54 protein-coding genes (2 of these 54 running past the window's edge) are annotated in these 56,443 nt (G+C 65.6%); 26 read left to right on the top strand and 28 right to left on the bottom strand.

Going from position 1 to position 56,443, the window contains the following annotated elements:
* The 4 genes from dnaG to rpsU form a co-directional block, all read right to left on the bottom strand.
* Positions 1-546: the 5' portion of a DNA primase gene (dnaG, locus tag AC5P56_RS09460; protein WP_032957772.1), read on the bottom strand. 1,194 nt of this gene lie to the left of the window's left edge; the window shows 546 of its 1,740 coding nt (coding positions 1-546); it begins with the start codon at positions 544-546; the stop codon falls past the left edge of the window.
* Between the two features lie 61 nt (positions 547-607).
* The gene (locus AC5P56_RS09455; RefSeq protein WP_032957774.1) at positions 608-1,528 is read right to left on the bottom strand and encodes a YihY/virulence factor BrkB family protein; all 921 of its coding nucleotides are present in this window, start codon (positions 1,526-1,528) and stop codon (positions 608-610) included.
* Positions 1,529-1,633: 105 nt separating this feature from the next.
* Positions 1,634-2,077: a GatB/YqeY domain-containing protein gene (locus AC5P56_RS09450; RefSeq protein WP_014645703.1), complete on the bottom strand. Its 444-nt coding sequence runs from the start codon at positions 2,075-2,077 to the stop codon at positions 1,634-1,636.
* Positions 2,078-2,210: 133 nt separating this feature from the next.
* The gene (rpsU, locus tag AC5P56_RS09445) at positions 2,211-2,426 is read right to left on the bottom strand and encodes a 30S ribosomal protein S21 (protein ID WP_002808376.1); all 216 of its coding nucleotides are present in this window, start codon (positions 2,424-2,426) and stop codon (positions 2,211-2,213) included.
* Positions 2,427-2,592: 166 nt separating this feature from the next.
* Between rpsU and tsaD the strand changes: the two genes are divergently transcribed.
* Positions 2,593-3,618, top strand: a complete 1,026-nt coding sequence (gene tsaD / locus AC5P56_RS09440; protein ID WP_032957776.1) for a tRNA (adenosine(37)-N6)-threonylcarbamoyltransferase complex transferase subunit TsaD — start codon at positions 2,593-2,595, stop codon at positions 3,616-3,618.
* Between the two features lie 33 nt (positions 3,619-3,651).
* Here tsaD and AC5P56_RS09435 read toward each other — a convergent pair whose 3' ends face one another.
* Positions 3,652-4,317, bottom strand: coding sequence for a hypothetical protein (locus AC5P56_RS09435; RefSeq protein ID WP_495231560.1), 666 nt, complete (start codon positions 4,315-4,317; stop codon positions 3,652-3,654).
* Positions 4,318-4,674: 357 nt separating this feature from the next.
* On the opposite strand from AC5P56_RS09435, the gene folB reads away from it, so the two are divergent.
* From folB to AC5P56_RS09415, 4 genes are all read left to right on the top strand, one after another.
* Positions 4,675-5,028: a dihydroneopterin aldolase gene (folB, locus tag AC5P56_RS09430; RefSeq protein ID WP_005407807.1), complete on the top strand. Its 354-nt coding sequence runs from the start codon at positions 4,675-4,677 to the stop codon at positions 5,026-5,028.
* 91 nt (positions 5,029-5,119) lie between these two features.
* A complete protein-coding gene (locus AC5P56_RS09425; RefSeq protein WP_046428231.1) occupies positions 5,120-6,391 on the top strand; it encodes a mechanosensitive ion channel family protein in 1,272 nt (423 codons plus the stop codon).
* A gap of 128 nt (positions 6,392-6,519) precedes the next feature.
* A complete protein-coding gene (locus AC5P56_RS09420) occupies positions 6,520-8,694 on the top strand; it encodes a glycoside hydrolase family 3 N-terminal domain-containing protein (protein WP_049441415.1) in 2,175 nt (724 codons plus the stop codon).
* Between the two features lie 128 nt (positions 8,695-8,822).
* A complete protein-coding gene (locus AC5P56_RS09415; RefSeq protein WP_049441418.1) occupies positions 8,823-9,374 on the top strand; it encodes a hypothetical protein in 552 nt (183 codons plus the stop codon).
* Between the two features lie 110 nt (positions 9,375-9,484).
* Here AC5P56_RS09415 and AC5P56_RS09410 read toward each other — a convergent pair whose 3' ends face one another.
* Positions 9,485-10,651, bottom strand: a complete 1,167-nt coding sequence (locus tag AC5P56_RS09410; RefSeq protein ID WP_495231559.1) for a PQQ-dependent sugar dehydrogenase — start codon at positions 10,649-10,651, stop codon at positions 9,485-9,487.
* A gap of 168 nt (positions 10,652-10,819) precedes the next feature.
* On the opposite strand from AC5P56_RS09410, the gene yiaA reads away from it, so the two are divergent.
* Positions 10,820-11,272: an inner membrane protein YiaA gene (yiaA, locus tag AC5P56_RS09405; RefSeq protein WP_014645710.1), complete on the top strand. Its 453-nt coding sequence runs from the start codon at positions 10,820-10,822 to the stop codon at positions 11,270-11,272.
* Positions 11,273-11,379: 107 nt separating this feature from the next.
* On the opposite strand, the gene AC5P56_RS09400 is transcribed toward yiaA, so the two are convergent.
* From AC5P56_RS09400 to AC5P56_RS09375, 6 genes are all read right to left on the bottom strand, one after another.
* Positions 11,380-11,703 carry a hypothetical protein gene (locus AC5P56_RS09400; RefSeq protein ID WP_014645711.1) on the bottom strand — a complete coding sequence of 108 codons (324 nt, stop codon included), beginning with the start codon at positions 11,701-11,703 and terminating at the stop codon, positions 11,380-11,382.
* Between the two features lie 110 nt (positions 11,704-11,813).
* The gene (locus AC5P56_RS09395) at positions 11,814-13,115 is read right to left on the bottom strand and encodes an APC family permease (RefSeq protein WP_053495441.1); all 1,302 of its coding nucleotides are present in this window, start codon (positions 13,113-13,115) and stop codon (positions 11,814-11,816) included.
* Positions 13,112-13,873, bottom strand: coding sequence for a L,D-transpeptidase family protein (locus AC5P56_RS09390; protein WP_049441421.1), 762 nt, complete (start codon positions 13,871-13,873; stop codon positions 13,112-13,114). The genes AC5P56_RS09395 and AC5P56_RS09390 overlap by 4 nt, the downstream gene beginning before the upstream one ends.
* Positions 13,874-13,888: 15 nt before the next feature.
* Positions 13,889-14,737, bottom strand: a complete 849-nt coding sequence (locus tag AC5P56_RS09385) for a MurR/RpiR family transcriptional regulator (protein ID WP_032957791.1) — start codon at positions 14,735-14,737, stop codon at positions 13,889-13,891.
* 514 nt (positions 14,738-15,251) lie between these two features.
* Positions 15,252-16,346: a dipeptide epimerase gene (locus tag AC5P56_RS09380; RefSeq protein WP_014645715.1), complete on the bottom strand. Its 1,095-nt coding sequence runs from the start codon at positions 16,344-16,346 to the stop codon at positions 15,252-15,254.
* Entirely contained in the window at positions 16,343-17,782 is a 1,440-nt protein-coding gene (locus AC5P56_RS09375; RefSeq protein WP_495231558.1) for a C40 family peptidase, read from the bottom strand. Before AC5P56_RS09375 ends, AC5P56_RS09380 begins: the two co-directional genes overlap by 4 nt.
* A gap of 132 nt (positions 17,783-17,914) precedes the next feature.
* Between AC5P56_RS09375 and AC5P56_RS09370 the strand changes: the two genes are divergently transcribed.
* The 9 genes from AC5P56_RS09370 to hglS all read left to right on the top strand — a co-directional run bounded on the left by AC5P56_RS09370 (position 17,915) and on the right by hglS (position 28,754).
* Positions 17,915-19,387 (top strand): transglutaminase-like domain-containing protein, encoded by a 1,473-nt coding sequence (locus tag AC5P56_RS09370; protein ID WP_495231557.1) that lies wholly within the window; start codon positions 17,915-17,917, stop codon positions 19,385-19,387.
* Between the two features lie 51 nt (positions 19,388-19,438).
* Complete coding sequence (locus tag AC5P56_RS09365) at positions 19,439-22,438, top strand: TonB-dependent receptor (RefSeq protein WP_495231556.1); 3,000 nt, start codon at positions 19,439-19,441, stop codon at positions 22,436-22,438.
* Positions 22,426-24,012, top strand: a complete 1,587-nt coding sequence (locus AC5P56_RS09360) for a serine hydrolase (RefSeq protein WP_495231555.1) — start codon at positions 22,426-22,428, stop codon at positions 24,010-24,012. The genes AC5P56_RS09365 and AC5P56_RS09360 overlap by 13 nt, the downstream gene beginning before the upstream one ends.
* A complete protein-coding gene (locus AC5P56_RS09355; RefSeq protein ID WP_049441432.1) occupies positions 23,945-24,658 on the top strand; it encodes a M15 family metallopeptidase in 714 nt (237 codons plus the stop codon). Before AC5P56_RS09360 ends, AC5P56_RS09355 begins: the two co-directional genes overlap by 68 nt.
* A gap of 209 nt (positions 24,659-24,867) precedes the next feature.
* On the top strand, positions 24,868-25,239 hold the full coding sequence (locus AC5P56_RS09350; protein ID WP_046428249.1) for a hypothetical protein: 372 nt from the start codon (positions 24,868-24,870) through the stop codon (positions 25,237-25,239).
* A gap of 232 nt (positions 25,240-25,471) precedes the next feature.
* Positions 25,472-25,882, top strand: a complete 411-nt coding sequence (locus AC5P56_RS09345) for an EF-hand domain-containing protein (protein WP_014035758.1) — start codon at positions 25,472-25,474, stop codon at positions 25,880-25,882.
* Between the two features lie 95 nt (positions 25,883-25,977).
* Positions 25,978-26,730, top strand: a complete 753-nt coding sequence (locus tag AC5P56_RS09340; protein ID WP_014645722.1) for an HAD family hydrolase — start codon at positions 25,978-25,980, stop codon at positions 26,728-26,730.
* 31 nt (positions 26,731-26,761) lie between these two features.
* Complete coding sequence (locus AC5P56_RS09335; RefSeq protein ID WP_049405514.1) at positions 26,762-27,250, top strand: hypothetical protein; 489 nt, start codon at positions 26,762-26,764, stop codon at positions 27,248-27,250.
* A 139-nt stretch (positions 27,251-27,389) separates the two neighbouring features.
* On the top strand, positions 27,390-28,754 hold the full coding sequence (gene hglS / locus AC5P56_RS09330; RefSeq protein WP_014645724.1) for a 2-oxoadipate dioxygenase/decarboxylase HglS: 1,365 nt from the start codon (positions 27,390-27,392) through the stop codon (positions 28,752-28,754).
* Positions 28,755-28,829: 75 nt separating this feature from the next.
* On the opposite strand, the gene scpC is transcribed toward hglS, so the two are convergent.
* Positions 28,830-30,344 (bottom strand): succinyl-CoA:acetate CoA-transferase ScpC, encoded by a 1,515-nt coding sequence (gene scpC, locus AC5P56_RS09325; RefSeq protein ID WP_032960979.1) that lies wholly within the window; start codon positions 30,342-30,344, stop codon positions 28,830-28,832.
* A 386-nt stretch (positions 30,345-30,730) separates the two neighbouring features.
* Here scpC and glnE point away from each other — a divergent pair, with 386 nt between their 5' ends.
* On the top strand, positions 30,731-33,526 hold the full coding sequence (gene glnE, locus AC5P56_RS09320) for a bifunctional [glutamate--ammonia ligase]-adenylyl-L-tyrosine phosphorylase/[glutamate--ammonia-ligase] adenylyltransferase (protein WP_495231554.1): 2,796 nt from the start codon (positions 30,731-30,733) through the stop codon (positions 33,524-33,526).
* A gap of 575 nt (positions 33,527-34,101) precedes the next feature.
* On the opposite strand, the gene AC5P56_RS09315 is transcribed toward glnE, so the two are convergent.
* The 6 genes from AC5P56_RS09315 to AC5P56_RS09290 form a co-directional block, all read right to left on the bottom strand.
* Complete coding sequence (locus tag AC5P56_RS09315) at positions 34,102-34,662, bottom strand: queuosine precursor transporter (protein WP_014645727.1); 561 nt, start codon at positions 34,660-34,662, stop codon at positions 34,102-34,104.
* A 74-nt stretch (positions 34,663-34,736) separates the two neighbouring features.
* Positions 34,737-35,252: a hypothetical protein gene (locus AC5P56_RS09310; protein WP_495231553.1), complete on the bottom strand. Its 516-nt coding sequence runs from the start codon at positions 35,250-35,252 to the stop codon at positions 34,737-34,739.
* A gap of 31 nt (positions 35,253-35,283) precedes the next feature.
* On the bottom strand, positions 35,284-35,787 hold the full coding sequence (locus tag AC5P56_RS09305) for a hypothetical protein (RefSeq protein WP_014645729.1): 504 nt from the start codon (positions 35,785-35,787) through the stop codon (positions 35,284-35,286).
* Positions 35,788-35,806: 19 nt separating this feature from the next.
* Positions 35,807-36,658: a DUF2145 domain-containing protein gene (locus tag AC5P56_RS09300; RefSeq protein ID WP_197602877.1), complete on the bottom strand. Its 852-nt coding sequence runs from the start codon at positions 36,656-36,658 to the stop codon at positions 35,807-35,809.
* A gap of 48 nt (positions 36,659-36,706) precedes the next feature.
* Positions 36,707-36,934: a hypothetical protein gene (locus tag AC5P56_RS09295; protein WP_014645731.1), complete on the bottom strand. Its 228-nt coding sequence runs from the start codon at positions 36,932-36,934 to the stop codon at positions 36,707-36,709.
* A gap of 128 nt (positions 36,935-37,062) precedes the next feature.
* The gene (locus AC5P56_RS09290) at positions 37,063-38,022 is read right to left on the bottom strand and encodes a mitochondrial fission ELM1 family protein (protein WP_180835707.1); all 960 of its coding nucleotides are present in this window, start codon (positions 38,020-38,022) and stop codon (positions 37,063-37,065) included.
* Between the two features lie 126 nt (positions 38,023-38,148).
* Here AC5P56_RS09290 and AC5P56_RS09285 point away from each other — a divergent pair, with 126 nt between their 5' ends.
* Together AC5P56_RS09285 and AC5P56_RS09280 are read left to right on the top strand one after the other, a co-directional pair.
* Positions 38,149-38,739 (top strand): malonic semialdehyde reductase, encoded by a 591-nt coding sequence (locus tag AC5P56_RS09285; protein ID WP_005415046.1) that lies wholly within the window; start codon positions 38,149-38,151, stop codon positions 38,737-38,739.
* Positions 38,740-38,825: 86 nt separating this feature from the next.
* Positions 38,826-39,533, top strand: coding sequence for a YceI family protein (locus AC5P56_RS09280; RefSeq protein WP_005415047.1), 708 nt, complete (start codon positions 38,826-38,828; stop codon positions 39,531-39,533).
* A gap of 157 nt (positions 39,534-39,690) precedes the next feature.
* Here AC5P56_RS09280 and AC5P56_RS09275 read toward each other — a convergent pair whose 3' ends face one another.
* The gene (locus tag AC5P56_RS09275) at positions 39,691-40,092 is read right to left on the bottom strand and encodes a hypothetical protein (RefSeq protein ID WP_495231552.1); all 402 of its coding nucleotides are present in this window, start codon (positions 40,090-40,092) and stop codon (positions 39,691-39,693) included.
* Positions 40,093-40,300: 208 nt separating this feature from the next.
* Between AC5P56_RS09275 and AC5P56_RS09270 the strand changes: the two genes are divergently transcribed.
* Positions 40,301-41,131: a hypothetical protein gene (locus AC5P56_RS09270; protein ID WP_197602872.1), complete on the top strand. Its 831-nt coding sequence runs from the start codon at positions 40,301-40,303 to the stop codon at positions 41,129-41,131.
* Positions 41,132-41,292: 161 nt separating this feature from the next.
* Here the strand turns inward: AC5P56_RS09270 and AC5P56_RS09265 are convergent, their stop codons facing one another.
* A complete protein-coding gene (locus tag AC5P56_RS09265; protein ID WP_495227876.1) occupies positions 41,293-42,090 on the bottom strand; it encodes a siderophore-interacting protein in 798 nt (265 codons plus the stop codon).
* Positions 42,091-42,150: 60 nt separating this feature from the next.
* On the bottom strand, positions 42,151-42,711 hold the full coding sequence (locus AC5P56_RS09260; protein WP_169411549.1) for a PadR family transcriptional regulator: 561 nt from the start codon (positions 42,709-42,711) through the stop codon (positions 42,151-42,153).
* 545 nt (positions 42,712-43,256) lie between these two features.
* On the opposite strand from AC5P56_RS09260, the gene aceE reads away from it, so the two are divergent.
* From aceE to AC5P56_RS09240, 4 genes are all read left to right on the top strand, one after another.
* On the top strand, positions 43,257-45,944 hold the full coding sequence (gene aceE, locus AC5P56_RS09255; RefSeq protein WP_164232748.1) for a pyruvate dehydrogenase (acetyl-transferring), homodimeric type: 2,688 nt from the start codon (positions 43,257-43,259) through the stop codon (positions 45,942-45,944).
* A gap of 208 nt (positions 45,945-46,152) precedes the next feature.
* Entirely contained in the window at positions 46,153-47,241 is a 1,089-nt protein-coding gene (locus AC5P56_RS09250; protein ID WP_495227879.1) for a DUF262 domain-containing protein, read from the top strand.
* Complete coding sequence (locus AC5P56_RS09245) at positions 47,241-47,954, top strand: MAE_28990/MAE_18760 family HEPN-like nuclease (RefSeq protein WP_495227881.1); 714 nt, start codon at positions 47,241-47,243, stop codon at positions 47,952-47,954. The genes AC5P56_RS09250 and AC5P56_RS09245 overlap by 1 nt, the downstream gene beginning before the upstream one ends.
* A complete protein-coding gene (locus AC5P56_RS09240) occupies positions 47,954-49,015 on the top strand; it encodes a DNA cytosine methyltransferase (RefSeq protein ID WP_495227883.1) in 1,062 nt (353 codons plus the stop codon). The genes AC5P56_RS09245 and AC5P56_RS09240 overlap by 1 nt, the downstream gene beginning before the upstream one ends.
* A 60-nt stretch (positions 49,016-49,075) precedes the next feature.
* Here the strand turns inward: AC5P56_RS09240 and AC5P56_RS09235 are convergent, their stop codons facing one another.
* The 6 genes from AC5P56_RS09235 to AC5P56_RS09210 form a co-directional block, all read right to left on the bottom strand.
* Entirely contained in the window at positions 49,076-49,846 is a 771-nt protein-coding gene (locus tag AC5P56_RS09235; RefSeq protein ID WP_495227885.1) for an HNH endonuclease, read from the bottom strand.
* 614 nt (positions 49,847-50,460) lie between these two features.
* Positions 50,461-50,829, bottom strand: coding sequence for a hypothetical protein (locus tag AC5P56_RS09230; protein ID WP_495227888.1), 369 nt, complete (start codon positions 50,827-50,829; stop codon positions 50,461-50,463).
* Positions 50,830-51,315: 486 nt separating this feature from the next.
* Positions 51,316-51,705, bottom strand: a complete 390-nt coding sequence (locus AC5P56_RS09225; RefSeq protein WP_262094021.1) for an energy transducer TonB — start codon at positions 51,703-51,705, stop codon at positions 51,316-51,318.
* Positions 51,706-51,796: 91 nt separating this feature from the next.
* Entirely contained in the window at positions 51,797-52,006 is a 210-nt protein-coding gene (locus AC5P56_RS09220) for a hypothetical protein (RefSeq protein WP_262094020.1), read from the bottom strand.
* A gap of 91 nt (positions 52,007-52,097) precedes the next feature.
* Entirely contained in the window at positions 52,098-53,423 is a 1,326-nt protein-coding gene (locus AC5P56_RS09215; protein WP_495227891.1) for an XVIPCD domain-containing protein, read from the bottom strand.
* A gap of 21 nt (positions 53,424-53,444) precedes the next feature.
* A complete protein-coding gene (locus tag AC5P56_RS09210; protein ID WP_262094018.1) occupies positions 53,445-54,392 on the bottom strand; it encodes a hypothetical protein in 948 nt (315 codons plus the stop codon).
* Positions 54,393-54,528: 136 nt separating this feature from the next.
* On the opposite strand from AC5P56_RS09210, the gene AC5P56_RS09205 reads away from it, so the two are divergent.
* The 3 genes from AC5P56_RS09205 to AC5P56_RS09195 form a co-directional block, all read left to right on the top strand.
* Entirely contained in the window at positions 54,529-55,455 is a 927-nt protein-coding gene (locus AC5P56_RS09205; RefSeq protein WP_262094017.1) for an XVIPCD domain-containing protein, read from the top strand.
* Positions 55,452-56,087 carry a hypothetical protein gene (locus AC5P56_RS09200; RefSeq protein WP_495231551.1) on the top strand — a complete coding sequence of 212 codons (636 nt, stop codon included), beginning with the start codon at positions 55,452-55,454 and terminating at the stop codon, positions 56,085-56,087. The genes AC5P56_RS09205 and AC5P56_RS09200 overlap by 4 nt, the downstream gene beginning before the upstream one ends.
* 180 nt (positions 56,088-56,267) lie before the next feature.
* Positions 56,268-56,443 carry the beginning of an XVIPCD domain-containing protein gene (locus AC5P56_RS09195; protein WP_495231550.1) on the top strand. It continues 658 nt past the right edge of the window, so the window shows 176 of its 834 coding nt (coding positions 1-176); it begins with the start codon at positions 56,268-56,270; its stop codon lies off the right edge, out of view.

Here is a 56,443-nt window from a genome sequence, read left to right as displayed (position 1 = left end):
GCCGGCGCGGTCGAGCAGCTTCATGCGCCGCTCGTCCTTGCCCAGCGCGTCGCGCAGGCCGCTGTAGCCATCCGGTGCGTAACCGATCTGGAAGCGTGCGCGGTTCTCTTCGTCCACGCCACGCCCATCCAGGTAGCTGCGGGCCTTCTCGCTGCCCTCCAGGTTCTTCTGGAAGAACTTGGTCGCCGCGTCCAGCGCCGAGTACAGCTCGCGGCTGTCGTCCTGCTGCTGCGGGCTGCGCGGATTCTCGTTGCGCGGCACTTCCATGCCGGCGCGCTTGGCCAGTTCATCCACCGCGTCGAGGAACTCGAGGCGGTCGTAGTTCATCAGGAAGCTGATCGCGGTGCCGTGCGCGCCACAGCCGAAGCAGTGATAGAACTGCTTGGTGGGCGAGACCGTGAACGACGCCGAGCGCTCGTCATGGAACGGGCAGCGGGCGGCGTACTCCTTGCCCTGGCGCTTCAACGGCACGCGGCTGCCCACCACCTCGACGATGTCGGTGCGGGCGAGCAGGTCGTCGATGAAAGCGTCGGGGATACGGGCCATGGGCAACAGGGCAGGGCGCGGTGCAGGACCACGCGACGGAACCGGGGGCGGTCGGCCTAGTTTACCCCCTGTCGGGCACCTGGCTGGCGGTTGCCGGATCAATGCCGGCTGCGGCCAGGTGATGACGCGCGCGCAGGCGCTCATCGATCACCGCCGTCATCAGTGCGCCAACGAAGAACACGACGGTGGCGTAGTAGATCCAGACCAGCGAGATCACCAGCGCACCCATCGAGCCGTAGGCACTGCCGGGGGCCACGGTGGCGATGTAGACGCCGATGCCGTAGCGGCCCAGTGCGAACAGTGCCGAGGTGATGACGCCGCCGATGAAGGCCTGGCGCCAGGCCACGCGGCGGTCGGGCAGGTAGTGGTACATGAAGGCGAAGCCGACTGCGTAAAGCAGCAGGCTCGTGACGTACCCCAGCGCGGGCAGGATCGAGGGCAGCTGGGCGAAGGCCACCTGCAGCACCGTGGTGGCCGTCATCGACAGGATCAGCAGGAAGCCCAGGGCCAGCACCACGCCGAACGAGAACACGCGCTTGCGCAGCCAGGCCTTGAGGCCTTCCAGGCGCTCGCCGCTGGTGCGGAAGATCAGGTTCAGTGCGTTCTGCAGCTGGGCGAACACGGCGGTGGCGCCGACGAACAGCAGCAGCGTGCTCCACACACCCGCCAGCGAGCCGACATCCGGCTGGTTGTCGGCGTTCTTCAGAACGGTTTCGGCCACGGTAGCCGCGCTGCTGCCGGCCACCGAGCTGATCTGGTCGATCAGCGCCTGCTGGGCCGGTGGGTACAGCGAGGCGGTCAGCCACAGCAGCAGCACCAGCAACGGTGCCATCGACAGCAGGGCGTAGAAGGAGACGGAAGCTGCCTGGGTCAGCACGTCGACGTCGATGAAGCGCTTGGCCACCGCCATCGGAAAGCTGTCCTGCAGGCGCTTGAGGTACTTGTGCAGGGACACGGGAACGTTGGGCTCGGGTTCAACCATGTGTGCGGTTGTAGCAGGCGACCGACGAAGGTGCGGTGAAGCGGGTGCATCAATGGGGTCAGAGCCCTTCCGCGCTGCGGAAGGGATCCGACCCCAGGTGCTGGATTACGCCAGCAGCTGCTTGACCAGCTTGGAGACCAGGCCCATGTCGGCCTGGCCGGCGAGCTTGGGCTTCAGCGCGCCCATCAGCTTGCCCATGTCGGCCGGGCCGGCGGCACCGGTCTCGGCGATGGCGGCCTGGATGGCGGCCACAATCTCGGCCTCGCCCATCTTGGCCGGCAGGTAGGCTTCGATGACCACGATCTCGGCGCGCTCGATCTCGGCCAGGTCTTCGCGGTTGGCGGCTTCGTACTGGCTGACCGAGTCCTTGCGCTGCTTGACCATCTTGTCGAGCACGGCGATCACGGCGGTGTCGTCCAGCTCGATGCGCTCGTCGACTTCGCGCTGCTTGATGGCAGCGTTGATCAGGCGGATCACGCCCAGCTTGTGCTTCTCGCCCGCCTTCATGGCGGCCTTCATGTCTTCGGTGAGCTGCTGCTTCATGCTCATGAGGAACCTCGTGGTGGTAGGTGGGGCGGGGCGGATGCCCGAACCCGGAAACGCAAAAAGCCGGCGACGCTCGCGCGTGCCGGCTTCGGCTCCATCGCGACAGGCAGGCCCGCCGCAATGAAGATGCGTCCGATCAGTACAGGCGCTGACGCTTGGTGACGTCGCGCGACGAGCGGCGCAGCTGACGCTTCACAGCAGCGGCGGCCTTGCGCTTGCGCTCCTGGGTCGGCTTTTCGTAGAACTCGCGCTTGCGGGTTTCGGCCAGCACACCGGCCTTTTCGCAAGTGCGCTTGAAGCGGCGAAGAGCAAACTCGAAGGGCTCGTTCTCGCGGACTTTGACGCTGGGCATGGAATCTCCGGGACACAGTAGAACCGGGTCACGCCCGGCGAGCCGCACATTATAGCGGCGAAACGACAAACTGCAAGCGGCCAACCCTGAATACGGGCCGGGGGTTCGAAAGCAGTGAGATCTGCACGTCCCCCGAGGGGGCGGCAGGGGCGTCATAATAGCAGGCATGCGAGTCCTTGGCATCGAATCTTCCTGTGATGAGACCGGCGTGGCGGTGTATGACACCGACCTGGCCGGCAGCGCGGCCCTGCGCGCCCATGCGGTCTACAGCCAGATCGCCCTGCACGCCGAATACGGTGGTGTGGTGCCCGAGCTGGCCAGCCGCGACCATGTCCGCAAGCTGCTGCCACTGGTACGCCAGACCCTGGCCGACGCCGGCCTGGGCGTGGGCGATATCGATGGCGTGGCCTACACCGCCGGTCCCGGCCTGGTCGGCGCGCTGCTGGTGGGCGCTGGCGTGGCGCGTTCGCTGGCCTGGGCGCTGGAGGTGCCGGCCGTGGGCGTACACCATATGGAAGGCCACCTGCTGGCCCCGCTGATGGAAGACGACCCGCCGGAAGCGCCGTTCGTGGCGCTGCTGGTGTCCGGTGGCCACACCCAGCTGGTGGCGGTGGACGCCATCGGCCAGTACCGCCTGCTGGGCGAGACCCTGGACGACGCGGCCGGCGAAGCCTTCGACAAGACCGCCAAGCTGATGGGCCTGCCGTACCCGGGCGGCCCCCAGCTGGCCAGGCTGGCCGAGCAGGGCACGCCGGGCGCGTACCGCTTCGCGCGGCCGATGACCGACCGCCCTGGGCTGGATTTCAGCTTCTCCGGCCTGAAGACCCAGGTCCTGATGGCCTGGCGCGACAGTGACCAGAGCGAGCAGACCCGCGCCGACATCGCCCGGGGCTTTGAGGACGCGGTGGTCGAGACCCTGTCGATCAAGTGCGAGCGCGCACTGGAAGCGGCCGGCACCAACGTGATCGTGGTGGCCGGCGGCGTCGGCGCCAACACGCGCCTGCGCGCCCGCCTGCAGCAGATGGCCGAGCGCCTCGGCGGCCGTGCCTGCTTCCCGCGGCCGGCACTGTGCACCGACAACGGCGCGATGATCGCCTTCGCCGGCGCGCTGCGCCTGCAGGCCGGCCAGCACAGCCCGCCGAAGGTGGATGTGACCCCGCGCTGGGACATGGCGACCCTGCCGGCGGTCTGAACCGATAGCGCCGGGCCATGCCCGGCGGACGCATTACCGATGCACTGCCAACGGCGACGCCGCCAGCACGGTTGTCGCCCGCTCATGGCGCTGCAGCCAGCCCAGCGTGTGTGGGCAGCGGGCATGGATCAGCCGCCCGATCGCGGCCAGGTCGGCGCCGAGGTCACGTTCCAGGACCGGCTCGTGGTGGGCGATGCGGTTGCGCAGGTGGCGGATGCGTCCGATATCCGCATGGATGGCTTTCCTGACGGCACTGGGATGAGCAGAGGGAGCATGCTGCAGAACCCTGCTGAGTGCGGGTATCCAAAGTGTGGAGTCGAAGCGACAGGTAAAGAGCTGCTGCCAGAACACCATCGGCAGGTTGGCGACGATCCCAGGTGTATCGGATACGCGGCTGGCAAGTTGTTCCAGTACCGTGCGCGGAGAAGTACTGGATGAGGTTGGCAGCCTCCGTCGGAAGGCATTATTCCAAGGCCAACGCGGGCCATGCTGCCTGGCGAGCACAGCTGCAGCGGCGTTGCGGGTGACCACTTCGCACAGATGGACCGGCATCATCAGTGCACTGCACATCCGCATGTTCCACAGGTACAGGGATTCGGCTGTGACGTCGGGGCTGCAGCTCGATGCGATTCTCTCGTAAGTAGACAGACGCTCCGCTGACAACGCGCGCCGCAGTACATCGTATGGAGCCATCGTCATGTGCGGTGGTGAAGGAGGAATCGATGTTCGCGAGAGTGGGCGGCGGCGACCATCAGGGAACGTCCTTGTCCGCGCGGCTGATTTTCTGCGTTTTGCCTCGGACGAATACCTGACCTGTCCTGTCGGATTTGGCCTTGACCGGCGATCTGGTCCTTGCCTAATCTGCGTGCCTGCGCCACCGGGACTCGCGGCTGGATTTCAGCTCCCCCCGGGGACAAACGGTAGTACCAAAGGGCCCCGCTAGCAGGGCCCTTTGTTTTTTCCGGGCCACCCCACGCCGGTGGCCCACCGCCCGTTCCGGGCAGGCTCACCGCCGTGCCGTTACCATGGCCGCCTGTATTCGTGCCGGTAAGCGCAATGGACAAGGTTTTCATCGAGGGGCTGACGATCGACGCCCTGATCGGTATCTACGATTGGGAACGACGGATCCGCCAGGACCTGGTGTTCGACCTGGAAATGGGTTTCGACAACCGTCGCCCCGCTGCCACCGATGACATCGCCCACACCCTGAACTACAAGGCGGTGAGCAAGCGCCTGGAACAGTTCGTGCGCGAGTCGGAGTTCGGCCTGGTCGAGACCCTGGCCGAGCGCTGCGCGCAGATCGTGCTGGACGAATTCGACGTGAAGTGGCTGCGCCTGAAGCTGAGCAAGCCGGGCGCAGTGCGCGGCGCGCGCGCGGTGGGCGTGATCATCGAACGCACGCGGGACTGACCCGGTCGTGCCGGCCGCTGGCCGACAACCCCGGTAGTGCCGGCCGCTGGCTGGCAACCTTGGCAACAACGAAACAGACAGGAGACAACTGATGGTGGACGCGGTGGTGGCGGTACAGTGGCTGGAACGGCTGCAGAACACACTGGAACCCTATCCCGGCGCCTACCTGGCGTTGATGATCTCGGCGCTGCTGATCGCCGCTGGCCTGGCCAACTGGGTGACCAAGCGCATCCTGCTGCGCGGGCTGCGGCGGCTGCTGAGCCGCCTTCCGGGCGCTGACACTGGCCGCGGCAGCCACCTGATGCGGGTGATCTCGCGCCTGTCGAACGTGGTGCCCAGCCAGGTGATCGCCTCGGGCATCCGCATCGTGCCGGACCTGCCGCCGGGCCTGGTCAGCTTCATCATCGGCGCCTGCCAGGCGTGGGCGATCCTGACCGTGGTGCTGGCCATCTCGCATGCGCTGGATGCGGCCAACGATCTGTACGAGCGCCGCCCCGAGGCACGCAACAAGCCGATCAAGGGCTACCTGCAGGTCGCCAAGATCGTCCTCTTCGTGATCGCCGGCCTGTCGATCGTCGCTACCCTGGCGGGCGTCGACCTGCGCTATCTGGTCACCGGCCTGGGCGCGGCCACGGCGGTGCTGATGCTGATCTTCCAGGACACCATCCTGTCGCTGGTGGCCAGCGTGCAGATCAGTGGCGATGGCCGCGTGCGCATCGGCGACTGGATCGAGATGCCCAGCCAGAACGCCGACGGCGACGTCATCGACATCGCGCTGCACACCATCACCGTGCAGAACTTCGACAAGACCATCACCACCATCCCCACCAAGAAGCTGGTGACCGAGTCGTTCAAGAACTGGCGCGGCATGCAGGAGGCCGGCGGGCGCCGGATCAAGCGCGCGCTGTACCTGGACCAGCACAGCGTCGGCTTCCTGGACGAGGGTGACCTGGCCTTCCTCGGCGAGTTCGCGCTGCTGCGCGACTACCTGCGCGACAAGGAACAGGAACTGGGGCAGTGGAACGGGCGCCTGCGCGAGCAGGGCGTGGCCGAGGTCAACAGCCGCCGCGTGACCAACCTGGGTACGTTCCGGGCCTATGTGGAGCGCTACCTGCGCAGCCACCCGGGCATCCATACCGACATGACCCTGCTGGTACGGCAGCTGCAGCCGACCACCGAGGGCCTGCCGCTGGAGCTCTACTGCTTCACCCGCAGTACTGCCTGGGCCGAGTATGAGGCGGTGCAGTCGGACATCTTCGACCACCTGCTGGCGATCCTGCCGGCCTTCGGCCTGCGGGTATTCCAGGCCTCCAGTGACGCCATGTTGATGGCCGGGCAGCGCCAGTTGGCCGGCTCGGAGTAAGCTGCGGTGCCCCCGGCGGGGCCATACGGACCCCGCTGGTGGCTGAAACTGAATGAAGAAACCTCTCGCCAAACGGCTCGGGATCGCTAGAATGCCGGGCTTGTAAACGTTTTCATCAAGGACTGCCGGTGGCCTCCGATCGCATCGAATCCCTCATTGCCCAGATGACCGTCGAGGAAAAGGTCGGCCAGCTGGGTGTCTTCGCGGACATGGTCCGCCCGTTCGCCCCGGACGTGAACCCGGAAGCCAACGTGCGCAATGCCGACCAGGTGCTGCAGCAGGTGCGCGAGGGCAAGGTCGGCTCGCTGTTCAATGGTGTGGGCGCCGAACTGGGCCGCCGCATCCAGCAGGTCGCCACCGAGGAGAGCCGCCTGGGTATCCCGGTGATCCTGGCGGCCGACGTCATCCACGGCATGCGCACCGTGTTCCCGATTCCGCTGGGCGAGGCCGCCAGCTTCGAGCCGGACCTGGCCGAGCGCACCGCGCGCGCCACTGCGATCGAAGCCACCGCCGCGGGCCTGCACTGGACCTATGCGCCGGCCGTGGACATCGCCCGCGACCAGCGCTGGGGCCGTGGCGCCGAAGGTGCCGGCGAGGATGTGGTGCTGGGCTGTGCGTTCGCCGCCGCCCGCGTGCGTGGCTTCCAGGGCAGCGACCTGCGTGCGGCCGATTCGCTGCTGGCCACGCCCAAGCACTTCGCCGCCTACGGCGCGGTGATGGCCGGCATGGAATACAACATGGTGGACATCTCGCCGCAGACCCTGCGCGACGTGCACCTGCCGCCGTTCAAGGCCGCCTTCGAGGCCGGCGCGATCACCGTGATGTCCTCGTTCAATGACATCAATGGCGTGCCGGCCAGTGCCAATGCCGAACTGCTGACCGACATCCTGCGCGGCGAATGGAAGTTCCCGGGCGTGGTGATCTCCGACTACACCGCCGACATGGAGCTGGTCGCGCACGGCTACGCCGCCGATGACCGCGATGCCACGGCCAAGGCGTTCACCGCCGGCCTGGACCTGAGCATGCAGAGCGGCTTCTATGCCGAGCACCTGCCCGGCCTGGTCGAGAGCGGCGAGGTGCCGATGGCGGTGCTGGATGAGGGCGTGCGCCGCATCCTGTGGCTGAAGGAGACCATCGGCCTGTTCGACGACCCGTACCGTTCGCTGGACCCGGCGCGCGAAGCGGATACCTCGCACATTGCCGCGCATGACGAACTGTCGCGCGATGCCGCGCGGCGTTCGATCGTGCTGCTGAACAACCGTGACAACGTGCTGCCGCTGCAGAAGACCGGGCAGAAGATCGCGCTGATCGGCCCGTTCGTGCAGGACCGCGAGAACATCGAAGGCTGCTGGACGCTGTTCGGCGACAAGCAGCGTTACGTGGACCTGGAAACCGGCGTGCGTGCCGCCATCGGCGACGAAGCGCTGCTGGAAATCGTGCCGGGTTGCGAACTGGAAGCCGCGATTCCGGGCGGCACGGAAGCCGCTGTGGCGGCCGCACTGCGTGCCGACGTGGTGGTGCTGGCGCTGGGCGAACCGCAGCGCTACAGCGGCGAAGCACAGTCGCGCGTGGAGATCACCCTGCCGCCGGCACAGCAGGCGCTGGCCGAGGCCGTGGCGATGACCGGCAAGCCGCTGGTGGTGCTGCTGCGCAATGGCCGCGCGCTGGCATTGCAGGGCGCAGTGCGCAATGCGCAGGCCGTGGCGGTGACCTGGTACCTGGGCACGCAGACCGGCCATGCCGTGGCCGATGTACTGTTCGGCGACTACAGCCCGTCCGGCCGCCTGCCGGTCAGCTTCCCGCAGGTGTCCGGCCAGCAGCCGTACTTCTACAACCACCCGCGCACCGGCCGTCCGGAACTGCCGACCATGTCGGAGTTCAAGGCGCGCTGGCGCGAGATTCCCAATGAACCGCTGTACCCGTTCGGCCATGGCATCGGCTACACCACCTTCGCCTACGGCGTGCCGCAGCTGAGCACGGCACAGCTCGGCTGGGACGACACCCTGACCATCACCACCGTGCTGACCAACACCGGCCGCGTGGCGGGCGAGGAAGTGGTGCAGCTGTACATCCATGATCGCGTGGCCAGCCGCGTGCGTCCGGTGCGTGAACTGAAGGACTTCCGCAAGGTGGCGCTGCAGCCGGGCGAGTCAACCGAAGTGGTGTTCACCTTGACCCGCGAGCAACTGGCCTTCACCGGCCGCGACGGCGTGCTGCGTGCCGAGCCGGGCCAGTTCGACCTGTGGGTCTGTGCCTCGTCGGCCGCCGGCGAAGCGGTGCAGTTCGAGCTGCTGAAGGCCTGATCGAAAAAAAGGGGACGGAGGGGATTAAGTCGTTTGTGCCAAAACGACTTAATCCCCTCCGTCCCCTTTTTTGTGGTCCTCACTGTGGCGGCGCTACCATCGGGCCTCCTGTTCGATGGAGTGCGCGCATGCGCCGGATGGCCTACCTGATTCCCGCCCTGCTGCTGGCGGCCTGTTCGCAGCCGGCGCCGCCGGCCGAGCCTGCAGCGGATGCGCCGCCGCCGATGGAGGCCAGTGCTGCTTCGACACCTGCGGCTGAACCGGCGGCGCCGGCTGCCGAAGCCGCCGCTGCACCTGCCGCACCGGCAGCCGAGGTGTCCGCCGAGGATGCGCGTGCGCGCATCGAGTCGCTGCTCGGCGATGCCGCGCAGTTCGAAAAGGTCTTCAATGCGTTCAAGGCCGCCGTGGTCGGCGGTGATCGCGCTGCGGTGGTCGAGGAAGTGCGATTCCCCTTGAACATCAGCGGCGGAAAGAAGATCTCCGGCCCCGGAGAGTTCCAGCGCAACTACGAGAAGATCATCACGCCGGAGGTGGTCAAGGCGGTGTCCGAGCAGGACTTCGGCAAGGTGTTCGTCAACCAGCAGGGCGTGATGATCGGCAGCGGCCAGGTGTGGTTGAGCGGCCAGTGCCTGGACCAGGCCTGCACGAAGACCGAGGTGAAGGTCATCACCATCCAATGAATGCAGACGCCCCGCGTGCGGGGCCGTTTGGCAAGGGTAGTGCCGGCCGCTGGCCGGCAACCGCAGGATGCCGGAAGGATCCAGGGTGCCGGCCAGCGGCCGGCACTACCTCAGGTCTTCGGCGTGAGCTTCAGCAGGCGCGCCGTGCTGCCGTCTTCCAGCAGCCACAGCGCGCCGTCCGGGCCCTGTTCCACTTCGCGGATGCGCTCGCCCATGTTGAAGCGCTCGGCTTCGCGCGCGCTGTCGCCATCGAAGGCCACGCGCACCAGCGAGGTGGACGACAGGCCACCGATGAAGCCGCTGCCCTTCCACTGCGGGAACAGGCTGCCGCTGTAGATCACGAAGCCGGCCGGCGAGATCACCGGCGTCCAGGTCACCTTCGGCGCGGCGAATTCCGGGCGCGTATCGTGGTCGGGAATCGGCCGGCCGTCGTAATGGTCACCGTTGGAAACGATCGGGTAGCCGTAGTTGGCGCCACGCACGATCAGGTTCAGTTCGTCGCCGCCGGCCGGGCCCATCTCGTGCGCCCACAGCTTGCCGTTGGCATCGAAGGCCATGCCGAGGATGTTGCGGTGGCCCAGCGACCAGACCTGTGCGGCCACCCCGCCCTGCGACGCGAACGGATTGTCGGCGGGCAGGCTGCCATCGTCGTTGAGGCGGATGATCTTGCCGAGGTTGCTGCCCATGTCCTGGGCCGGATCGAACTTCTGGCGCTCGCTGGAGCTGATCCACAGCTTGCCGTCCGGGCCGAAGGCGAGGCGATGCCCGTAGTGACCCTCACCGCTGACCTTGGGGCTCTGCCGCCAGATCACCTTCAGGTCCTTCAGCTGGCCACCGCCGTTGGCATCCAGTGCCAGCGTGGCCCGGGCCACCGCGGCACCGCGGGTATCCAGCGTGCCTTCCTCGGCATAGCTGACGTAAACGACATGATTCCGGGCGAAATCCGGGTGCAGGATGATGTCGCCGAAACCACCCTGGCCAGCATAGGCGACCTTCGGAACGCCGGTGATCTCGTGCTTCTGGCCGCTGGCCGGGTCCAGGTGCTGGAGCTTGCCGCGCTTTTCGGTGACCAGCAGGCTGCCGTCGGGCAGGAAGGTCATCGCCCAGGGCTGGTCGAAGCGGCTGACTTCGGTGGCGGTGAACGGGCGCTGGTCGGTGGCGGCAGAGGCCGCCGTGGCGGTCTGCGCACCGTTGGCGGCCGGATCGGCGGCATTGCAGGCGGAGGTGGCAAGGATCGGCACGAGGCCGAGGGCGAGCAGCAGGGGCGTGCGGGTCATGGGTATCTCCAGTGCGGGGATGCGGATGGCCGGGCTGTCCCTTGTATACCACCGGCACCGTGAGCGTCGTGGCCCGAAGGTCCTGCGCCCCCTGTGCGAGCGCGGCGGGATCGTCTAGGGTGGGCACGCCCGGGCAAAGCGTGCCCGCCTGCCTGCCAAGGACCTGCAATGAACACTGCCATGCCCCACAAGCCGTCCACCGCCTTCATCGCCGCCTCCTGGGTGGCCCTGCTGCTGGGGGCGGCGGCGTACCTGATCGGCCTGTTCAACGCCACGATGGCGCTCAACGAGAAGGGCTACTACCTGACCCTGCTGCTGTTCGGCCTGTTCGCGGCGGTGTCGCTGCAGAAGAGCGTGCGCGACCGCGTCGAAGGCATTCCGGTGAGTGGCCTGTACTACGCGCTGTGCTGGTTCGCGCTGCTGTCGGCGCTGATGCTGCTGCTGGTCGGCCTGTGGAATGCCACGCTGGCGCCGAGTGAGAAGGGCTTCTATGGCATGGCGTATGCGCTGTCGCTGTTCGGCGCGGTGGCGGTGCAGAAGAACACCCGCGACCTGATCGCCGCCGGTGGGGGCGAGAGCAAGCGCAGCGCGATCGTGCCGCCGCTGCCGGAACAGGAGTGATCGATCCGATGTAGAGCCGGGCCATGCTCGGCTCAGTCGAGCGTGGCTCGACGTTACAGACGAGGTGCGAGAGCCGAGCGCAGGCTCGGCTCTACAGAAGCCTGGCGCTATCGTGCCAGCCGCGGATCCGCCAGCTGTGCCTCCTCCCAGCCACGACGCACCGCATTGCGTGCCTGCGCCCAGTCCAGGCGGCTGCGGCCGCGTTCGTTGGCCCAGCGTGATTCGAGCTCGGCCTCGACCTGTTCATAGGCGCGGATCATGTCCTGTGCACGCGCGGCGTGGCCGATGCGATAGGCCGGCTCGTAGTCCTCGAAGAACAGCTGGTCGTCGTAGTACGGCTCGGCCGTGTAGCGTTCGCGCCAGTAGTTGCTGATCGCGTCGCGCGGTGTGCTGTCGTCCGGTACGCGGCCGGGGATCTGGTACTCGGTCATGGAAGGCTCCGTTGTGGACGTAGCCCGATCGTGCCTGTGTGGCGGTTAACGGCCCGGTCCGGCAGCGTGATCACCAGATCAATCCGCCGGGCATGGCCCGGCGCTATCGGTCATCCGGCGTCGGTATCTTTTCGCGGCAGCGTGTAGATCACCGCGCCGATGGCGAACGCCACCAGCGCAGCAGCGATGTTCTGCCAGCTGGCACTGGCGAACAGCGCCAGGCACAGCAGCAGCGCCAGCACCGGAATCAACGGCCCGCCGGGCAGCTTCAAGGCGCCCGGGCGGTCGGCGTAGCGCTTGGCCAGTACCAGGACTGCTGCGGCAGTGCCGATGTAGGCGAACAGGCGCGTCGTCATCGACAGCAGGGCCAGCTGCACGAACGAACCGGACAGGGCCAGGCCGAGCGCGATCAGGCCCTGGCAGAGGATCGACGCGGCCGGGGTGTGGAAGCGTGGATGCACCTGGGCCAGGATCTTCGGGCCGTAGCCATCGCGGGCCAGTGCGAACAGGAAGCGTGGGCCCATCATCATCGTGTTGCTGTTGGTGCCGAGGATGGAGATGGTGGCACCGACGGTCAGGATCAGCGCCAGTGCTTCGCCACCGAAACCGGCGGCGGCATCGGCCAGCGGGGTGGCCGAACTGGACAGGCCGGCCAGCGTTCCCTGCGCCACCACCTGCACCGCGCCGTAGATGACGGTGACGGTGATGATCATGGTGATCAGGGCGAACGGAATATCGCGGCGCGGATTGCGGTACTCGCCGGCGGCGGCCGGGATGTTCTCGAAGCCCGCGTAGGCGTAAAGCAGCAGCAAGGCGGCTTCGCCCATGCGCTGCAGGTCATGCGGGTCCGGGCGTTGGCCGGAGAAGGCCAGCTGTGGGTCGATGTAGAACGCACCGATGGCCACGAACAGCAGCAGCGGCAGCATCTTGCCGATCACCAGCACCACGCCGGTACGCGCGGCCGAGCGCACGCCGATGATGTTGATGCCGGTGAGGAAGCCCAGCGATACCACGATCACCGCGATGCGGCCCAGGCCGGCATCGGCCCACGGCCAGAAACGCGCAACCGCGTCGGCCAGCGCGTTGCTGAGCGCAGCGGCCGAGCTGATGCGGGTCAGCCAGATCATCCAGCCGATCTCGAAACCGGCGAAGCGCCCGAACGCCTCGCGTGCATACAGGTAGCTGCCGCCGGGTTCATCGAAGTAGCTGGCGGCCTGCGCGTAGCACAGCACCAGCAGCGCGACGACGATGCCAGCGGCGACCACGCCCCACAGGCTGAAGGGGCCGAGCAGGGCGACGGTGGCGGCCGGCAGCAGGTAGATGCCGCTGCCGATCACATCGTTGATCGACAGGCCGACGATCTGCCAGCGGCTGACCGCGCGTTGCAGCTGCGGTTCGTCCTGCGTGCTCAACGGACGTCTCCGGCCAGCGCGGGCAATTGCCACTGCGCCTGCAGGCGCTTGTACTCCGCGCGCGGCAGGAGCACGAAACGCGGCGCGTCCTGCGGCCGCAGCCAGTCCAGCAGTGCCTGCATGCGTTCCTGCGGCATGGCCGTGCAGCCGGCGGTGGCCTCGCCGGGCTGGCGCCACAGATGGGCGAAGATGCAGCTGCCCTTGCCGGGCTGGTTGTCCGGGTTGTGGGCGATGACGAAGCCTTCCCGGTAGCGCACGTCGCCCTTGTTGTGCAGGTCCAGCCGCATCGGCTCGGTGGAGCCCTTGACCGCTGCATTGCCGACCTTCTTTTCATCGACGATGCGGTTGTAGAACGGCGAACCGGGTACGTCCATGCAGTAGCTGCTGTCCAGCATCGGCTGGTAGGGCATGGCAGTGCCGCGGCGGGTGACGGCATAGCCGAACGCACTGCCGAGCGCGAATATGCCGGCCGGGCTGCGGCCATCGCCTTCCTGCTTCTGCGGGCCATCGGCCTGTGCCGGATGCAGGCCCAGGCCCCAGGCGCTGCCGGTGCGGCCAAGCGCCACCGGGAACGCCTGGCCATGCGGGTGCCAGCCCTGGCCATCGCGCACATAGGCCTGCAGTTGCCCCTGGGTGCTGTCCCAGCCTTCGCTGGTGACCACGATCAGCTGGCGCGCGCCATCCAGCGGCGCCGCGTGAACGGACACCGCCGTAGCAAGCAGCAGTGCAGCGGTAGCGAGGCGAACCAGCGATTTCATCAACAGGTGCTCCGATCAGGAATCCAGCAGGTGGTCGATCCGCTCCAGGTTCACCGCAAGCTGCTGCTGGCGATCCGGATTGGTGTGGCAGAGCAGCACGAACAGGAAATCGAGCAGGGCGTGCATGGCGCTACGGTACAGCAGCTGCGCGACCTGTGGCGTGCGGTCGTGCGCGCAGACCGCCAGTGCCGCATCCGCATGCGCGCGCAGCGGGTTGGCGGTGTGGCGGGTGATGGAAATCACCTTGCCACCCATGTCCTGGAACTGCCGCGACAACTGTGAAAGCTGGGGCAGGTTGCCGAACTCGGAGAACATCAGCAGCGCATCGCCGGGGCGTGCGGCCGAGAGGTTGGCCAGCATCAGGATCGGATCGGTATGCGGCACCACCAGCAGTCCGAGCAGCGACAGCCGCATGGCGAACTCGCGGGCGAACAGGCCGTCGTCACCCAGGCCGTAGACGAACAGTTTGGGCGCACCGTCGAGCAGCTGCACGATGCGCTCGATCTCCCCGCGTGGATTGGCCTGGCGTGTTTCCTCCTCGGCCTGCGCCTTGCTGCGGCGCAGGGCCTCGCCCAGGCGCAGGTAGTCATCGCCGCTGTCGGGTTCGTCGGGCGCCTGCTGCGGATCGGCACCTGCGCGGGCCACGTCCTGGCCGATGGAGTACTTCAGATCCGGGTAGCCCTTGAAGCCAAGCTTCTGGCTGAACTTCACCACGCTGGACTGGCTGATGCCGAGCGCGCTGGCCAGCTGCTGGGAGGAGTAGTCGCGCAGCAGGTGGGCGTTGTCGAGGATGAAGTCGGCGATGCGGCGCTCGATGGCCGACATCTGCCCACGCTCGGTGCGGATCTTCAGCAGGGGCGGCATGCGGGGTGTCCGGGGGTCTGCAAAGGCGTTGCGGTTGGCCGCATAAAGCGAATTATGGGGTGGGTCGGGCAGGTGGGGATTGCGGGGGACGCCGCAAGTACGTCCGTGTAGGCTTGGCCGCCGCATCCATGCGGCGGACACCCCCGCAAGCCCCACCCGCCCGACCCTGGACACATCGCGCGCGTGCCAGCCGCGAAGGGATTACGGGGTAGGGCAAAAACAAGCGCTTCCACGCGTGGCGTGGATCTACTGGGTGCAGCTGTTGCATTGGACGTTGAGTCCGCCTTGTAGCGAGCCGAGCACCGCAGGTCCGGCGAGGGCGAAGAGGCGCGGGTGTCTGAGCGCAGCGAGTTCCCGCGCCGTCCCTCGACGGGCCGAGGAGCGCAGGGAACCGGTGCGTAGCACCGGCTCGCGGCCGGCGGAGCGTTTCTTTTGGTTACTTTTCTTTTCGCGAAAAGAAAAGTAACGCGCGACCCAGCGTCAGTGGCACGCAACGTCAGCCGCAAGGCAGAAATCAACCCAGCATCTCCAGCCCGCGCACTTCGGTGATGCCCAGCCCCGGCACGTCGCTGATGCTGATCTCCGATTCGTTGAAATGCACGCCGCCGCTGACCGGATCGAACTGGCCCAGCGAGGGGCCGTCCAGATCGACCTTGGTGATCACATCGCTCTTGGCCACGGCCAGGTGCACGGCGGCGGCCACGCTGATGCTCGATTCGATCATGCAGCCGATCATGCACGGCACGCCGTAGATGCCGGCAATGTCGGCGATGCGGATCGCGTTGGACAGGCCGCCGGTCTTCATCAGCTTGATGTTGATGATGTCGGCCGCGCGCTGCTGGATCAGGTCCATCACCTGGCTCGGGCTGAACACGCTTTCGTCGGCCATCACCGGCGTGTTGACGCGGTCGGTGACGTACTTCAGGCCGCTGATGTCGGCCGCTTTCACCGGCTGCTCCAGCAGTTCAAGCACCACGCCGGCGTCTTCCAGGGTACGCATCGCATGCACTGCCTGCTTGGCGGTCCAGCCCTGGTTGGCGTCCAGGCGCAGCAGGGCGCGGCCTTCCACGGCGGCATGGATCGCCTTGACCCGTTCGATGTCCAGGCCGATGTCCTTGCCGACCTTGATCTTCAGCGACTCGAAGCCGCGTTCGATTGCCGACAGCGAGTCGGCCACCATCTTGTCGATGTAGTCCACGCTGATGGTGATGTCGGTGGTGATCACCGGGTCGCCACCACCGAGCATCTGGTACAGCGGGGCGCCGTGCAGCTGCGCCCACAGGTCGTACAGCGCGATCTCCACCGCCGCCTTGGCGCTGGTGTTGCGCTCCATCGCGGTCTGCACCAGCGTGCACAGGTGGTTGAGGTTGACCACGTCCTGGCCGATCAGGCGCGGGGCAATGAAGTGGCGGATCGCTTCGATGATCGAGCCGTGCGTATCGCCGGTGATCACGGCGGTGGCCGGGGCTTCACCATAGCCGGTGTTGCCGGTGTCGGTGCGGATCAGCACCACCACGTCTTCCACGGTTTCCACCGTGCGCAGGGCGGTCTTGAACGGTGTCTTCAACGGCACGCGCAGCATGCCCAGTTCGATGGCGGTGATCTTCATTCAGGAGTCTTGGCCCGCAGGCGCTGGATGTTGGTGATGCGGTCGATGTAGCGGACGGTATCGCTGGCCATCATCGGCTCCAGCGGCGTGACCGAAACACCATTGAGATGGGCCTGCACGCGCGTGCCGTCGGCACCGAACCAGCTGCCGCCCGCCGTATCGTGGATCACCCACGTACGACCGTCGACGTGGCCGATGGCCATCATCACGTGGCCGGGGATGTAGACCAGATCGCCGACCTTCAGGTCGGTGACGGCACGGTCGCGCAGTGCCTTGCCGTCCTTGCCGGTGAACGGCAGGCGATCCAGCGCCGGGCTGACCGCCTGTGCACTGGTATTGCGTGGCAGCAGCACGCCGAAGCTGCGGTAGATCTCGGAGACGAAACCGCTGCAGTCGCGGGTGTCGTAGTCGTGGCCCCAACCGTAGCGCTCGCCGAGGAACTTGAAGGCCTGCTGCAGCAACAGGCGCGGGGTCAGGGCCAGGTAGTCGGCGGCGGTGTCCTGCGAGCGCGGCAGCAGGGCCGGTACCAGTTTCAGGCGACCATCTGCCTCGCGTACCGGCAGCTGCACCACCCACGATGCGTGCGCCTGCTGGCCGTTCACCGGTTCTGACGCGGGCCAGTCGGCCAGCACCGGCAGGCGCACGCCCATGTCCAGCTGCAGGCGCGAGACACGCGGTTCTTCCGGGGTGTAGGCGGTCTGCGCGGTGGCACCGGTGATGATCCGGTAGGGTCCCTTCGCGCCGTAGCCGAGCACCGTGGCCTTGTCGCCGCTGGCGATGGCGTCGGCTTCGATCCACGCGCTGTAGCGCTCGCTGTGCACGAACAGCCAGCGGCCGTCGGCACTGCGGTGGACCACGGCGACCTTGTCGCCGGGGAACAGTGCCGATTCCTGGAAGCGGTCGATGTCGGTGTCACCGACGGTGCTGAAGACGCGCTCGCGGGTGGAGAAGGTGCGCAGTGCGGCACGCTTCACCACCAGCCCGTAGGCCGGTGCCACCTGGGCGGGAATCGCATCAAGGCCGAGGTTGGCTTCGATCGCGCTGCGCAGGGCCGGCGCGATGGGCGTGCCCTTGTCGCTGTAGAGGGTGCGCGTGGGCCAGCTCGACAGCGCGGTGATGCTGGCACGCACCGTCGCCCCATCAAGCTGGGCTGGCAACGCCGCGATGTCCTGGATGTGGCTGTCCTGCGCCCGCATCCGTGCGTTCTGCGCCTCGATCTGCGCGCGATCCAGGATCGGCGCATCGGCGTTGTCCAGACGCGCCGCCCAGTACTGCGGCGTCAGGTAGGCCTCGTGCAGGCCGATCACATAGGGCAGCGGTGCGCCGGGATCGGGCGCCGGGGCGGCCTGTGCAAAGGCCGGTGCGGCCAGCAGGCACAGGGCCAGGGTCAAGCGGCGCGGCCAATGCCGGTGCCGTTCGCGGGAAGCCAGGCTCATGCGGTGCACACCCTCCTCGAATGCCTTGTGGAATATTTATTCCTTTCGGCATCGAAAGCAAGAATAAATTATTGACCGGCATCCCGGCCCGTGTTACACAGCCGTTACCACCCGCGCTGGGGAAGTGTCGCTGTGGATCCTGCCATTCGCAAACCGCGTCTGCCTGCTGCTGCCGGCCTGTGTGCCGCGCTGCTGCTGTGGGTGTCGGTCACGCAGGCGGCAGACGGGCGCAGCAGCCAGCAGCGTGCGCGCCAGGCGCAGGTGATCGACCTGATCGACGGCGGCCGCTTCAGCGACGCCGATGCGTTGCTGGCGACAGGGAGCGATGCTGCCGAAGGCGCGTTCCAGCGTGAGCGCATGCGCCGCATCCGCCTGGATCTTTCCCTCGACGAAACCGCCGCCAAGTCTGCCGTGCGCCGCTGGATTCCCGACCTGACCGACGAGGAATTCGCGCGCTGGGACCAGCTTGGCCTGATCGAGCATCTCGATATCGATGGCGAGCGTTGGTACTTCAAGCGCGCACCGTCGAATCTGTTCCTGCTCAGCGACGAAGCACGCGCACGCCGCCGTGCGGATGCACCGATGCCGCCTCCGGGGCCCAACGAAGTGCTCAACGCGCACCACACGCGCGTGGTTGCCGCGGCCGAACAGAGTGGCCGGGCGTCGGTGCTGCCGCAGCGTATCGAATTCACCCAATCGCTCACGGTGAAGGCCGATGCCGTGCCGGCCGGCGAAACCGTGCGTGCCTGGATTCCGTACCCACGCGAGATCCCCGGCCAGCAGGAGCAGGTGCAGTGGCTGGGCAGCAGCCCAGGCAAGGCGCGGGTGGCACCGGCCAGCACCTTGCAACGCACGGCCTATCTGGAGGCCAAAGCGGTGGCCGGGCAGCCGACCCGCTTCGAGATCCGCTACGCGGTCACGATCTTCGCCCGGCACACCGCGATCGACCCGGCCGTGGTGCAACCGACCCCGGCCGATACGGCGTTGAAGCCGTATCTGGCCGAGCAGCTGCCGCATGTGCGCTTCACCCCTGCGTTGAAGCTGTTCTCCGACCAGGTGCTGCAGGGCGAGACGCGCCCATATGAAGTGGTGCGCAAGCTGTTTGCTGCGGTCGACCGTATTCCCTGGGCCGGTGCGCGCGAATATTCCACGCTCAGCAACATCAGCGATTACGCGCTGCGTTCCGGCCATGCCGATTGCGGGCAGCAGACCCTGCTGCTGATCGCGCTGCTGCGCCTGAATGGCATTCCCGCGCGCTGGCAGTCGGGCATGGTGTTCTCCGACGATGGCGGTGGCTACAACAACCTGCATGACTGGGGACAGGTCTACCTGGCGCCGTATGGCTGGCTGCCGATGGACGTGACCACCGGCGCACTGGCCAGCGATGTGCCGGCCCTGCGCAACTTCTACCTGGGTGGCCTCGATGGCTACCGCATCGCCTTCAACGATGATTTCGGCCAGCCCCTCGTGCCGGCCAAGCAGCACTCCCGCTCGGAAACGGTCGACTCGCAGCGCGGCGAGGCCGAGTGGGCAGGCGGCAACCTGTACTTCGACCAATGGAGCTACGACTTCCAGTGGCGGGTACTGCCAGCCAGGCAACGCTAGCGCGACACATCGCATTCCACACCATTCAATTCTTGCAGGAGAGAGCAGGGGATGAAGGCTTACAGCATCAAGCGGGCGGCGTTGTGCGTCGCTCTCGGGGCGTGTCTGGGCGTGATCGCGCCCAGCGCATTCGCACAGGATGGTTCAGTGGTCGGCCGGCTGGTCAGCGATGCCGGCCAGGTACCGGCCGGTGCCACGGTGACCGTACGCAACCCGGCAACGGGCTTCGTGCGCTCCGTGCAGGCCGAAGCCAACGGCAGCTACCGCATTCCGCTGCTGCCGGTCGGCACCTATGACATGGAGGTGAGCCTGCCGGGTGGAGGCGCCAGCCGTGTCGGCCAGGTGACGGTCAGTCTCGGCAGCGCGACCACGGTGAACGTGCCGCTGGGTGCGGTCAGTACCCTGGGCACGGTCGAAGTGCGGGCGCCGCAGGTGGTGTCGATGGTGGATGTGAAGTCCACCGAGTCGGCCACCAACATCACTCGCGAGGAGCTGTCGCGCCTGCCAGTGGACCGTGACATCACCGCGGTGGCGCTGCTCGCGCCGGGCGCGGTGAAGGGCAAGGGGTCGCTGGGCGGGCAGGGCATTTCCTTCGGCGGTTCGTCGGTGGCCGAGAACACCGTCTACATCAATGGCCTGAACGTCACCGACTTCTACAACCGGGTCGGCTTCTCGTCGGTGCCGTTCTCGTTCTACCAGGAATTCCAGGTCAAGACGGGCGGCTACTCGGTGGAGTTCGGGCGCAGCACCGGCGGCGTCATCAATGCGGTGACCCGCTCGGGCAGCAACGATTTCAAGGCCGGTGCCGAACTGGTGTTCGAGCCGCGCGCGTGGCAGTCGCAGGCACGCGACCGCTACGACGGCAGCGGCAGCCGCTACATCACCGCCAGCCGCGATGACTACAGCCGCAGCGCGCTGAATGTGTTCGCTTCCGGTGCGCTGGTGCAGGACCGCCTGTTCTTCTTCGGCATGTACGAGGCGCGCGACTACCGTCCCACCTCGACCAATGATGCCGGCACGCGCCTGAGCCAGGGCAAGGCCGATGATCCGTTCTGGGGCGGCAAGATCGATTGGCAGATCACCGACAACCAGATGCTGTCGCTGTTCGGCTTCTCGGACAAGAGCAAGACCCTCACCGACGTCTACGCTTACGACTACGCCACGGGGCAGACCGTGGGCGAGCGCAGCAACCAGATCTACAACACGGTGGGTGGCAAGAACTGGTCCGGTACCTACAGCTGGCAGGTCAACAACGACCTGACCATGAAGCTGATGTACGGCGAGAACAAGCGCAACCGTGTGCAGAGCTCGTTGATGGACCAGAACTGCAACCGCGTGTTCGACAACCGCACGGCCGGCCAGGGCGTGCCGCCGTCACTGCAGGGCGACCGCAGCTGCACCAGCAGCTCGCAGCTGGAGTCGGCGCTGGACACGCGCAAGGCCGCGCGCGCGGACTTCGAATGGACGTTGGGCAACCACCTGCTGCGGTTCGGCCTGGATCGGGAAGAGAACACCTCCGATTACAGCCGCGCCTATCCGGGCCCGGGCGGCTTCCGCTACGACATCTACTACCGCACTCCCGGCAGCTCGCTGAACGGTGGCGTGGTGCCGGCCAGCGGCGTGGTCGTGCGCACCCGTCGCTATGAAGTGGACGGGGCCTTCGAGACGATCAACTCGGCCTACTACCTGGAAGACAACTGGCAGGTGACGCCGAATCTGCTGCTGAACATGGGCCTGCGCCTGGAAGCCTTCGACAACAAGGGCGGCGACGGCAGCAGCTACATCAAGATCGACGACATGCTGGCCCCGCGCCTGGGCTTCTCCTGGGACGTGCGCGGCGATGGCACGACCAAGGTGTTCGGCAACCTGGGCCGATACTTCCTGCCGGTGGCCAACGTCATCAACATCAAGCAGGCCGGTGGATTCCTCGACGAGCGCACCTGGTACGAGTTCCTCGGCTACACCGGCGCAGCCAACAACATCCCCAACCTGGGCGCGCAGATCGGCCCGGTGGACAACTCGCAGGGCGACGGCAGCGTGCCGGACCTGCGCGCGGAAGTGAACCGGGACATGGACCCGGTCTACCAGGATGAAGCGATCCTGGGCTTCCAGCAGATGATCAACGAGGCCTGGTCGGTAGGCGCCAGCGTGACCTACCGGCGCCTGCACAATGCCATCGATGACATGAACATCACCGCGACCGGCCAGTGTGGTGCCATCGACGGCGTGTGGATCATGGGCAACCCGGGGCGCACCAACACCGTGTGGGGTGACACCGACTGCGACGGCCGCAACGATGGCTGGATCAGCATCGACACCTCGAAGGAAGGTTGGGCGCTGTATGACGACAACGGCAATTATGTCGGCCAGCGCGGCTGGGTGAAGCCCAAGCGTGACTACAAGGCGCTGGAACTGCAGGTCGACCGCGCGTGGGACGGCAAGTGGGGCTTCAATGCGTCCTACACGCTGGCCTATGGCCGCGGCAATGCCGAGGGTCCGGTCAACTCCGATACCGACTTCGCCGATGCCGGTCGCACCGAGAACTTCGACAATCCGTGGGTGAACTACGGGGGCTACGGCTACCTGGCCAACGACCGCCGCCACCAGCTCAAGTTCCGCGGCAGCTACGCATTGACCGAGAACCTCAGTGTGGCGGCTACGCTGGGCGTGCAGTCGGGCAGCCCGATTACCCGCTTCGGCGCCGGCAATCCGTTCGACGACACCGACTTCCACAGCTACTACGTGTGCGTGTCCAACTGCCAGGCGACGGTTCCATCCCAGCGCGTGTTCGTGCATTCGCCACGCGGTGGCGATGGCCGCACGCCCTGGACCTATGACCTGGACGTGAGCGTCTCGTACAAGGTACCGATTCCCACCGATCTGCGCCTGAAGCTGGCGGTGTACAACGTGCTCAACCAGCAGCGCGTGGTGACCGTGGACCAGGACTACGAGCCGCAGGACAGCATCGGCACGCCGAACCCGCTGTACCGCTACGGCACCGGCTTCCAGTCACCGCGCTATGCGCAGTTGACCGTGACATGGGCCTACTGAAGCCCGCACGGCAGGCTCGAAACTGTGTCTGCGCGGCGGCGCTGGCGGTGTTCCCGGTTGCGGTGGCACAGACCACCGCGACCGCCTCCCTCGATGCCGATGTCGCTGCCGTCGTCCAGCTCGAGCACCTGCCCGGGCTGGCGATGGCGGTGGTCGACAACGGGCAGGTGGTCTATCGCCACGCCGAGGGCGCGCGTGGCGATGGCGGCCGCATCGACGAGGACACGTTGTTCAAGATCGCCTCCAACAGCAAGGCGATGACTGCTGCACTGCTGGCGCGGCTGGTGCAGCAGGGCAGGCTGCGCTGGGATGATCCGTTACAGCGGCATCTGCCGGGCTTCCGCATGCACGATGCGTGGGTGGGCCAGCAGATGCAGGTGCGCGACCTGCTGATCCACAACAGTGGCCTGGGCCTGGGCGCCGGGGACCTGATGCTGTGGCCGGAGCCGAACGCGTTCACCCGTGCCGACATCATCGCCGCATTGGCGCATCTCAAGCCGGTCAGCAGCTTCCGCAGTCACTATGCCTACGACAACCTGATGTACGTGGTGGCCGGTGAAGTGGCCGCTGCGGCGGGCGGCAAGCCGTATGACCAGCTGATGCGCGAGCAGGTGTTCGAACCACTGGGCATGACGCGCTGCCAGGTGGGGGCGTGGTCGGTGAAACGCGTGGGCAACGTAGCGCAGCCGCATGCCTGGCGTGGCGAACGCAATGAAGTGGTGAACGCCGATGGTGGAACCAGCCCGGACCTGCCGTCGATGGCGGCCGGCGGCATCCGTTGTTCGTTGCGCGACATGACGCGCTGGATGCAGGTGCTGCTCGATCCCACCCTGGCGCCCGGCTGGCTGGACACGGAGCAGCGCCGCACGCTGTGGACCCTGCACATGCCGATGCCGCTGGGTGAACGCCAGCGGCGCTGGGACAACGCGCACTTCTACGGCTACGGCTATGGCTGGCGCGTGTCCGACATGGACGGCCAGTGGAAAGTGGCGCACACCGGCACGTTGTCGGGCATGTACTCGTCGCTGGCGCTGCTGCCTGATCGCCGGGTGGGCGTGGTGATGCTGATCAACGGCGAAGGCGAGGACGCACGTATGGCCCTGATGCAGGCCGCGCTGAAGCGCTTCACCGCAGCGGACGATGCGCGTCCGGCGATGGAATACCTGGCCGAACTGAAGGCTGACCAGGCAACGCGGGCCGCGACCGGCCATTCGCGGCCATCCACCGCGGCGGCGCAGGAGACGAGCCGCATGGACCTGTCCCGCTGGCAGGGCCGCTACCGCGATCCGTGGCTGGGCGCGGCCTCGCTTTGCCCGGGCAAGGATGGCCTGCGTTTCAGCGTGGACAAGTCGCCCCGGCTGCAGGCCACGGTGCTGCAGCTGCAGGGGCGCTGGCTGCTGCGCTGGGATACGCTGGGCGACGAGGCGCAGGCGTGGTTGCAGCCAGGCGAAGCCCCGGCACCGACGCTGGACCTGCGCGCCATCGACCCGGACATCGACTTCAGCTATGACTTCCAGGACCTGCATTTCACTCGTACTGGCGACTGCGCTGGCGGCGACCACCCGCGCCGCTGAGCCACCGCGCGTTTCACCGGCAGCCGACGCGGCCAGCGCCGGACTGGTGGAGATCCGCACGTTGTCGCCGCGCATCGACCTGGACATCCGCTACGCCGGTGCCAACAACTTCACCGGTGCGCGCGTGCCCGGCTACGAGGCGCCATCGTGTTATCTGCTGGCGCCGGTGGCGAAGGCGCTGGCACAGGTGGAACAGGACCTGCGCGGCGATGGCTTCGGCCTGCGCCTCTACGACTGCTACCGGCCGGTGCGTTCGGTGCAGGCCTTCATGGCCTGGGTGAACGATCCGCGCGAGCGCTCGCGCAAGGCACAGCAGTACCCGGACCTGGACAAACCACGGTTGCTGGCCGACGGCTACATCGCCGAGCGCTCTGGCCATAGTCGTGGCGCCACGGTTGATCTGGGCCTGCTGGATTGCCGCAGCGGTGCATGCACGCCGCTGGACATGGCCACCGACTTCGATTTCTTCGGTCCACGCGCGCATACGCAGGCAAGCGGATTGAGCGATGCGCAACAGGCCAATCGCCAGCAGCTGGTGCGCGCGATGGCGCGGCGGGGCTTCGTCAACTATCCGCAGGAGTGGTGGCACTACACCCTGCAGCCCGAACCGGATCCCGGCACCGCGTACGACGTCCCGGTACGGTAGGGGCATCGGCAGGGCTGCGCCCCGCCTCTGACAGTTTCCCGCGTGGTCCGTTGTAGAGCCGAGCCCATGCTCGGCTGCTCATTGTTCAATCGTCGAGATATTCGATTTGGATGGAGATTCATCCACGCATGGCGTGGATCCACTGTGGCTGCCGATTGGGTCCGGCGCAGATCCCTTACACTGGCCGCCTTCTCATCCCAGCCCACCCGATGAACCTTCCCCTGCACTTCGGCCTGCTCGGCACCCTGGAAGCCGGCGCCATCGCCCTGCTGGTCGGGCTGCTGGTGTACTTCGTGTGGTCGCGGCTGTGCCGGCTGCTGCACTGGTCGGTGGGACATGCGATCGGCTGGTCCTGCGTCATCTCGGTGGTGGCCTCCGCTGGCATCGATGCGTGGAAGCTGTTCTACATGGGCATCGTGCGACTGGAGTCGCCGCTGTACGCGCGCCTGTTCCTGGCCACCATCCACGATCCGAACGAGCTCGGCAGCCGTGTCGTGCTGGAAATCGCCGGCGCGCTCGCCGGTGTCGCCTTGGGATGGGTGTTGTTCAGTTCGCGGTCATTGGAAAAAACCGTCGACTGACGCAGGTTTTTCGTTGCCTGCCGGTTAAATGCAGAGGCGTTGAATGCGCATCTTATGAGCCGCTCACTCCTCGCTAACCAGCGCGCTAAAGCATGCGTGGATGCGAGTGGTTAATCGTGCGTGTGGAGGCCGGTCGCGGCCCAAAATCGATTCAGAAACGCGGTGGCAGGGTAGGTGCCGTGCGGAAACAACAGGCCGCGCAACACCACCCAATATGCAGGAGACACCCCTGATGACTATTCGCAACCGCAAGCCCCTGATCGCCCTGATCGTCGCCGCTGGCAGCGTGCTGGCCATTCCGGCGATGGCCCAGTCGGCCAAGCAGCAGGCCGCACATGCGCAGAATGAAGCGGCGCAGGCCCAGCAGGCGGCAGCACAGGCCGGGCAGGCGGCTGACCAGGCGACCGATGCGGCCGCAGCGGCCTCGGCGCAGGCCAACGGTGGTGGCCAGACCTGGGCCAGCATCGATACCGATGGCAACGGCACCATCAGCAAGACCGAGGCGCAGGTGAACGCCGGCCTGGCCCAGGTGTTCGACCAGGCCGATACCAACAAGGACGGCGAGCTGAGCGCCGACGAGTACAAGGCCTACGTGGCCGCGCAGCAGGCCGGTGCGGGTGCCGGCGCGGCGCAGGGCCGCTGATCCAGACCTGATTCGGGAAGACCGGTGCATGGGGACCCGGGCGGCTGCGGCCGCCCGGGTTTTTCTCGTCATCGCCACCCCTGTATCCTTGGCCGATGAACACGTCCACGCCTGCGCCGTCGCGCGCCATCGGCCTGGTCGGTTTTGACGGTGACGACACGCTGTGGAAGAGCGAGGACTACTACCGCAAGGCCGAGCAGGATTACCTTGACCTGCTGTCGCGCTATGTCGACGTGCACGACACCCAGACCGCGCGCCACCTGCTGGAAGTTCAGCAGCGCCACCTGGGCACCTTCGGCTACGGCGTGAAGAGCATGACCCTGTCGATGATCGAAGCGGCCATCGACATCACCGGCCAGCGCATCGAGGCCAAGGACATCCAGCGCATTCTGGATATCGGCCACGATACCCTGCGCCACCCGGTGGAACTGATCGACGGTGTGCGCGAAGCCGTGGCGGCCATCGCCGAGCACTACCCGGTAGTGCTGATCACCAAGGGCGATCTGTTCCACCAGGAAGCGAAGATCAAGGTCGCCAACCTGGCCGAGCTGTTCCCGCGCATCGAGATCGTTTCCGAGAAGGACCCGGAAACCTACGCCCGCGTGCTGGCCGAATTCGAACTGCCGATGCAGCGCTTCGTGATGGTCGGCAACTCGCTGCGCTCGGACATCGAGCCGGTGGTGACCCTGGGTGGCTGGGGCGTGCATACCCCGTACGCGGTGACCTGGGCCCATGAGACCCAGCACGGCGTGGCCGACGACGAACCGCGCATGGTCACCGCCGATACCGCCCACGACTGGCCGGCCGCACTGGCGGCGATCGAGGCCAAGGCCGCTGCGGCGGCCTGACAGGGCCCGGCAGCTGCGGCAGAATCGGGGCATGAACGTTCGACTGCGCGCGCTGTTGTTGTCCCTGCTGCTGGCGCCGGCCACCGTGCTGGCCCAGCAGACCGCCGAGCGTTCGGCTGCGTATGAGGTGGCAACCGGTGACCGCTGGATCGATGCCCAGTTGCAGGACATCAACCATTACGCCGAACGCTACCCCGATGCCTTCCTCGATGAAGTGTCGCGCTACGCCGATGTCCCCCGCGGCTACATCAATGCGCTGTTCACCACCCATGGCTGGCAGGCCGGGGATATCTATTTCGCCTGCTTCTGGGCCAAGGCCAGCGGCCAGACCTGCCGCGACAGCGTTCGCGCCTTCAGCCAGGACCCGGAGGGCGGCTGGGAAGCGGTGGTGAAGCGCATGCCGGCCAAGCCGGACAACCTGCATTACCGCGCTGTGCGGCATGCCATCGTGGCCAGCTACCAGCACTGGGACCGGCCGATCACCCTGGATGCCACCCTGAAGCGCCAGTTGAAGCGGTAGTGCCGGCCGTTGGCCGGCAACTGCACCCTTCCAGGCATCAGGAGGTTGCCGGCCATGTTGCTCTGCGTATCGCCGCCGCCGCGCGCTCCGGCGACAATACGGGTCCGAGCTGTTCCCCGTTCCCGTAATCGAGTGACTGATGAGCGCCTCTTTCGTTTCGCCTGATGTGATCCGCCGCCTGTTCGCGCAGGCCATGTCCCGCATGTACCGCACCGAAGTGCCGCTGTACGGCACGCTGGTGGAACTGGTGGAGCGGATCAACGCGCAGGTGCTTGCCCAGGACCCGGCACTGGCCGCGCAGCTGCAGCGCAACGACGAGCGAGCGCGCCTGGACGAAGAGCGCCATGGCGCGATCCGCGTCGGCACCGCGCAGGAGCTGGCGACGCTGCGCCGCCTGTTCGCGGTGATGGGCATGTACCCGGTCGGCTACTACGACCTGTCGGTAGCCGGCGTGCCGGTGCACTCCACCGCGTTCCGCCCGCTGACCGGCGCCGCGCTGGCGCAGAATCCGTTCCGCGTGTTCACCTCGCTGCTGCGCCTGGAGCTGATCGAAGACGAAACCCTGCGTGCCGAGTCGGCGAAGATCCTGGCACGCCGCCGCATCTTCACCGACGGCGCACTGGCGCTGATCGACCAGGCCGAGCGTGACGGTGGCCTGTCGCAGGCCGACGCCGAGCGCTTCGTCGACGAAGCACTGGAAACCTTCCGCTGGCACGGCGATGCCACGGTCGATCTGCCGACCTACCACGCGCTGCACAATGCGCACCGCCTGGTGGCCGACGTGGTCAGTTTCCGTGGCCCGCACATCAACCACCTGACCCCGCGCACGCTGGACATCGACGCAGCGCAGGCGGCAATGATCGAGCACGGCATGGCGGCCAAGGCGGTGATCGAAGGGCCGCCGCGCCGCGCCTGCCCGATCCTGCTGCGCCAGACCAGCTTCAAGGCGCTGGAAGAGGCCGTGCATTTCCCGGATGCGGACGGTGGCGATGCCGGCACCCATACCGCGCGCTTCGGCGAGATCGAACAACGCGGCCTTGCGCTGACCCCGAAGGGCCGCGCGCTGTACGACCAGCTGCTGTCGCAGGCACGCGATGCCGGTGGCGAAGGCAGTACCGGTGGCGACTACGGGCAGCGCCTGCAGGCGGTATTCGCCAGCTTCCCGGATGACCATGACACGCTGCGCCAAGAAGGATTGGGCTACTACCGCTACCAGCTGACCGACGCCGGCCGCGCCGCGCCGGAACGCGTGGCCGATCTGCCTGCCGAAGTGCTGGTGGCCGCCGGCCTGGCCACGGCCGATCCGATCGTCTACGAGGATTTCCTGCCGGTCAGTGCCGCGGGCATCTTCCAGTCGAACCTGGGCGGCGAAGAACAGCGCGCGTATGCCGCGCACGCCAACCGCGAGGCTTTCGAGCAGGCGCTGGGCGTGGCGGTGAATGACGAGTTCGAGATCTACGAGCGGCTGCAGGCTGAGTCGCTGGCGGCGCTGCGCACCGCGTGAAGGTAGAGCCGGGCGCTGGCCGGCTGTAGGGGAAGCCGGCCAGCGGCCGGCTCTACCCGATGTCCGGACCCGGGGTCAGCCCTTCATCGTGCCCGTATCCAGCCAGCGCTGGTGCCACGACAGTGCTTCGGGCAACAGGTGCGGGGTGTGCTTGCCGTAGCTTTCGCGGCTGGCACGGTCGAAGTAATCCTGCAGCTGCGGGCGGAAATCCGGGTGCGCGCAGTTGTCGATCAGCACCTGCGCGCGCTTGCGCGGGGTCAGGCCACGCAGGTCGGCCAGGCCCTGTTCGGTGACGATCACCGACACGTCGTGCTCGGTGTGGTCGACATGGCTGGCCATCGGCACGATCGCCGAGATGGTGCCGTTCTTGGCAGTGGACGGGCTCAGGAACGCCGACAGGAAACCGTTGCGGGCGAAGTCACCCGAACCGCCAATGCCGTTCATGATCCGCGTGCCCATCACGTGCGTCGAGTTGACGTTGCCGTAGATGTCCACCTCGATCATGCCGTTCATGCCGATGCAGCCCAGGCGGCGCACCAGTTCCGGATGGTTGGAGATCTCCTGCGTGCGCATGATGATGCGCTCGCGGTAGAAATCGATGTTCTCCTTGAACGTCTCGTTGGCCTGCGGGCTCAGCGCGAAGCCGGTACACGAGGCGTAGCTCAGCACGCCATCGCGCAGCAGGTCGAGCATGCCGTCCTGGATCACTTCGGTGAACGCGGCCAGGTCGCGGAAACCGCTCCTGGCCAGGCCGGCCAGCACGGCGTTGGGGATGTTGCCCACGCCCGACTGCAGCGGCAGCAGGTTCGGCGGCAGGCGGCCCTTCTTCACCTCGTGCTTGAGGAACTCGATCAGGTGCGAGGCGATCTGTTCGCTGGTCGCATCGATCGGACTGAACGGGCTGTTGCGGTCCGGGCCGTTGGTGCGCACCACGGCCACGATCTTGTCCGGGTCGCAGCGCAGCGCGGTGTCGCCGATGCGGTCGTTGGCGTTCACCAGCGGAATCGGCTTGCGGTGCGGTGGCAGCGCGGTGCCGTAGTAAATGTCGTGCATGCCGTCGACGCCGGCCGGTTGCCATTCGTTGACCTCGACGATCACCTTCTTGGCCAGGTCCAGCCAGGTCTTGTTGTTGCCGACCGAGGTGGAGGGCACCAGCGAGCCATCTTCGCGGATGGCCGAGACTTCGATCACGGCGGTATCGATCTCGCCGTAGAAGCCGAACCACACGTGCTGGGCGACGTGGCTGAGGTGGATATCGATGTAATCCAGCTTGCCCTCGTTGATGCGGTTGCGCGCATCCGGATCGCTCTGGAACGGCATGCGCATGGCGATGCCATCGGCCTTGGCCAGCGCGCCATCAAGTTCCGGCGCGGTGGAGGCACCGGTCATCAGCTTGATCTGGAAGGGCTGGCCCTGGGCGTGCACCGCTTCGATGCGGCGGGCCAGTTCCACGGGAACGGCCTTGGGATACCCGGAGCCGGTAAAGCCGCTCATGGCCACGGTTTCACCGGGCTGGATCAGCGCGGCTGCGGCCTCGGCGGAGACCACGCGGTCACGAAGACGCGCGTTGGCGATGCGATCAACAGACATGACGACAGTGTTTCTGGGGGGAAAGCCGATTATCGGCCATCCTCATCCGTACGGGGGGTTCTACCTTCGTGGAATGGCTTTTCCCCACGGGGGTCACCCATACCCACCGGTTTTGTTTTGCAGTGCAGCGTGCAAAGTGCTTTCGCAGCCCGCACGATGGCCCTGCATCCCGACGTGGGGGAGGGAGCAGAGCCCGCTGGCAGTTCGCTGCAAGCGGGCTTTTTTATTGCCTGCCGCCCAGTATGAATGCGCGGCACCCCTTCGGGGTCGGATCCTTTTGCCAAGGGCAAAAGGCTCTGACCCCAGCAGCGGCATCAACCGGCGGCACCTCGGGGTCAGAGCCCTTCGCCGTTGGCAAAGGGATCCGACCCCGCGAGAATCAGCGCATGACCCTCGCCCCCGCTGACCTGCCCGCCTCCCTGCAGCCTCTTGTCGACCGCGCCCTGGCGCGCCTGGCCCAGGTCCTGCCCGAGCCCGTTCCGGCCGAGCTGCTGCCGCTGCTGACCCGGCTGGCGGTGGCCAGCGACTTCGCGCTGGACACCCTGGTGCGGCAACCGGCGCTGCTGGCGCAGCTGGCCGCCCCCGACTGCCCGCCGATCCCGGCGCCGGTGCTCGATCCGCTGCAACCCAGCGACTGGCCGGCACAGCTGCGGCGCTGGCGCACCGCGATGTCCACGCGGCTGATCTGGCGTGACCTGGCCGGGCTGGACGACGTGGCGCAGACCCTGGCTGGCGCCACCACCCTGGCCGAGGATTGCCTGCGGCTGGCGCTGGACGCCCTGCAGCAGGAATTCGCACAGCGGCACGGCGTGGTTCGTGATGGCGCAGGCGTCCCCCAACAGCTGGTGGTATTCGGCCTGGGCAAGCTCGGCGGTGGCGAGCTCAACTTCAGTTCCGATATCGACCTGGTCTATGCGTACCCGCAGGGCGGCGAATCCGATGGTCCGCGCGCGCTGGCCGCCGAGGAGTATTTCGCCCGCCTCGGCCAGCGCCTGGCCAAGCTGCTGGACGAAACCACGGTCGATGGCTTCAGCCACCGCGTCGACCTGCGCCTGCGCCCGTTCGGCAGCGCCGGTCGCGTCGCGCTGTCGTTCGCGGCGATGGATCAGTACTTCCAGCGCGAAGGCCGCGACTGGGAGCGCTATGCGTGGCTGAAGGCGCGCGCGGTGGCCGGCGACATCGACGCCGGCGAAGCGTGGTTGCAGACCCTGCGCCCGTTCGTATACCGCCGCTACCTGGATTTCACCGCGCTCGACGGCCTGCGTGAGATGAAGGCGGCGATCACCGCCGAAGTCGCGCGCCGCGAGCTGCACGAAGACATCAAGCGCGGCGCCGGTGGCATCCGCGAAATCGAGTTCCTGTGCCAGGCGCTGCAGCTGATCCGCGGTGGCCGTGAGCCGGCGCTGCGCGAGCGCCGCCTGCTGGTGGCACTGGACGCGCTGGTGGCCGCCGGACAGATTGCGCCCGACGATGGCGCTGCGCTGCGCGAGGCCTACCTGTTCCTGCGCCGGTTGGAGAACCGCCTGCAGATGCTGCGCGACGCGCAGACCCACGTGCTGCCCAGCGACGCGCTGGACCGCGCGCGCATTGCCATCGGCCTCGGCTACCCGGATTGGGAGGTGCTGCGCGCGGCACTGGCCGAACAGCAGCAGCGGGTCAGCACCGAATTCGCCGCGCTGCTGGCCCCGCGCAAGGGCCAGGCCGCGCCCGACGCGCTGGCCAACTACTGGCGCAGCCTGCCCGAGGGCAGCAACGCGCCGTTGCTGGCCGAAGCCGGTTTCCTCGATGCCAATGGCGCAGACCAGTCGCTGCGCGATTTCGCCCAGGGCACCGGCGTGAAGTCATTGTCCGATGCGGCGCGTGCGCGGCTGGATCGCGTACTGCCCGCGTTGCTGCATGCGGCCACGCGTTCGCCGCAGCCCGATGCCGCGCTCAAGCGCGTGCTCGGCCTGCTGCAGGCGGTGCTGCGCCGGACCAGCTATCTGGCGCTGCTGGACGAACAACCGAGCGCGTTGGCGCGTCTGGTCGATGTGCTGGCGCGCAGCGCGCTGCTGGCCGAGCGGCTCGCCGCGTACCCGCTGTTGCTGGACGAACTGCTGGACGTGCGCGTGTCCGGACCGATGCCCGATGCGGCCGGCATGCTGGCCGAGTGCCAGCAGGTGCTGGCGGTGGAAGATCCCGAATCGGCACTGCGCTGGCTCAACGAGACGCGGCTGGCGCTCAGTTTCCGCATGGCGATGGCCACGCTGGACGGCCGCCAGGGCGCGGTGGACAGCACGCGGCAACTGGCCGAACTGGCGCAGGCGGTGGTGGTCACCGTGCTGGCGATGGCCGAGGCGGACATGCGCGCCGCGCACGGCGCGATTCCCGGTGGACGTTTCGCGATCATCGGCTACGGCAGCCTCGGCGGGCTTGAACTGGGCTTCGGTTCCGACCTGGACCTGGTATTCCTGCACGACAACCCGGCCGGCGTGGAGGCCAGCGACGGCGCGCGTCCGCTGGAGCCGGGGCGCTGGTATGCGCGGCTGGCGCAGAAGGTGATGGCGCTGCTCGGTGCGGTCACCGCCGCCGGCCGCCTGTACGACATCGACGTGCGCCTGCGCCCGGATGGCGGCAAGGGGTCGCTGGTGTCTTCGCTGGCCAGCTACACCGAATACCAGCGCGAACGTGCGTGGACCTGGGAACACCAGGCGCTGGTGCGCGCGCGTGGCGTGGCCGGCGATGCCAGCCTGCTGGCCGATTTCGAGCAGGTGCGTGCACAGACGCTGGGGCGTGAGCGCGACATGGATGTGCTGTATGCCGACGTGCTGAAGATGCGTGGGCGCATGCGCACCGAACTGGACCGCAGCGACGCCGCACGGCTGGACCTGAAGCAGGGTGCGGGCGGCGTGGTGGACCTGGAATTCCTGCTGCAGACCGGTGTGCTTGCGCGCAGTGCGCGGCACGTGGCGTTGCTGCAGCCGCGCGATACGCCGTCGTTGATCAATGCGTTGGCTGGTGTTGGTTTCCTGCCGGATGCCACTGCGCAGGCGCTGCATGGCGCGCACGCCACGCTGTTGGACGTGGGCCTGGCCTGCACGCTGGACCGCCGCCCGCGGCTGGCCCCGACCACGCCGGCGATTGAAGAGGCGTGTGCAGCGATTACGGCGGCGTGCAGAGCGGCAGAGCTGCCGTTCGCCTGAGTGCCGGATGGCGGAGGACTGCAGTTGGTAGATGCCAACCTTGGTTGGCATGAATGCCAAGCGCCAACCAAGGTTGGCGACTACCGGATCAATGGCCCTGCGATGCCCGCTCCTGGTGGGTGCCGACCGTTGGTCGGCACAATCTGTCGGCACCCACCGGATCAATGGCCCTTCGATGGCACGCCGTTGGTAGATGCCAACCTTGGTTGGCATGAATGCCAAGCGCCAACCAAGGTTGGCGACTACCGGATCAATGGCCCTTCGGTGGCCCGCTCCTGGTAGGTGCCGACCGTTGGTCGGCACAATCTGTCGGCAGCGATGAGTTCTGCAGGGCGTGCCGACCAACGGTCGGCACCCACCGGATCAATGGCCCTTCGATGGCACGCCGTTGGTAGATGCCAACCTTGGTTGGCATGAATGCCAAGCGCCAACCAAGGTTGGCGACTACCAGATCAATGGCCCTGCGATGGCCCGCTCCTGGTAGGTGCCGACCGTTGGTCGGCACAATCTGTCGGCAGCGATGAGTTCTGCAGGGCGTGTCGACCAACGGTCGGCACCCACCGGATCAATGGCGGTCAGCTGGTGGCGCGCAGCGGCGCCATCTTCCACAACAACGCGCGGAACGGGGCCAGCAGGCAGACACCGATCGCCAGCTTCACTGCCAGGTCGCCGGCGGCCCAGCTCACCCACGGCAAGGTGGAACCGGCAAACGCGATCGACCAGAAAAGGGTGGTGTCCACCGTCGCGCTGCAGGTGGTGGCCACCATCGGTGCGCGCCACCAGCTGCCGCGGCGCAGGCGGTCGAACACGGTGATGTCCAGCAGCTGGGCCACGATGAACGCCGAGCACGAGGCAATGGCGATGCGCGGGGTGGCCACCCAGATCGACAGCAGCACCGCCACCGCGAAGCCGATCCACGCCACGCGGCGCGCCGGGCCCGGGCCGAAGCGGCGGTTGATCAGGTTGCTGACCAGGAACGCGACCGGATAGCTGAAGGCGCCCCAGGTCAGCCAGTCGTTGATCGGGTACTGCACCAGCACGTTGGACAGCAGCACCACTGCACCCATGGCCAGTACCGCCAGCACCAGGGCGCGCGGGGTCAGCGGGGCAAACAGAGGGGCAGGACGCACGGACATGGCGAGCCAGGGGGACAAAGGGATCGCCCATTATCCGCCCGGCCTGCGGCAAAGCCAAAACCGGTCGTTCAGCTTTACAGCGCTTCACTCATCACATCACCGGCGGCATAGGCCGTCGGCACATAGGCGAGGGTCTGGCCCTGCGCGCTCTTCACGTTCCAGCCGGCACCGGCCTCGGTGGGGTCGAAATGCACCCGTTGCCCGACCACGAAGGCTGCAGTCGGGTTCTCGCCCGGCGGCTGCACCGGCCAGCGCAGGGTGGCGGTGTGGTCGGCCTTGTCCGGTACCTGCAACTGCACCTGGCGTTCGCCCGTGGGCGTGGTCTCCACCTTCTTCACTTCCATTGGCGGCAGCGGCACCGCCTTGGTGCGGGTCGCCCTGGCATTGCGTTCGCTGGCCTTGAACGGCGCCTTGGACAGTTCGGACAGGCCCATCGAGGCCGCCATCGGCAGCGACAGCACCACGAATGAGGTCACGATCACGCTGGCCTCGCTGCTGTTCAACTGCGGCGCGGCGCCGGCATGGACGGTGGGCACCAGCAGCGTCGAGAGCAGCAATGCAGTGGTGGGAACGCGCAGGCAACGGAACATGGAGACCTCCTGGTCAGCGTGGGGCGGCGGCTCAGCGCCGGGTATCGAAGATGTCGCGCGGGCCGGTAGCCTCGGGCAGGTATTCCAGCGCACGGCCCTGGTTGTCCTTCAACTGCCAGCCCTGGTCATTGCCCGTCGGCTCGAAGTTCACGGTCTGGCCCACGGTGAACTGCACGGCCGGGTCGCCAACGCCGCGCGGGTACTGCATCGACGCGGTGTTCTGCGGATCGTTGGCATCGCGCAGCAGCACTTCGCGGCGGCCGTCGACGGTAGTGGCAATCGCGCTCACCTCCATCTGCGGCAGCTTGATCTGCTGCGGGCGGGCCAGCGGCTGGCCGGCATCGGCGGCATCCTGGGCTTCCTTCGCCGCGGCGGCGCGGGCCGAGGCCACCATCTGCGTGGACATTTCCAGGCTCGGTCCCTGCGGGCCCGGGTCATGGATGATCACGATGCGGCGTTCGGCATGGGCGGCCGATGACCAGGCCAGCGCGGTGACGATCAGCATCGATACCAGGGAGTTGTGCAGCAGACGCATGTCGTTCTCCTTGCGGGATTCAGGGCGAGGCGGCGGTGGCACCGGCCACCGGCACATGGGGGATCACCAGTTCCTGCTGCAGCTGGCTGCGCTGGTGCAGGAAGTCGAACACCGATTCCACCGTCACCACCGAATAGTTGCCGGAGATGCGTTCGCCGGCCGGATGGTCGGTGGTGGTGGCGTTGGCCACGAACAGGCGCGCACCCACGCGCTTGCCCAGGCCGATATGCAGCACGCTGGGCTGGTACTTCTGCTGGCGCAGCCACTGCTGTGCCTGTTCGCGCTTGACGATGGCCGGCGCGCCTTCGGCCTGCGCCATCGCCGCCGCCAGCACTTCCAGCACCCACTGGTTGGAGTTCTGGTAGTCGGTGGCGAACGGGTAGGCGACCACGTTGTACTTGGTTTCGTGCAGCGCCTTGGGCTGGATCGAGGGCGGCACCAGCATCGCGCGCAGTGCGGCACGCAAGGGGGCCGACGGCACGCCGATGCGCAGGTCGGTATGGCCGCCGCTCTCGCCGACGAAGTTGCCGAGGCCCTCGTGGTACAGCTGCGAGCTGTCGGTCTTGCAGCGGTTGAGCAGGTGCATCGCGCGCCAGCGGCCGTCGTCCTCGCGCAGCAGGAAGGCCAAGTGGCTGTGGCGCAATCCATAGCGGCTCAGGTCCTGGCCACCGCGCGCGGCGACCACCACGTCCACATCGGGCAGCGCGTCCAGGCGTTCGGCGGTGGTCCAGGCCACGTCCAGCATCGCCGCCTGCGATGCCACACTGGGGTAGCGCTCGCGGCAGGCGGTGCTGTTGGCCCAGGCCGGTGCGGTCGCCAGCAGGCTGGCGATCAGCAGCGCGGCGCGGGGCAGGCGGGAAAAACGATCCATGTCGGTACCTTCAACGGCGGGCAGGCCCGCGCGCCGATCATACGCTGCTCAGCGCAGCGGGCGATCCACGCCCTTGCGCTTGAGCTCCTTGTCGCAGGCGTCACTGATGGGAGCCACCGGCAGTGGCGGGCGCTGGCCCTTCGGATCGCGCAGCGCCGGTTGTTCGCGGTACGCGTCCAGCTGCTGCTGGCATTGATACGAGATCGGATCCAGCTCGGTGGGCGCGGTGGAACACGCGGCGAGCAGGGCCAGGGGCAGCAGGAGCAGGGTACGCATGAAGAAGTTCAGTCCAACGGGGGGCCTTGGACTGTAACCGTGGTGCCGGATCGAAATGTTCAGAAAACGCTGCGCACCCGGCATTACCGCGATGCCAGGCGCCCAGGATTGCCGGCCAGCGGCCGGCACTACCCCAGTGCCAGGCGCTGTTTCACTTCTGCCGCCACCCGCGCGGTTTCGCGCAGCGGCTCGATGCGGTCGTACTGCCAGTCCAGCCAGTGCGCCTGCAACCGCCCACGTTCGCGCAGCTGCTGCTGGAAGCGCGCCAGGCGGCCCTGCGCTGTGTCGGCCAGCGCCACCATCACCGGCATGCGCGTGGCGCACGCCTCCGAGAGCAGGTTCACCGAATCGGGCGAGACCACCACGCGGTTGGCCCAGCCGAGCAGGCCGCCATAGGGATTGGTACCGTCGCCACCATCGCCCCAGATCACGTGCGGCAGGTCGGCGAATTTCGCGCGCAGGATCTCCGCCAACGCCGGTGGGGTGCGTCGCGAGGTGGTGGCCAGCAGGCTGCCGCCTTCGCTGCGGATCTGCTCGGCCAGCGCCTGGAATACACCGACCATCGCCGTCTCATCCCAAGGCGCCAGCGGCGTCGGCCCACCGACCAGCAGTGCGGTGCGCGGGCCGGGCAGGGTGCTGAAGCCGGCGAACGCGGCGCGGCCCCAGGCCAGCCAGTCATCGTCCACCGGGTTGAGGCTGCCGAGCAGGGTCAGCACGTTGCTGCCGCGCAGGGCGTCGTGTTCGGGCACCACCACCACGTCCCAGTGGCGCGCGCCGATGCGCGGGTCGAGGATCTGCACCACCTGGCTGCCGCGTGCGCGCAGCACGCGCAGGGCGCCAGCGGCCTGGCGGCCACAGCCGATCGCCAACGCCGGGGCGTCGGCAGCCAGCGTCGCGAAGGCCTCGCCGTAGCCGTTCACATCGCCGGGCAGGCGCCGCGGCGCCAGCCAGCGCCAGGGCGCGCGCGGTTGCAGCAGCAGCGGTCGGTGGGTGCCCTGGCGCAATGCCGAGGCCAGCGCGACCGCCTGGCGGACATTGCCCGCGCGGCCGTCAGTGACCGTCCAGGGCGCGCTCGATCGTTTCACCATTGGCATTAATTCGTTTCAGTCCTGCTGGGTGTTGCAACAGTCGCGACACTCTACACTGCGGCTCGTCGATTCGCCCCGCGCCGCCCGCGGGCACTGACTTCCTTTCGCCGCCCTGGAGATCCACCGATGTCCCACGCGCTCGACGCCGCCGCCCTCGATCAGCTGTTCCGCACGGCCCGCACCCAGAACGCCTTCCTCGACAAGCCGGTCCCCGAGAGCCTGCTGAAGGAACTGTACGACCTGGTGAAGTGGGGCCCGACCGCGGCCAACACCACGCCGGCCCGCTTCGTCTTCGTCACCTCGAAGGAAGCCAAGGACAAGCTGGCCCCGGCGCTGTCCGAAGGCAACCTGGCCAAGACCATGGCCGCGCCGGTCACCGTCATCATCGGTTTCGACCTGGACTTCCACGAGAAGCTGCCGTACCTGTTCCCGCACACCGATGCCAAGGCCTGGTTCGACGGCCCGCAGGAAGGCCGCCACGAAGCCGCCATCCGCAACGGCAGCCTGCAGGGCGCCTACCTGATCCTGGCCGCGCGCGCGCTTGGCCTGGATGCCGGCCCGATGTCCGGCTTCGACCCGGCCAAGGTCGACGAAGCCTTCTTCGCCGGCACCTCCATCAAGTCGAATTTCCTGGTCAACCTGGGTTACGGTGACCCGGCGGGCCTGTTCCCGCGCCTGCCGCGCCTGTCGTTCGACGAAGCGGCGCGCATCGCGTAAGTCGCTGTATCGGTTTCGGGCCCGCCGTCGTACGGCAGGCTCTTGCTGCACCGTGTACCCACCCTACGATCCGGAGAGTTCCTCAGATGAGCGCCACCCGTAAACTGCTGCTGCCGCTGGCCCTGACCCTGGCCATCGCCGCCTGCTCCAAGCCGGCCGACACCGCTGCCCCGGCCGCCGATGCCGCCGCCCCGGCCACCACCGAGCAGGCCGCCACCCCGGCCGCCGATGCCGCCGCTGCTGCGCCGGCTGCCGAAGCGATCAAGATCGCCTCGGGCACCTACAAGCTGGACCCGAGCCACACCGACGTGCTGGCGCAGTGGAGCCACTTCGGCTTCTCCAACCCGAGCGCGCACTTCGGCAACGTCGAAGGCACCCTGGTGTACAACGCCGAAGACGTGACCAAGTCCACCGTGGAAGTGAAGCTGCCGCTGAGCGGCCTGAACAGCTTCACCGCCAAGTTCGACGAGCACCTGAAGAGCGCCGACTTCTTCGACGCCGCCAAGTTCGCCGATGCCACCTTCAAGAGCACCAAGGTGGAAGCGGCCGGCACCAACAAGCTGACCGTTACCGGCGACCTGACCATCAAGGGCATCACCAAGCCGGTCACCCTGGACGTCACCGTCAACGGCGGCGGCGAGCACCCGATGGCCAAGGTTCCGGCCGCCGGCTTCGATGCCACCACCACCCTGAAGCGCAGCGATTTCGGCGTCGGCGCGTATGCTCCGAATGTCAGCGATGAAGTGAAGATCCGCATCACCACCGAAGCCACCGGCGAAAAGCCGGCCGCTTGATGCACCCCGCTCACTCGTCGTGAGAAGGTAGAAGGCCCGCTGAAAAGCGGGCCTTCTTTTTGGGTGCGGGGGAACGCGCATTGGTAGATGCCAACCTTGGTTGGCACATGGGCACTCCGCAGGCCAACCAAGGTTGGTCACTACCGGGTATGCGCCCTCAGCGCAACGCGCCCAGCCACGCCCCACATGCTTCGCTCGGGCTCTGCTTGGCCTTCACCGCCAGCCCGCTGGCCCGTGCGAACGTCTGCGCGGCCTGCGCCACCACCTGGCGTGCGATCAGCGCCGCCTGCTTGGTCGCGGCCTGCTGCTTGCGCAGCTGCACGATGTTGATCGAAGGCCGGCCCACCGGCGCGTACTTCTGGTCGCGGCGCAGCACGTCGGCCACCTGGGCCACTTCGAATTCGGCCTGCAGGTAGCGGTGCTGTGCCGCCACCAGCTCGCGCAGCGGCGCGCGCAGGTCAGCGGTGTCGGCGAACGCGGCCAGCGCCGCATCGCAGGCGGCGTCATCGGCAAAGCGGGTACGCAGCGCGTCCACGCTGGCCAGGGTCAGTTTGGCCATGTGGGCCTCGTTGCTGCAGGAAAGGAGCACGATTGTCGCATTGCTTGGCGGCTGATGCGTTGAACCGGGTGTCGGAATCCGTGTAGAGCCGAGCCCACGCTCGGCTCATCGCGCGCAGTGCGAGGGTTTTCCGATGGCGGAGCGGAGAGCAGCCGAGCGTGGGCTCGGCTCTACAATGGCTGTTGTATCACCCACGGAAGGAAGACCCATGCAGGACGCGCAGTACTGGTTGAACGAATTCTGGTCGGGTCTGAGCGTGCTCGATCTGGCGGGCGGCAGTGTGCTCGGTACGCTGCTTGGCCTGGTGCTGGGCATCCTCGGCTGGCGCTGGCTGCACCGCCGCGGCTGGTTGCAGCGGCGCAAGCGCTGGCATCACTGGCTGCTGGCCAGCTATGTGGTGCTGCTGCCGCTGGCCACGGCCTTCTTCGGCCTGCAGCTGGGCTTCACCGCCGGTGCGCACCGCGCGCTGTTCAAGCAGCTCGATCATTTCCAGCCGCACCTGCAGACCCTGGTGGAAGGCTGGAGCGAAGGCTTCACCGACTCGCTGGACGACCCGCACATGCGCGAGGCATTGCGCAGCCAGGGCACGGTGGGCGATGTGGCCGACACCATCGCCTCGGCCTACCTCAGCGAACATCCGCTGCCCGGCCTTGATCGTCTTGGCAATGGCCCGTTGGCACGCGGCACCGGCTGGGTGATCGGCAAAGTGCGCGAAGGCCTGCTGCGCGGCATGGTGGAAGACACGCTGGTGGACAAGGCCGGCACGGTCGGGCTGGAACCCAAGGTGGTGCGTGAGGCGCTGACCATGCATGTGGATGAGCTGCTGCACACCCGTGGCGTGCTGCGGCTGGTGAAGGCGCAGATCAACGGCATGATGCCCGGCGTGTACTTCGGGCTGCTGCTGCCGCTGCTGGTCATCGCGCTGCTGGTGGCGCTGGAGATCTGGGCCGCGCAGCGGTTCGGGTGGACGGGGCAGGTGGCCAAGCCGCCGGTCGCGGTCCCTCTAGAGCCGAGCCCATGCTCGGCTCATCGCGCGTAGCGCGATGGGTCCATCGGTGGCCGAGCGGAGAGCAGCCGAGCGTGGGCTCGGCTCTACACAGTCAAAGGCGTGCGGACCAACGGTCCGCACCCACCAGGCAGGTTCTGGTGCATGGGGTCAGATCCCTTTTCCACAGGAAAAGGGATCTGACCCCGAGCCGGTCAATCGCCGTCGGCTTCGTCCGGGTGGGCCTTCCAGTAGCCGGTCGAGCGGATCCAGTCGCGCGGCACGCCCAGGTGGCCTTCGATGAACTTGCGCATCATCCGCGCGCGGCGCGATTCGGTGGCGATCCAGTAGAAGACATCGCCGTCCGGGGCCTCGAAGTCGGTCAGCATGTCTTCCAGCAGCGTGCTGCTGGCCGCCGGGAAGCCGTTGCGCTCCAGCCAGTGGATGCGCACGTTCTCGTACTGCGGCAGGTCCTGGCGTTCGGCCTCGTCGCGCACTTCAATGAAGGCCTGCACCTCGGCAGCGTCCGGCAGCACGTCCAGCCAGCGGGCGATGGCCGGCAGCGCGGTTTCATCGCCGATCAGCACGTAGGCGTCGTAGGTGTCGGCCACCACGAACGAGCCACGTGGGCCGCCGATCACCAGCGTATCGCCCGGCTGCGCGCGCTCGGCCCACGGCCCGGCGACGCCCTGGTCGTGCAGCACGAAGTCGATGGCCAGCTCGCCGGTTTCGTGGTCCCACGCGCGCGGGGTGTAGTCGCGCGACGGCGAGGGCGCCTTGCCGTCCGGGTAGCTGCGGCCTTCGGCGGTCAGCACCGGCAGCACCATCTCGCCGCTGGCATTGGGGAAGAACAGCTTGATGTGGTCGTCGGCGCCGGGCGAATCGAAGCCGGCCAGATCGTCGCCACCCAGCACCACGCGGCGCATGTGCGGGGTGACCTCTTCGGTGCGCAGCACGGTCAGTTCACGGAAGCGCACATCCAGGCGCAGGCGCGTGTTGTTGTGTTCGGTCATGGGGATACCTGTAAAGGTGTCGCGCGGGGGCGCGCGGCATGGGGGAGGACCTGGCTGGATTCAGTCTGGCTGGGTCGTTGAAAACGGTGGGCTCTCGCTACCGGCGGTACCGTTGAGCAGGGCCGAGGCCCGCGTCAGCAGCGCCGCCACTTCTTCCGCCTCGCCCTCGGCCCAGCGGCCGTGGTGATGCACCAGCGCCCGCTTGAACTCGCGCAGGGCGGTGGCCAGCGGCGGCGGCAGCGAGGCCTTGGTGATCTCGCGGGCGCGGTCGAAGGCTCGCCGTTGCGCCAGACGCACCTGGGTGCGCTGCACCTTCAGCTCGAACTCGCCGGCAGCGGTGATGCGGAAGATCCGCTTGCCATCCACTTCCTCGGCCTCGATCCAGCCGGCCTGCTCGAAGCTGGCCAGCAGCGGGTACATGGTGCCGGCGCTGGGCGTATAGGCCTGCATGAACTGGTTGCTGATCAGCTGCATCAGCTCGTAGCCATGGCGCGGCTGCTCGCCGATCAGGGCCAGCACCAGCAGGCGCAGATCGCCGCGGCTCAGCACGCGCGGCTGGCCGTTGCGGCGCGGCACCGCCGAATCGGTGGAACGGGCTCTGGGAGAAGGGGTGCGGCTCATTTCGATATATCGGTAAACGAGTGTGCAAACGATATATCGATATATCGAAGCCGGCAATCACCGATCCGGCCACAAGCAGGTCCGTTTTGGGCCACGGGCGGCCGCGTGCACAGCAAAAGGGGCGCCCCTTGCAGGGCGCCCCGGCGATGCTGTGGAAGGGAGCAGGGCCGCCAGGCCCCTCACTCGCGGCCCACGCTGGACCCGCAGCCGGTACCGATCCAGAGGCAGGTGCGACATGTTGTCGCCGGTTCAGTACCGTTGCCCGAACCGCCCCTACAGCGGTGCCGGAGTTGCCCTACAACCGTCATCGGCAGCGGTAACACTGCGTCCTGCACATGGGCGCAGCGGCCCGCAAGCGACAGCCCGCGCAGCCGCCAAGGCCCGCCGCAGGGCCGTCAGCGGGCGCGGCAAGCCCCTTGCGGACACTGGCCGGTTGCATCCATACGCCTGCGTAGCCAAGTGACGAAAGCCCTTGGTGCGCTACACTTTGCGGTCTAGAAATCTATACAACAGTCGCGCGCGTGCGTGCGGTTATGGGAGCGCTAATGAACTGGTTGAACGAGGTGCTGAACAACGACCCGAATCCTGTGGAAACCCAGGAGTGGATCGAGTCGTTGAAGGCCGTTATTGATGTCGAGGGCTCCGAGCGCGCGCATCAGCTGCTGGAAGGCATGGTGGAACTGACCCGTCGTTCGGGCGCCTACCTGCCGTTCTCTCCCACCACCGAATACGTCAATACCATCGAACCGCAGTTCGAGGCCAAGAGCCCGGGCAACGCCGAGCTGGAATGGCGCATCCGTTCGATCATCCGCTGGAACGCGATGGCCACCGTGGTCCGCGCCAACCGCAAGCCGGGTGACCTGGGCGGCCACATCGCCTCGTTCGCCTCCGGCGCCACCCTGTACGACGTAGGCTTCAACCACTTCTGGCGCGCCCCGAGCGAGAACCACCCGGGCGACCTGCTGTTCATCCAGGGCCACAGCGCCCCGGGCATCTACGCGCGTTCCTTCCTGGAAGGCCGCATCAGCGAAGAGCAGCTGGACAAGTTCCGCATGGAAGTGGACGGCGGTGGCCTGTCCTCGTACCCGCACCCGTGGCTGATGCCGGACTACTGGCAGACCCCGACCGTGTCGATGGGCCTGGGCCCGCTGGCCGCCATCTACCAGGCGCAGTTCATGCGCTACCTGGAAAACCGTGGCCTGATCGAGAAGTCCGACCGCAAGGTGTGGTGCTTCATCGGCGACGGCGAGAGCGACGAGCCGGAAACCCTGGGTGCCATCGCCCTGGCCGGCCGTGAAGGCCTGGACAACCTGATCTTCGTGGTGAACTGCAACCTGCAGCGCCTGGACGGCCCGGTGCGCGGCAACGGCAAGATCATCCAGGAACTGGAAGGCGTGTTCCGTGGCGGCGGCTGGAACGTGATCAAGCTGCTGTGGGGCGGTTACTGGGATGCCCTGCTGGCCAAGGACACCAACGGCGTCCTGAAGAAGCTGATGATGGAAACCGTCGACGGCGAATACCAGAACTGCAAGGCCTTCGGCGGCGCGTATACCCGCGAGCATTTCTTCGGCAAGTACCCGGAAACCGCTGCGATGGTCGCCGGTCTTTCCGACGACGACATCTGGCGCCTGAACCGTGGTGGCCACGACCCGCACAAGGTGTACGCCGCCTACCACCAGGCCGTGAACACCAAGGGCATGCCGACCGTCATCCTGGCCAAGACCGTGAAGGGTTACGGCATGGGCAGCGCCGGTGAGGCACTGAACCCGACCCACCAGACCAAGAAGCTGGACGACGAAGCGGTGCGCCACTTCCGCGACCGCTTCAACATTCCGGTGAGCGACGCGCAGCTGGCCGACGGCCAGGTGCCGTTCTACCACCCGGGCCCGGATTCGCCGGAAGTGCAGTACCTGCAGGAACGCCGTGCCGCGCTGGGCGGTTACCTGCCGCAGCGCCGCCGCAAGGCCGACAAGACCTTCGTGGCACCAAAGCTGGAAGCGTACGAGCGCCTGCTGAAGAGCAGCGGCGAGCGCAGCTACTCCACCACCATGGCCTTCGTGCAGAGCCTGAACATCACCCTGCGCGACAAGGAACTGGGCCCGCACATCGTGCCGATCGTGGCCGACGAAGCCCGTACCTTCGGCATGGAAGGCCTGTTCCGCCAGATCGGCATCTACGCGCCGTTCGGCCAGAAGTACAAGCCGGTCGACGCCGACCAGCTGATGTTCTACCGCGAAGACCAGAGCGGGCAGGTGCTGCAGCAGGGCATCAGCGAGCCGGGTGCGATCAGCTCGTGGATGGCCGCCGGTACCAGCTACTCGGTCAGCAACGTGCCGATGCTGCCGTTCTACATCTACTACTCGATGTTCGGCTTCCAGCGCGTGGGCGACATCGCCTGGCAGGCCGCCGACATGCGTACCCGCGGCTTCCTGCTGGGTGGCACCGCCGGCCGCACCACGCTGAACGGTGAAGGCCTGCAGCACGAAGATGGCTTCAGCCATCTGGTGGCCGGTGGCATTCCGAACGTGCGCAGCTACGACCCGACCTTCGGCTTCGAAGTGACGGTGATCCTGCAGCACGGCACCAAGCGCATGATGGAAGATCAGGTGGACGAGTACTACTACGTCACCCTGATGAACGAGAACTACACCCACCCGGAAATGCCGGAAGGCGCGGCCGAAGGCATCGTCAAGGGCATGTACCTGCTGACCGACGCCGGCAAGCCGAAGAAGGGCGAGCTGCGCGTGCAGCTGCTGGGTTCGGGCACCATCCTGCGCGAAGCCATTGCCGCGGCCGAGCTGCTGGACAAGGACTTCGGCGTGACCGCCGACATCTGGAGCTGCCCGAGCTTCAACGAACTGCGTCGCGATGGTTTCGACGTGGAACGTGCCAACCGCCTGCATCCGGAAGGTGAGCAGCGCAAGGCCTACGTGACCGAGCTGCTGGAAGGCCGCCAGGGCCCGGCGATTGCCGCCACCGACTACGTGCGTGCGTATGCGGACCAGATCCGTGCGTTCGTGCCGATGTCGTACACGGTGCTGGGTACGGATGGCTTTGGTCGTTCGGATACCCGTGCGAACCTGCGTCGGTTCTTTGAGGTTGACCGGTACTACATCGCGCATGCCGCGATTGCGGCGCTGGCGAAGGAAGGGAAGATGACCGCGAAGGACGTGGCCCGGGCGATCAAGCAGTACAAGATTGATCCGGAGAAGGCTAATCCTGTTGGGGTCTAAGGATTTGAGATGATCGTGTGAGAAAAGGGCGGCGCTGCCGCCTTTTTCTTTTCTGGGTATGCGATAAAGGCCATTCTCTTTGTGTAAGCGCTTGAGCCTGGTGAAGATGCGGCTCAAACCGCTATCTTGTCCGCGGTGCGTGAGTAGACAGCGGCGCCATGCGGCTGGCAAGTGTTTGGGTAAATTTGTTCGCGAAGGAGCAGAGTAGATGAAAAGGAAGAATGCATTAACTGAGCAAGAAATGCGTAAGGCTGAAGAATCCTTATCTTCTGTCGCTCGTCAGGTCAAATTTACAGTTGCCGAGTATCCCGTTGCAATGTACGTGCAGCGTTTCAAAAGCGATGCTGACGATCGATACTTCGTGCCCGAATACCAGCGTAATCTTTCATGGAACGATGAGCAAAAATCTCAGTTCATTGAGTCGCTTCTTGTTGGGCTGCCAATTCCATTTATGTTCTTCTATCAGACCGCGGATAGTCGGATGGAAATTGTAGATGGCTCTCAGCGGATGAGGGCGATGCGAGCGTTCCTCAGTAACGAATTGAAGTTGAGAGATCTTGTTCTGATTCCAGAGCTTAATGGATTTAAAGCAAGTGATCTTCTGCCCGAGAGAAAGAGGAGGTTGGAGGATGTGACGATCCGTACCATTATCTTGGATACGGAGACCGATGCATCAACGAGAGCAGAAATGTTTGCTCGAATTAACCGTATGGGAACCACCGCGAACGAGGCCGAGATTAGGCGCGGTTCTCTCCCAGGAGCGGTGACGGCTCTTATAAAAGAACTCGCAGAAGATAATGGTTTCATCAGGCTGACCCCGCTCACTGCGAAGGCGGTCTCGCAGAGAGAGCGCGAAGAGCTCGTGACAAGATTCTTTGCCTATGTGAGCAAGAATGAAACTCCGGATGGGCGATTTCCTGACTACAAAGATCGTCCAAAGAAGTTCCTATACGACTTTCTTAAAGAAGCAAACGAGCAGGCAATTGCGAAGCCGTCGCTCATAGAGGACATGCGCAAAGAGTTCCATGGCATGCTTAAGTTTGTCGAAAAATCCTTTGTGATGGGGTTTAGAAAAACCCCAGAAGCTAACACCGTCCCCAGGGTTAGGTTTGAGGCAATTGCGGTTGGTTCTGCACTAGTTCTCCGAAAAAATGCCGCATTAGAAGTCGATCCTGCGGTTATTTCTAAAAGGATGAGCGATATGGGGTTCGAGCGAATTGTTGTTTCGGATGGGGCAAACGTGAGGTCAAAGCTTGAAGGAAGGATAGATCTTGTCATCAAGGTTCTGGAGGTCTGATGCCTGCCCTATTAGAAGCGCTTGCAGAGCGGAAGGCTGAGTTCGATTCGCATTTGGCTTTTGCAATGGCGGTAGAGGAGCGCCTGGTTGATGGCGATCCTGTTGAGCTAGGGGCATTTAACGTCGGCGTCCGTCATCTGATGACAATAAAGTCCGGTCTTATTATTCATCTATATAACATCGTAGAAGCATTAATGACTAAAGCCATCAGCGGAGTTGCGACCGCAGTTCAGGCATCGCCACCTGGAGAATGGTCGCCCGATACCTTGCGAGAGTGGCTGAGATACAGTGCCTCTATTGATCTTAACGGTAATGAAGATAGTAGGCTGAAGGTGGTTCACGGGGCGGCCCGGAAGCTCTTGCAAGTGGATCCTATTGATAGTCTCAACTTCAAGAAGCCATCAGGAACCTGGTCGGACAAGGTTATAGTTTCATTTTCAAAGAGGCTTAATGTTAATTTTCCTCTTAATAAGGAAATTGCGGCGGTAGTAAAAAAGGAGGAGCGGTACGGCGGCAGAACGCCTCTGGAATTCCTGGCCGACAGAAGAAATGATATTGCGCACGGAGTCAGGACGTTCGAACATGGCGCTCAAGATCTGACGTTGTCTGATATTTCTGAATTGTACGGCTCATCCATTTTATACATGGAGCACGCTATCGCGGCGTTTGAGTTGTTTATTAAAGATAAGAAATACTTGTCGGTGAAAAATTGATGTCTAGCGAGAAGTTGATTTCCGCAGTTGATTTGTTCTGCGGCGTAGGTGGATTGACTTACGGCCTTGAACGTTCAGGAATTGATGTCCGACTGGGCGTTGATATCGATCCGGCATGCGAATTTCCAATTATTAACAACTCAAAAGCCCGTTTTCTTCAGGCGGATGTATCAAGCTTGGATCCTGGTGTTCTGATTAAAGCCCTGGGTACAGGAGTGCGGCTGCTCGCCGGTTGTGCCCCGTGTCAGCCGTTCTCAACTTACTCGCGCTCTGCGAAACAGAAGCATGGTGCGGCCGCGGGCGGGACCAGAAATGAGGATTGGCGGCTTATCGGCCATTTGGGGCGAATGGTTAAGGCGATTTCGCCTGATCTGATCGCGATGGAGAATGTTTCCCCCCTCGCTCAGCAGGGGGTTTTCCAGGATTTTCTTGATGGCCTGGAGGGCTATTGGGTTGACTGGAAAGTTGTTGAATGCAGCCGTATTGGGCTTCCTCAGTCGAGGAAGAGGCTAGTGCTCCTTGCATCTAAGCTAGGCCCGATTAGTGTGCCGGAAGTTGCTGGAAAGCCACAGAATGTGAGGTCGGTTATCGGAAATTTGCCCCGAATACTTGCCGGAGGGCAGGACTCTGTTGACCGACTGCATCGGGCTAGTCGATTGAGTCAACTTAATATGACAAGGATTCAGCACTCCATTCCGGGCGGGAGCTGGCGTGACTGGCCTGAAGAGATCAGAGCTCTTTGCCATATTCGGGACACTGGTGCGACTTATCCGTCAGTGTATGGTCGGATGAGGTGGGACGAGCCTGCTCCGACTATAACTACACAGTGCTTTGGTTATGGGAATGGACGATTTGGCCATCCGGAACAGGATCGCGCTATTAGTTTGAGAGAGGCTGCAATGCTCCAGGGTTTCCCTCAAAAGTATAAATTTATTTCGGACGAAGAGCCTGTTAGTTTCTCCAAGGTGGGGAGGCTCATCGGGAATGCAGTGCCAGTGACGTTGGCAGAGGTTATTGGAGGTGCGCTTATTAGGCACGTGAAAGAGTTTAAGCGGAGATGAAGTTGCTTTGTCTTGGTGTTGCGCGTGGCTGTCTACAGTTCTGAACTGGATTCTGTTTCCTCACATCCACAAGCACTGTGAAGCATGCCACGCGAGCGAGGTCTGATCTGCTTTTTGATCGCCCTTGGTGGGAATTGCAAGAGGTTTGTCGTTGATTTCGCTGTAAGGCGAGTCTTGCAGTGCAGGGCTAAGACAAATTCGTAGAGTTTTCGGGTTAACAGAGATTAGATAAATATCAAAAAGTGTATGTACGTCGGCGCGAAGCAGGAGGCCGTTGCAGGCTACATTGCTCGTTCGGCCACTGTATGGGCGAATATGGGCGGCCTCCAGCGCATCAACTATGTTGCATCCCGTCATAGCACAGCGGCCGCCGTATGCGTCCAGCAGAGCCTTACGGAAGGCGGGCTGCCCGCGCCGCCGAACGATAGCTGCCAGCACACGCTGCCTCTCGTCCGCCTCGTTTGCTGGTGAGAAACTGCCAGATGCCTCCGCCTCTTTGACCTCCTGCTCCAACAGCCCCCTTGTGGGACCAGAGACCGACGTGAGCGTCTCACCAGACAGCCCGAGGAGCTTGGCAAGTTTCGGCTCAACCCTTGCACCCACTTTCGATGCTGGAAGAAGCCCGGGTAGCCAAGGCTTACCCGCCTGATCTAGAACATGGGAGATGTTCTGCATGCGGTATTCCCATGCCTTGGACGTGCGTCCGTGGCGGGCCGCCAGTTCCCGATAGACCCTTGTCTTCTCAAGGGCTGATCCATTGGCAAGACGGGCTTCCATTTGGCGATACGCCTCAACGGCAGCAGCCAATTCGTCTTCAGTCCACTTATTCACAGCCTTCCCCTGTCCGCGACCGCACGTGGCGTCCTGGGGAAGTATGCCGTAAGCGACACAATGAGCTGCTAATGGCTTGGAACGGAAGAGCGTCGCGTGTCAGCGCAAACCGCAGGCTGTTCAGGCCCGTCGGTACGCCTCGTATGCAAAGTCCAGCTGCAAAGCCCTAGTCGGCCGGAAGTAGTCGGCTACTCCAGCGCAGGAGTAGAGGTTGGACGCAAGGCGCCTCAGTGCCTCGGCTTATGAAGCCTAGGATGAGCAACTGTGATGAAGAGTTGTCCACCAGCAGAGCGGGCTCACCTCGGCAAGTGAGCTCGAAGTACCTAGCTTCAAAGCGTCCGGCACCGAGGGCTGCATCTTCAACCGCTAGGCTTAGGGCTTCCTCGCGCATGACAGCAAACTCTGCAGCCGAGACTTTGGGGTAGGTCTTCAGCTCCAAATCGCCTTTTGGCAGGTGGAAGTGGGGGAGCGCTGAACCAATCAGCGCTGCCAAACACAGTGCAGCGGCAGCGTACGTCAGAGACTTCATTGGAAGTCCTGCAGATCAGAGGCGAACGAAGATGAGGCTGCGACGATGGCCCGCAGCCTAGTACTTGAGGCCAAAGCCTTGGGCGTTACTCCCGCACGTGTAGCCGCTCAATAGCCTGCGCAGTCAACGCTACACATGCCATCTTCAGCCCTTCCATCACCCGATCCCCCAGGTACTCCTCGGGCGCGCCGTTCTGCCGAGTCCGCTCCGCGGCCAGCATCAGCTCCGCCACCACGCGTAGCCCCGCCAGCGCGCAATCCGCATCCGCCAGCTGAAGACACCGCCCAGGCAGTTGATGCCGCTCTGGCCAAGGCTGGCCGTCCGCCGCCGCACCAGTACCGATGCGATGCAGCGTGGCGACGAAGGCGTTGGGATCGACGGACGGTTCGCGCTCGGGTTCGGCGTTGTCCGGATCGTACTGCGCGTGCAGGGAACGGAAGTCCGATGTGTTCATGGCAATGCTCCGTACAGGACAGATAGCAGCGCCACCAATAAAGGTGGCGGACGGTGCGGGCTCGAAAACCGGTATATGCCAGACCGGCGGGTCCGAAGACCCCCACGCACCGCCCGCCATGGAACGCGAACGGATTGCCAGCCGACGCCACACAAAGGTGACGTCGGCTGGCAAGCGCATACAGCTGGCATAAACACGGGTTTTCGAGTCCCGCGCCACCCTTTTCCGGTGGCACGCCAAGAGATACCCGCGCAGCTGCCAAATGCCAAGAAACTGCAGAACCGGTGATCGCCAGACCTGACGCTTTCGGCATTGTCGCACACGGTGTTAAGCCGGCAAGCGATTGCGCTGCAACGGTCTTCAAGGGCTTGGCGCTATTGGCTCCAAGCGCAGTAACGCCCGCAGCCAGGGCAATGGCCTAGGGCCAATCGCGACAGATTGGAGCAGCGGTTCAGCCGGGCGGCGCCTCGGCCGTGGGCACGAAGGTCAGACGGACCCGCACCCGCGCATGCAGCGCGACGCCCTCAACCACGACCGGATCAAAGCGCCACTGGCGCACTGAGGTAAGGCCACACGATCCATCTCCCGCAGTCCGCTGGACCGCGCCACCATCACGTTGTAAACGTGGCCCAGCTCATCCAACTGAGCAACCAGCACCACCTGCATGGGAGCCTGCAGGAAGGTATCGGGCGGCGTGACGAGGGCCGTTGAATACTCAATGGCAGGCGCCTGCTGCAGCTCGAAGGCGGGGTTGTCACCGCGCTCCACGAACACTTCAGTGGAAACCTGCGGGTCTGCCGCCATGGCCATGGCAGGTGTAGCGCCCAGCAGCATCAGAGCGAGGTTCAGTGCCAGGGCGGTGTTGAAGCGGGGCATGCGTGGTTTCCATTCCGGTGCGCTGCAAGCATAGCGGCCATCCTCTGGCATCGCTTGTCTTGAATGCCGGCATGCCGGACGGCTGCAAGGTTCACACAGCCACGCCCGGCCGAGGCCACAGCGCATCGTCGCGCTCCAGGTCGTAGTCGCTGCCGAACGCCAGCGCCGCGTCGTGTGGAGGAAGGTCTGCGTAGCAGCCCAGCAGGTACTCATCCATGCCTGCGTCACCATGATCGATGGCGAACAGGTAGAGAAGCTCCTTGTCGAAAGCTTCCAGCCATGCAGGGTCGATCTTGGTCATTGTCATCCTCCCGAAGCAGGGGAGGATGACCTGGGGAGGTCTCAGGGGCTGCGACCTCCTGCCCCAAGGGAGGCCGCCTCGACCTGGGTGGTCAGCCCATGCGCATGGCGTGGCTCTGCTGTTCCTGCGTACGTGCATCCAGCGCCTGCTGCGCATTCTGGCGGGCGAGCTCGCGCTGATCGCCCACCACAGCCAGTTGCTGCAGCGACTCAGCCACCGGCGTTTGTGCAGCCACGGCAGTGGGCATCCCTGCACGCAGGTGGGCGGGGTCAGATAGGTCGCCTTGTACAACAAAGATGGTGTGACCCGCCGGCTGATTGGCCGTGGCGTTGCTCAGCACCACATGGTCCACCTGTTCCAGACCCTGCTCGCGTGCCTTCACTGTCAGGCTGGCGGCGAGGTTCTCACTGGTCGCGTCGAAGGGGCGGCCGTGCTTCTCGTCCAGTGCAGCGACGCCCTGGCGAATCTGCTGATGGAGCGCGTAGTCCGGGCTGCCCGGCTCTATCGCTGCGATTCGGCGACCTTCCGTAAAGAGAGGCTCGGGTTCCTGCGTAGACACCACGCGTGGGCTCTTGGCGATCTCTCTGTAGGGATCTTCAGGATGAAACTGCTTCGCCTTGACCTCGCGCTCCAGGCGAACCTCGCGGGTCTCGTTCAACGCGGAAATCTCGGCGGGATCGGTCTCTTTGGTTGTTCTATCCAGCGGGGGAACGCCCACTGTGCGGTTCCAGCTGCCGTCCTTGGGGTCGTAGCTGTGATAGTCGAACTTGGTACCAATCACGTTCGGATCGACGGCGTCGCGCTGCAGGAGCGCTGCGCCCTCGAACTTGCTCAGCTCAACGAAGTAGAAATGCCCAGCGGGCTGCGGCATATCCAGGTGCACGCTGACGGCCGTCTTGCCGGCACGGAATGCGCCGGCAGCGCTGTTGTCCAGCATGTTCTGCCAGACCTTTTCGGCTGCCTGCTCGCCGCGTTTGTGCTCCGTGGACACCAGCAGCAAGCGTGGCGTCCAGCAGTTCACATTGAGGTCGTTCTTTTCGAACGAAACATCGTGGGATTTGAGCGTGCTGGTGTAGGGCAGGTTGAGTGCCAGATCGGGCCTGCCGGCCTCCATCCAACTTCTGCGCTCCGCCAGGTCGTTCCTGATCAGATCCTGGCCGAAGGTTTCTTGCTTGCGTTCGGTGAACGCGACGTTCTTCTCGTTGCCGAACAGCTTGGCCTGCTGCTCGGCAACGGCGGTCGCAAAGCTGTTGGCCACCCGGCCGGGGAGGCTGTCGTTGCGCACAACACCCAACGCCAGCAGTCCGTAGCCATCATTTTCGGGAAGCTGCGCGAGATAGTTCCAATACAGCTCGCGATTTCCCTCCTTCGCGTAGGAGGACAGGACACGAATGTCCTTATCGGTAAGTCCGCTCATGATTCATCCTTGAGATGCGGTTTACGGCTGAACGCGATATCGGCTCAGAAGATCACGCATGCTGGTTTCCAGACGCTGCCAGTCGCTCAGCATGACGCGTGCATAGTTCATCTCGATGGCAATGCTGTCGCCCACATCCACGATGGAATGGCGGCACATTGCGATCTGGCCTTCTCCGGCGCGTTCAAGTGTCTTGCCCTGAATCGTGAGCCCGTCAGGAATGCGATCTGCCGGGTCGCAGCTGATGAACGTTGTCAGTTGCCCCTCCGCCGAGCGGGCCACATACCAGTCGGGCTCCATCCCCGGGTTGTGCACGTAAGGCCTGCCCAGCGCAGCCTCCGAGTCCTTTGCATAGGCTGCCATCAACGATGGGTCAATCGCATACGGCGTCAGACCCCAGCGCTCGGGTTGTGCAACGCGCAGCGCTAGGTTCTCTACCGGGTCCCTTCGCTCCAGTGATCCCGGCGCGCTGGTGGCTTCGCTACTGGACCGACGCGCCAGATAGTTCTGGATGGGAACGCGATCAATGTACCTAAGCTCGACCAGCACCTGCCGCCGGCTGTCCTGCGTGCTGCGCACCGGGCGGTCACCGGGGGGCGCTGCATCGAAATCCGGCCAGAACACCGTGAGCATGACGCCCCCATCGGCCAGGGGGCCCGTCTGGTTGTAGTAGAGGTTGGCCGGGAACATGAAGCGGTGCGGGCCAAGCCGAGCTTCCACCGGCTGCGTCGTGTAGGTCTGTCCGCCCACCGTACGTGGGCTGGTTGCGGTTTCGGACATGGGGGTTCCGTTCGGGTCCTTTTCCGTGGATGGGGCCTTCGCGCAGGCGGTGGTGCTGAGCACGGCCACCAGGACGAAGTAGGCAAGCCGGCAAGCCGGTGCTCTGCTCATGGGCGATTCCCTTGCATGATCGAAACGACTATAGAACGGTGGAATGGCAAGCTCCAGTCGTTGCCGGACCTTGCTCACGCCCGGATCCAGTACTGGACGCTGGCTCACATATTCAGCAAGTCGTGATCAACGCTTTCTATCCCTCCACCTGCCCCCCATCCCACCTATGCCATCATCCGCCCAGGACCGCAGTACCCAACAAGGCTGAGCAGGCATGGAGCAGGCAACACGCTACACCGCAACCCTTTATCTGGCCGCCCCCGGCACCCCGCTGAAGAGTGGAGGCGTCTCGCCGCGCGGCCATATGTACCTGCAGGTGGCCGCGGGCGACGAGGCCCACAGTTACGGCTTCGCGCCGCCGCGCCAGGCGCCTGGCGAAACCCGCACCGGCGTGCAGTACGCGCAGGTGCGCCACGACGATGCCGACGAGCATCTGGACCCGTACTACAGCCGCACCTTGGAAATCACCGAGGAGCACTACGGCTGCCTGCGTGATTTCGCCGAGGAGCCGGCCGAGTTCGAATTCGATGTGGATCGCCCGGCCACCATCAACCGTTGCAGCGATTTCGTCTGGGCTGCCCTGCACTACGCCGGCCTGCATCCGCTGCCGGTGCCGCTGGATGGGGGCAGCAACCTGGGCGAGTTCGCGGTGCTGTTCAACCTGCCAGAGATCCAGTGCATTGCCGCGCCGTTCCCGGGCAGTGATCTGAATGCCGAGACCCATCATGCGATGCCCGAGCGCGAGGCCGAGCATCATCGCCAGGGCGACCGCGCCAGCGATGAGCCGCCGCCGACGCCGATTGAAGTGGCCGGCACGCTGCTGGACCCTTCGCACCCAGACCATCGCCTGTTCTCGCAGCTGATCCAGAAAGTGGCCGAACTGGACGCCGCGCACGGCCGCCCGTTCGATGCCGCCAGCCAGCGCATCAGCGCCAGCCTGCTGGTGCTGGCCAAGCAGAACAACCTCTCGCGCGTGGACCACGTGCTGCTCAGCCAACCGACCCAGAACAGCCACGCCGCCGAGAGCATCTTCATCGTGCAGGGCGACCGCAACGACCCAGGGCACCGCCGCGCCAGCATCGCCACCGAAGTGGCGGCCAAGACCGATGTGGCCGATTCGCTGAGGTTAAAGGAGCAATGACGCGGCCGCTGCGGCGGGGGTTGGTGGTACTGGCGGTGCTGGGCGCGCTGGTGGCATGCCGTGCGTCACCAGCGCCTGAGGTTGCGCCGCCCCTGCTGACGCGCGCACAGGCCGAGGCCCGCACAGTTGTGCCGTTCACGCGGGCCGTGCAGTTGCAGAAGGCCGGTCGGATTGCCGAGGTCACGTTTGATTTGCCGGCGGCCCAGAAGCCGGCCATTCCGATCCTGAACATTGGGTTGCGGCTGCAGGATACCGACGGGCGCTCGTTGCTGGACGCGTGGGAGAAGATCAGGCTGGGAAGGCCACCCACGCGATTGCGCCTGGAGCGGATTGATGGCGGCGCACCTGGTCCTGTACAGCTATGGCAGAGCACTCCTGACGGGCGCGACTCACAGAGAATTCCAGAAGATGAGGTTGTGCGATATCTCTCCGATACAAGCTTGGATGAGGGCGCACTGATCGACGCCGGTCTGCACTCGCGTGAGATGCTGTATCAGGTACTTCAGGTCGCGGATGTCGGTTGGCTGGAGCCGGGCCGGTATCGGTTGACAGTCGACCTGATGGAGGACCGTCCGCAGCTGGAAGGGCTCCATGCCGAACTTATTGTTGGATATCAATCGCTAGGGAAGTAAGACATGAGCAAGGAAGCAGAGCGCTATACGGTCACGATTCATCTTGCCGCACCGGGCACGCCGAGAGTCGATGTGGGCGACGCGGGCCAGAAGAGATTGTTGGATCCGTCATTTGCTGGGCACATGTTCCTTTCGCTGACACGATCAAATGACCCGGTACCCGTGAGCAGGGGATTCACGATGGGGAACGACCGTGCGAATCCTTCGCTGGGCAAAGTCGATGACACGGATCTGCGGGTCTACGACAAACCCCGCTTCGAGCGCACGATCGAGATCAGCAAGGCGCAGTATGATCGCATCCTCGAATTCTCGACAGACCCGAAGAAGCACGGCTTCGACATGAACTACGACTTCTT

The sequence above is a fragment of the Stenotrophomonas sp. YJH_SMC_131 genome, from assembly GCF_059367975.1.
This window is presented reverse-complemented; position numbering and strand designations above follow the sequence as displayed.

Coding starts and splice junctions, on each gene's coding strand:
- AC5P56_RS09455 (WP_032957774.1), bottom strand. CDS start 1,528: ATGGTTGAACCCGAGCCCAACGTTCCCGTGTCCCTGCACAAGTACCTC.
- AC5P56_RS09265 (WP_495227876.1), bottom strand. CDS start 42,090: ATGACCGAACACAACAACACGCGCCTGCGCCTGGATGTGCGCTTCCGT.
- glnE (WP_495231554.1), top strand. CDS start 30,731: ATGACCCTCGCCCCCGCTGACCTGCCCGCCTCCCTGCAGCCTCTTGTC.
- AC5P56_RS09380 (WP_014645715.1), bottom strand. CDS start 16,346: ATGAAGATCACCGCCATCGAACTGGGCATGCTGCGCGTGCCGTTGAAG.
- AC5P56_RS09425 (WP_046428231.1), top strand. CDS start 5,120: ATGGTGGACGCGGTGGTGGCGGTACAGTGGCTGGAACGGCTGCAGAAC.
- AC5P56_RS09435 (WP_495231560.1), bottom strand. CDS start 4,317: ATGACGATGGCTCCATACGATGTACTGCGGCGCGCGTTGTCAGCGGAG.
- AC5P56_RS09340 (WP_014645722.1), top strand. CDS start 25,978: ATGAACACGTCCACGCCTGCGCCGTCGCGCGCCATCGGCCTGGTCGGT.
- AC5P56_RS09400 (WP_014645711.1), bottom strand. CDS start 11,703: ATGACCGAGTACCAGATCCCCGGCCGCGTACCGGACGACAGCACACCG.
- AC5P56_RS09280 (WP_005415047.1), top strand. CDS start 38,826: ATGAGCGCCACCCGTAAACTGCTGCTGCCGCTGGCCCTGACCCTGGCC.
- rpsU (WP_002808376.1), bottom strand. CDS start 2,426: ATGCCCAGCGTCAAAGTCCGCGAGAACGAGCCCTTCGAGTTTGCTCTT.
- folB (WP_005407807.1), top strand. CDS start 4,675: ATGGACAAGGTTTTCATCGAGGGGCTGACGATCGACGCCCTGATCGGT.
- AC5P56_RS09450 (WP_014645703.1), bottom strand. CDS start 2,077: ATGAGCATGAAGCAGCAGCTCACCGAAGACATGAAGGCCGCCATGAAG.
- AC5P56_RS09260 (WP_169411549.1), bottom strand. CDS start 42,711: ATGAGCCGCACCCCTTCTCCCAGAGCCCGTTCCACCGATTCGGCGGTG.
- yiaA (WP_014645710.1), top strand. CDS start 10,820: ATGAACACTGCCATGCCCCACAAGCCGTCCACCGCCTTCATCGCCGCC.
- AC5P56_RS09250 (WP_495227879.1), top strand. CDS start 46,153: ATGAAAAGGAAGAATGCATTAACTGAGCAAGAAATGCGTAAGGCTGAA.
- AC5P56_RS09290 (WP_180835707.1), bottom strand. CDS start 38,022: ATGGTGAAACGATCGAGCGCGCCCTGGACGGTCACTGACGGCCGCGCG.
- AC5P56_RS09385 (WP_032957791.1), bottom strand. CDS start 14,737: ATGCCGCCCCTGCTGAAGATCCGCACCGAGCGTGGGCAGATGTCGGCC.
- AC5P56_RS09200 (WP_495231551.1), top strand. CDS start 55,452: ATGACGCGGCCGCTGCGGCGGGGGTTGGTGGTACTGGCGGTGCTGGGC.
- AC5P56_RS09230 (WP_495227888.1), bottom strand. CDS start 50,829: ATGAACACATCGGACTTCCGTTCCCTGCACGCGCAGTACGATCCGGAC.
- AC5P56_RS09415 (WP_049441418.1), top strand. CDS start 8,823: ATGCGCCGGATGGCCTACCTGATTCCCGCCCTGCTGCTGGCGGCCTGT.
- hglS (WP_014645724.1), top strand. CDS start 27,390: ATGAGCGCCTCTTTCGTTTCGCCTGATGTGATCCGCCGCCTGTTCGCG.
- AC5P56_RS09305 (WP_014645729.1), bottom strand. CDS start 35,787: ATGCGTCTGCTGCACAACTCCCTGGTATCGATGCTGATCGTCACCGCG.
- tsaD (WP_032957776.1), top strand. CDS start 2,593: ATGCGAGTCCTTGGCATCGAATCTTCCTGTGATGAGACCGGCGTGGCG.
- AC5P56_RS09390 (WP_049441421.1), bottom strand. CDS start 13,873: ATGAAATCGCTGGTTCGCCTCGCTACCGCTGCACTGCTGCTTGCTACG.
- AC5P56_RS09275 (WP_495231552.1), bottom strand. CDS start 40,092: ATGGCCAAACTGACCCTGGCCAGCGTGGACGCGCTGCGTACCCGCTTT.
- AC5P56_RS09310 (WP_495231553.1), bottom strand. CDS start 35,252: ATGTTCCGTTGCCTGCGCGTTCCCACCACTGCATTGCTGCTCTCGACG.
- AC5P56_RS09300 (WP_197602877.1), bottom strand. CDS start 36,658: ATGGATCGTTTTTCCCGCCTGCCCCGCGCCGCGCTGCTGATCGCCAGC.
- AC5P56_RS09225 (WP_262094021.1), bottom strand. CDS start 51,705: ATGCCCCGCTTCAACACCGCCCTGGCACTGAACCTCGCTCTGATGCTG.
- AC5P56_RS09375 (WP_495231558.1), bottom strand. CDS start 17,782: ATGAGCCTGGCTTCCCGCGAACGGCACCGGCATTGGCCGCGCCGCTTG.
- AC5P56_RS09295 (WP_014645731.1), bottom strand. CDS start 36,934: ATGCGTACCCTGCTCCTGCTGCCCCTGGCCCTGCTCGCCGCGTGTTCC.
- AC5P56_RS09335 (WP_049405514.1), top strand. CDS start 26,762: ATGAACGTTCGACTGCGCGCGCTGTTGTTGTCCCTGCTGCTGGCGCCG.
- AC5P56_RS09410 (WP_495231559.1), bottom strand. CDS start 10,651: ATGACCCGCACGCCCCTGCTGCTCGCCCTCGGCCTCGTGCCGATCCTT.
- AC5P56_RS09270 (WP_197602872.1), top strand. CDS start 40,301: ATGCAGGACGCGCAGTACTGGTTGAACGAATTCTGGTCGGGTCTGAGC.
- AC5P56_RS09245 (WP_495227881.1), top strand. CDS start 47,241: ATGCCTGCCCTATTAGAAGCGCTTGCAGAGCGGAAGGCTGAGTTCGAT.
- AC5P56_RS09355 (WP_049441432.1), top strand. CDS start 23,945: ATGACTTCCAGGACCTGCATTTCACTCGTACTGGCGACTGCGCTGGCG.
- AC5P56_RS09205 (WP_262094017.1), top strand. CDS start 54,529: ATGGAGCAGGCAACACGCTACACCGCAACCCTTTATCTGGCCGCCCCC.
- AC5P56_RS09360 (WP_495231555.1), top strand. CDS start 22,426: ATGGGCCTACTGAAGCCCGCACGGCAGGCTCGAAACTGTGTCTGCGCG.
- scpC (WP_032960979.1), bottom strand. CDS start 30,344: ATGTCTGTTGATCGCATCGCCAACGCGCGTCTTCGTGACCGCGTGGTC.
- AC5P56_RS09365 (WP_495231556.1), top strand. CDS start 19,439: ATGAAGGCTTACAGCATCAAGCGGGCGGCGTTGTGCGTCGCTCTCGGG.
- AC5P56_RS09240 (WP_495227883.1), top strand. CDS start 47,954: ATGTCTAGCGAGAAGTTGATTTCCGCAGTTGATTTGTTCTGCGGCGTA.
- AC5P56_RS09315 (WP_014645727.1), bottom strand. CDS start 34,662: ATGTCCGTGCGTCCTGCCCCTCTGTTTGCCCCGCTGACCCCGCGCGCC.
- AC5P56_RS09345 (WP_014035758.1), top strand. CDS start 25,472: ATGACTATTCGCAACCGCAAGCCCCTGATCGCCCTGATCGTCGCCGCT.
- AC5P56_RS09350 (WP_046428249.1), top strand. CDS start 24,868: ATGAACCTTCCCCTGCACTTCGGCCTGCTCGGCACCCTGGAAGCCGGC.
- aceE (WP_164232748.1), top strand. CDS start 43,257: ATGAACTGGTTGAACGAGGTGCTGAACAACGACCCGAATCCTGTGGAA.
- AC5P56_RS09215 (WP_495227891.1), bottom strand. CDS start 53,423: ATGAGCGGACTTACCGATAAGGACATTCGTGTCCTGTCCTCCTACGCG.
- AC5P56_RS09285 (WP_005415046.1), top strand. CDS start 38,149: ATGTCCCACGCGCTCGACGCCGCCGCCCTCGATCAGCTGTTCCGCACG.
- AC5P56_RS09220 (WP_262094020.1), bottom strand. CDS start 52,006: ATGACCAAGATCGACCCTGCATGGCTGGAAGCTTTCGACAAGGAGCTT.